Origin of the sequence: uncultured Algoriphagus sp. (assembly GCF_963974835.1) — a bacterium.
Classification (GTDB): domain Bacteria; phylum Bacteroidota; class Bacteroidia; order Cytophagales; family Cyclobacteriaceae; genus Algoriphagus.
The window spans coordinates 56,050-113,720 of sequence record NZ_CAXBET010000001.1 but is presented as its reverse complement, the minus strand read 5'-3'; the positions used below and the strand labels follow the sequence as shown (position 1 = coordinate 113,720).

Here is a 57,671-nt window from a genome sequence, read left to right as displayed (position 1 = left end):
GGTAGAAGAAACCAGGAAATCCTGAAGCAAGCACAATACTCTCCAGTATCTGTAGCTCATCAGGTAGCGATCATCTATGCTTCTACAAAAGGTTTGATGGATACAGTTCCTGTTGAAAATGCTAGAGCATTTGAGAAAGAATTCTACACACTATTGGATACTTCTTATCCAGAAGCACTTCAACTGATCCTGAAAGGTGATGTGGACGGAGCTGGTAAAGTTCTTTCTAAGGCAGCTACAGAATTAGCACCTAAATACGCAAAATAATCGATTTGAATACCGGAAGTCGTGAGTCTTCCGGTTCATTTATACCCTAGCACAACGCAACCAAGATGGCAAATCTTAAGGAAGTAAAGGAACGGATAAACTCAGTAGTCTCTACTCAGCAGATTACAAAGGCCATGAAAATGGTGTCCGCCGCCAAACTTAGAAGAGCGCAGGACAAAATCACCCAGATGCGTCCATACTCTCAGAAGTTGACCCAAATCCTGAATAACGTATCAGCTGCTTCAGACGGAGCTGCAGATATCGTATTTGCTGAAAAAAGAGAAGTGAAAAATGTATTGATCATTCCTGTGACTTCGGACAAAGGATTGTGTGGCGCTTTCAATACAAACATTATCAAAGCAGTAAATCTTGCTATAGCCAGACAATTTGCTGATAAGGACATCACCATTTTACCTATTGGTAAAAAAGCTTTTGAAGCGTTCAAAAAGCGTGATTTCAAATTGGTTTCTGAATTTTCCCAGTTATTTCACGAACTAACTTTTGATAACGCAAGAAATGCGGCTGAATTTGCCATGAATGCGTTTATTGCAGGTGAATATGATCAAGTTGTATTAGTTTTCAACGAATTCAAAAACGTAGCAACTCAGGAAGTAGTAGTAGAACAATTCCTTCCAATGTCAAAGGATGATTCTGCTGAAGAAAAAACTGCTGAAACTGATTATATTCTAGAGCCATCAAGAGCTTATATAATCGAGGAGTTGGTTCCAACTTCCTTAAAGATCCAATTCTATAAGGCTGTTCTGGAAAGCAATGCCTCTGAGCATGGCGCTAGAATGACAGCAATGGATAAAGCTACTGATAACGCTGGTGAATTGCTGAAAGAGCTTAGATTGATGTACAACAGAACCCGTCAGGCTGCAATTACCAATGAAATACTTGAAATTGTCTCAGGTGCTAATGCACTTGGAGGTAAGTAATAAACGATAGACCTACTTTCCAAAACCACAGCTCGCAAGGGTTGTGGTTTTTTTGTGTAATATATTTGATGGCCAAAGCCAAGCATGTCTGAGCCTTTTTTAAGATCATTAAATCCATGACCTTGAAGTTGCCTAACCTTTCAATTGGCGCAACGAAAGCTGTTTACAGGCCGATTTAAAATGGAATTCGGAGTGATTCACCTACCAAATTTTAGAAATAAACTTTATTTGATCGGGCAAACAAGGATTATTTCAAACTAATTATAGGAAGACAATAATTCCTTCGCCTAATTGAATGTAAATTTTAGGGCTAAAGATATGTACCAGAGAATTGTTTTATTAAGTTGTTTTTTACTTTTTCTTTCTCTTTTATCCTGCCAGAGTAAAGAAGATTCCTATATAGAAAGGATTTTTAAAGAGGTGGGATTCTACCAAATCAATCTTGATCAATTTACATCACCAGTTGAAGATTATGTTCAGTACGTTAAGAATTGGAAAGGAAAGGAAGCTTTTGCTTTCCATGTTAGAGGTAAGGATGAAATAAAAATTTACGACCTAGCAAGCGGTGAATTGTTCGACACAATCGCGTACAATTCCCAAGGCCCCACTCCATTTCAAGGGATATATGATTTTAATATCATTAATGAGGACAGTATTTTTCTTAATAAAAGATATCTATATAAGACCTATTTGGTCAATAGTGATTATAAAGTAATCTCAGAATTGAATTTTTTGGAAGATGGTGCTGAAGTAGATGCTAAAACTAGAATCCCTGTTAGCGGAGACACATTTATGCTTGTATTTTCTCATAATAGATTACTCACACTAGTGGATGGAGTGGTATATCTAACAGCTTCACCTGACAAAAATGCTAGACAATCAGAATACTTTGACTCAGGGACCGTTCTGGTTTCTTATGATTTAGCAGATGATTCAATCAGCAAAAGGCTTGGGTTTTCTGAAAAATTAAAAAATAAAGCTTGGGGCCCTCTTCATGCAAATGCTTATGCGGATTACAATAAAGAAGAAGGCAAATTCATTATCAGCTATGAAGCGGATGAGAATTTATATTTGGTGGATAGAGGATTTAAGTTTACCCAAGAATTCGAAGCTACACCAAATAATTACAACGAAATTTTGCCAATTTCTGCTTCTGCTAATAATGAAGCAGCTTATTTGGTATATTTCAATGAGCAGTTTCGATTTGGATCAGTTCTCTACGATCCGTACAGAAAATTGATCTACCGAATTGCCTTAGAGCCAAATCCAAATTACGGAATGGAGTTTATAAATGATCCTTTATTCAAGCCTAGAAATATGGTAGTCATGGCTTTTGATGCTGCTTCATTTGACAAAAAAGCAGAGATGGAATTAAGGCAAAGTGATGCAGGTGCCTTTTTAGATCGATGTTTTGTGAACGAAAGAGGATTAAATATTTTTTATATGGACTTTGCTAATGAAGACAAATTATTTTTCAAGACCTTCTTATTGGATTAAAATAACAAAACCCTCCAAATTTCTAAAAACTTGGAGGGTTTGTCACACCGGACATCGGACATCCGACACCTAGCATCCTACAATCGTATCGCCCTTGCCACCACCTTCGCCATAATCGCCAAGCCTTCGGTATTTGGATGTACGCCATCAGGTAGCAAATCCTCATGACCCATAAATGGCGTATAAAGATCTATTAGCTCGGAGCCTGAGTCTAAGGCAATATCAATAATCATCATGCGTTGCTCGCTGTTCATCACCACAGGAGTGATTCCGAAATTCTCCCGGGTTACTGGCACCGGCATGATCACATAGACTTTGCCATCTGCGGGCATGGTTTTCTTAAATTCCGCAATCATATCCAAATAGTCCTGTCTGAATTCAGAAGCATACTTCCAGTTTTGAGGCTTGGAGTCATTTGTTCCCAACATGATGATCAGGATGTCTGCTCCGAAATCTTTCACTTGCTGAAATTGTGGTTCATTCCAGTAGGGGTAGTCTCCTTTGCGGAGCAATGTCCTTCCAGAAACACCGAAATTTCCAACTTCATACGCATCTCCGAGAATGGCCTGCATCTGCAGTGGCCAGCTATCTGGATTATCTCTTCCAGGACCTTGGGTGATGCTATTTCCTACGCAGGCGATTTTGATAGGAGCTTGCGCAAAGGAAACCGTAGCGAAAGCAAAAATGGTAATTAAAAGAAGGTTAAGTTTTTTCATGGGGAATAAATGATTTTTGGTTAATGGGTTTGAGAATTGATTCGTAAAATAAATAATATCTCTGAGCATCCGAGTACCAACTATGGACTTTTGCCCTTTCAGGCTATCTTTAGGCCGTGCAGTTCCTCTTTAAATTCTATCAGCGACTTACTTGGCTTTCCATCGATGTTGTGCTAGGTGCCATGGCCGGAATGCTTTTTTTTGAACGAGCGCTGCGGGTCGAGTTGAATTGGCAGGAATATGCCTTATTAGGGATGGCGGTATGGTGTATTTATACAGCAGACCATTTGATGGATGCACGAAAATTGGCAGCAGGTCATGCAGCGGATAGGCATCATTTTCATTTAATTTACCAAAAACCATTACTGGCAATCCTTGGGTTAGTTGGCTTTATTGGCCTGTATTGGGCGATCAAATTCTTCGGGTTTTCGAAAGAATTGTTGTTCGGAGCAGGACTTGGGATACTGATTTTGGGGATAATGCTTGCTGTGAGAAAATTGGCAGCAAAGCAAGTTCGACTGAAAGAACTCAGTTCAGCCATCTTCTACGTGATCGGGATTTCTTGGCTTCCTTGGTATGAAGCACCCGAAATAGATTACACTTGGACGGCCTTTGGCCTGACGATTTTATATATGGGCTTGGCTTATTTAAATCTCATTATGCTTTCCAGTTTGGATAAGGAAAGCGATAAGCAGTCAGGCTTTTCTTCTATAGCCACAATTATTCCTCAGGAAAAACTTAATCCGAGAATTCACCAGCTTGCAATCGGATTAATGCTAGTTGCATTGATTGGTTTGCTACTGGTAAATTCTCTTTATAGGATCTTCCCGAGCTTAGTATTGTTTATGTTGCTTGTTCACTATCTGAGCTTTTTCAAATCGGAAGCTAGTCCTGAACAAATCAGGATGCGAATGGAAGTTGCCTTTCTGATTCCGGCGATTTTATTGTTGCTTTAGACAAATGCGCTATGCCCGGTAATGGCTCGGCCTACGATCAATGAATTGATTTCCTTGGTTCCTTCATAGCTGTAAACTGCTTCCGCGTCTGCCACAAATCTCGCGATGTCATGACGGAGCAAAATTCCATTGCCTCCGAAAAGCTCACGGGAATGATCCACAATTGATCGCATGCGAAGGGTACAGAAAACTTTGGCTAAGGATGCATGCTCGTCTTTCAAAATGTCATCGTCCTGCATTTCCGATAGTCTGAATACCATGGTCTGCATTGCGGTCAAATCTCCAAGCATAGTCACCAAAAGATCCTGAACGAGCTGGAAAGAAGCGATTGGACGGCCAAACTGCTTGCGTTCATTGGTGTATGCCAAGGCCAACTCATACGCTCCTCTAGAACAACCCACGGCTTGCCATGCTACCCCAGCTCTAGTCATGCGAAGTACTTTGGAAGTGTCGCGGAAAGAATTTGCTTCTTGCAATCTGTCTGATTCCGGCACTTCACAATTCGTCAGCGTGATTAACGCGTTCTGTACTATTCTCAGCGCCATTTTGTCTTCCAGCTTTTCTGCTTTAAAGCCTGGATTATCTTTTCGCACTATAAAGCCTTTCACCTGCTGATCGTCCAGATCTCTCGCCCAGATCACAGTCATATCTGAGAACGTAGCATTTCCGATCCATTTTTTCTGTCCATTCAGCACCCAAGCATCACCTTCTCTTTTACAAGTAGTGGTCAAGCCACCTGCTACTCCGGACCCAACTTCAGGCTCGGTCAAGCCGAATGCACCGATTTTCTCCAGTTTTTGCATGGAAGGAAGCCATTCCTGCTTTTGTTCTTCGGAACCACAGAGGTAGATTGAACCCATTGCGAGTCCACTTTGGACTCCAAAAAAAGTGGAAATTGAAGCGTCTATTCTCGCCATTTCCATAGCCACGAAGCCTTCCAGCAATGCTGAATGTCCCGGGCAGCCATAGCCTTGATATGTTAATCCAGCTATGTCCAGTTCAGCCATTTTAGGGATAATCTGCATGGGGAATTCTCCACGATTCCAATAGTCATTGGCGATGGGTTTGATCTCCCGTTCCATAAACTCCCGCACTTGGAGTTGAATTTCCCGCTCATGAGGAGGAAGAGTTTTGCCTAGCTCATAGAAATCACCATTGACGGAAGGGATAACTTTAGGCTTACTCCCGCCTTTCATCATCCCCATCATTTTTGATAGGTCTTCTTCACTCATCTGCGACACCAGACCGACCATCTTGGAGATATCTACTTTTTCTGAAATTTTAGCAATTTGATCCAGATCTACACTGGATAAAAGTTGACGGAGTCCGCCGATGGTTTTGAATAGATTCTTCATAAAAAGGGTATTTTGGGTATTAGTTCATTCCTTTAAACTAGTGAAAGATCGGTATAGTTTGCTTGCTCCATTTTACAATCGCCTAACCAAGCTGGTTTTTGGGGATCAATTGAAGCAGTCCAAAAATTATTTTAAGGAAAATCCATCTAAAAAGAAGGTGCTTATTATCGGTGGGGGAGATGGTCTAGATTACAGAAATTTCCAAAATCAGCTTGCAGGAGAATACTGGGAAGTATCCCGAGCTATGCTTCGACTTGCTAAGCTAAACCTATCCAAAAGTCAATTGACATTTCATCTGGGTTATTTTCAGGCAGAAAAGGAAATCGATTTTGATGAAGTCTGGCTTCATTTTGTATTGGACACCATGCTGGATGAGGAGATTCTCAGTCTTTTAGTTGAAATTAAAAAAAGCCTTAAACCGGAAGGCAGGATTTACCTCGCTGATTTTTTTGCTCCGAAAAACGCTTTTCAGCGTGTATTGAATCGAAGCATGATCAATTTTTTTAGGATAGTGGTGGCTCATAAGCGGTCAAGTATTCCAGATTACGAGGTAATACTACAAAGTCAGAATTGGGTTAAAATTTCTCAAAAGGAATTTCTGAAAGGCTGGGTAAAAGCTCAGATTTGGAGATTATAAGCCTGTGTTATCGAGTTGTTTTCGGAATTGCTCAGGAGTCAGGTTCGTTTTCTTTTTGAATAGGCGACTGAAATAGGACGAGTCCTCAAATGCCAGCTCGTAAGCTATTTCCGAAATGTTCAAATCCGAGTGTGTCAAAAGTCTTTGTGCTTCCAGAATAACTCTGTCCAGAATTAGTTGGGAGCTGGTTTTGGAAACAGTGTTTTTGCACAGTGAATTGAGTTGTTTCATGCTGAGGCTCATCTGATCCGCGTAAAAACTCGCTTCTCTATGTTTCTTAAAGTGATTGTCAATCAGTAATTCCAGCTGCTGGAATTGATTGTGAACCAGTTTTTCTTCGGGCGAAAAGGAAGTTTTGCTGCCTTTATATCGATACAATAAAATAAGAAGTGTATCAATATAGTTTCTCAATAAGTCCTTGGTTGACCAATTTGGGCTTTTATTTTCCTGATCAATTTTTTCAAAAAAGAAAAGAACCTCACTTGTCTCGGGTGTATCGATTTTTAGTTTAGGAAATTCCACAATTGAGTTGAAAAGTGAATAATCGTTTAGCCTTTTTCGTGAGAAAGTGGAGGTGTAAAAATCAGTGCTGAAGAACAAAATGTGTCCTTCCGTTTCTGAAGAAAGCTCCCAGGAATGAACCTGCCCAGGACTTAGGAAAAAGACGGATCCAGGCTCTACTGGATAGGTTTTGAAATCTATGGTGTGACTTCCTCTCCCTTGAGTGAAAACTACGATGATGTAGAAATCATGCTTGTGAGGCTTCTGGATAAATTGGTGTGTGGCCAAGTGACTTTTCAGTCCAGAATAATAGAAATGCGAAGAATCTATCGCGTCAGGCCCGAAATCTGGAATATGAAATATAGGAAGTGGACTGCTGGCCATAGTTGGAATATCTTCGAAACTCAAGATATTCCAAATATACTTACTTCAGCGAGATGAAGCCATCAGGATGAACTTGGGATGTCTTCGCCTTGGTAGGAAATAAAAATCGCAATCCAGATTGATCTGCTGATTCGGTAGATGAATGGCAGAAAAACTATGGCCGCTACACCCAGCAAAGAAAGTAGAAGAGACAGAGAATAGTCTGGTTTCAATATCGTCAAAGCCACCCAGGCAGTAATAAATAGCGCAGTGTTGATCGCATAGCTAACGAACATAGCACCGAAGTAATAGCCAGGTTCTGGTTCAAAAGACTGCCCGCAATGAGCGCAGGATTTATTCATCACAGAAAACTTGGTTGGATTCAATAATTTACCTCGCAAAAACATATCCCCTTTGTGGCAGCGAGGACACTTGCATTGGTATATACTTTTCAGGGTGGAGAATCTCATGGCTAATAAGTTTTGACAAAAGTAGCTTATGGATTTTTGAGCCAACTGGATAAAAACTACCTATATGAGGACTTTTAGGACCTTTAAGGGTTTGACTTCTTAATAATAGCCATCACCATCTCATCAAAGTACTTTCCGTTGCCAGGGCCATACCAGTTCATCTCGCGGACTTCATGGAAGTTTTCGTCATAGAGTTCATCAGGAGTAATGTAGCCAATGTATCCGCCGTTGAAAGTCGTAATGATCAGATTCAAACCTCTGCTTTGCGCCAGCTTTTCCCACTTCTCATAGAAAACTCCGGAAAGCTCTCCGCTGGAAGCAATCATTAGCACGTTACCAACCTGAGTTATGTCTAAATGAGCATTGGTCTCGCCTAGTAAGTAATTGAATAGCCATGGGCGAAGGCGAAGATTGTCCGAAACTCTCAAATGCGGTTCCCGCAAGGAAATTGGTAAGTAGCCTGTTCTGATTCTATGATTTTTGACAGTTGCGAAATAAGTCATCCCCAGATTCAGTGTAGAGTCCAATTGATGGGCATATCGCTCGACCATTTCAGGTGTGTTTCCCGGCCTCAAAGGTCTATGACTTCCTACCGTTCCTGCAGCATACATAGCAAAGTCAAAACCGTCGGCTTCCAAATCCTTTGTCAGGTAAAATGGGTAATCACCAGACAAGCTCATAAACTTTGTGCTCAGTGTAGTAGCATGAGCCGAATAGGTGAGGAAAGTTGCTTTTTCACCAGATATTTTGGTGAAAATAAGTTGGCGTACAAAAGGGTCAGTAGGGCCATCTTTCACAAATCTATTGGCGACAAGTGCACCTGCGTCTGACTTGCGGTAGGTAATTGAAACAGTGTCTTGGCTGGCAATAGCATTTTGCAAAGCAGAAAGACTTCTGGAGACCATGAGATCCACAATGCCTTGATCGTATCCGCCAAAAGCCAGTTCACCCATCGGGCCAGGCATGTATCCGCCCATTCCTGAATGTGTATGAGTTGCTGTGAAAATCACCTGATCAATTGGCAGTTTTGCTTCACTTATGGCATTTTGAAGTTGCTCAGCAAGATGAGGATGAACGATCAGCAATTCATAATTAAGCCAGGCAATCTGCGTATTTCCATTAGAAAGAGCCAATGCTTTGACATAGCTGCTATCCTGAACGAATTCATATTTTCCACGAGGAGCATAGCCAACCAGATCAGCTGGTTCAGCGGGAGTCATATTTACACTTGACCAACCTGCGATCCATGTCTCTCCTTGGGAGTTTGAAAAAGTACTCTGATCTAAGCTCTCCAAAGTCTCTTTGTAAAAGGCTTGGTCCTCAATCGGAGAACGATCCACTTTGGTCAAAATAATCAAGCCGATTACCACCAAAACAACAAAAGTCCAGCTTAGGACTTTTGTTGTTTTTATAAGGATGCTCTTAGTACTCATTGAAATCAATATTCAAAAACACCATGAGGGCTGGTAATCGTTACTTTCTTGCCTTGATGCGGCTCAACTCTACCGATGATCTGAGCTTCTACTCCATAAGATTCGGCGATGTCGATAATCTCTTCGGCATAGCGCTCGACAAGGTAAACTTCCATTCTATGTCCCATGTTGAAAACTTTGTACATCTCTTTCCAGTCTGTACCACTTTCTTCCTGAATGATTTGGAAAAGGGGAGGAGTTTCAAAAAGATTGTCTTTGATCACATGTACGTCGTCCACAAAGTGAAGGACTTTGGTCTGCGCTCCACCGCTGCAGTGAACCAAGCCATGAATTCTTGGTCTCATGTAGTTCAGCACATCCACCATGATTGGCGCGTAAGTTCTCGTAGGAGAAAGTACCAACTTACCGATATTCACAGGAGCTCCTGGAGCCGGATCTGTTAGGTTATATTTTCCAGAGTAAACCAGATCTTCCGGAACAGAAGGGTCAAAGCTTTCAGGGTATTTTGTCTTTAAAACTTTGGTGAAAACATCATGACGGGCAGAAGTAAGGCCATTGCTTCCCATGCCACCGTTGTATGCTGTCTCGTATTTTGCCTGACCAAAGGAAGCCAAACCTACGATCACATCGCCACCTTGAATCTGATCATTGGAGATCACTTCATCGCGGCGCATTCTACAAGTCACTGTGCTATCCACGATGATCGTGCGCACTAAATCACCCACATCGGCAGTTTCTCCGCCAGTGAGTACTGCGTTGACTCCATTGTCACGAAGCATTTGAAGAACTTCTTCTGTGCCTTCGATGATTGCGGAGATGACTTCGCCGGGAACAAGGTTTTTGTTTCTACCAATGGTGGAGGAAACGAGAATATTGTTGATTGCACCTACGCAAAGTAAATCATCCGTGTTCATGATGATGGCATCCTGCGCAATACCTTTCCATACACTTACATCACCAGTCTCTTTCCAGTAGGAATAAGCCAAGGAAGATTTGGTCCCAGCACCGTCAGCATGCATGATATTGCAGTATTCAGGGTCGTTGCCAAGGGTGTCTTCCACGATCTTACAAAATGCCTTTGGATAAAGCCCTTTGTCAAGTTTTGAAATGGCCTGATGCACATCTTCTTTGGAGGCGGAAACTCCGCGCTGCATGTATCGCTCGTTCATGGGGGCAAAGTTAATACGTTCTTGGCAAAATGGGTGAATAAGGGACGTAAAGTTGACTAAGGAGAGTTGTATACATAGTGATAGAAAAAAATAGGGAGGAACAAGTATTCTTTGCCCTCCCACATAGTATAAAGTATATCTATCTTTCAATTAAGAAGTCAACTTCTGGAGTAATTGCCTTACCTGACGGAAGGACTTGATGTTGTAATTGGCTTGGGTATATGCATAGCCAACGCGAATTGAATAAGCATTTTTTGGCATAGCTTTGAAAGTGTCTTCATCAGTCCAGTCATCTCCTATAGCCAGAATGAAATCATATTCCATTCCTTTCATCATTGCTGTGGCTGCACGTCCTTTATTGATATCAGGCCGCTTGATCTCCAAAACCATATTTCCTTCCAAAACCTGTAGGTTGTAACCTCTTGCCATGTACTTTAGATGGCTGAATAGTTCGCGCATTCGAAGATCTCCCAGACCACTCTCCACCTTTCTATAATGCCAAACCAAGGAATGATGTTTCTCTTCAATAAAGGCTCCTGGTGTACGAAGCACATAATATTCCATCACTTTTCGGATATCATCTTTCCAGCTGTCTTCTACCTCAGCATAGAGTTCCCAATTTCCTTGGTCCTCTTTCTTTTTCACCCACACACCATGCTCAGCAATCATATCGATATTTTGACCTTCAAACCATTCTCCAAGTGTGTCTTTGTCTCTTCCGGAAATAATCACTACTTGAGCTAATGCACTTAAATCCTTGACTATTGCCCTCAGTTCGGCGTCAGGATTTGCTTTTTGAGGATCGGAATGAAATCCGGTCAATGTTCCATCGTAATCCAGGAATAATACCGCATTCTTTGCATTTTTAAAGCTTGCCTGTATCTCATTCATTACTTTGGCATCCACGTCTTTTGAAGTCAATTCTTCTTGCTTTTGCTTCACGTGCTCCAAGCGATCCATGAATACCTTCACCCATTGAAATACATCGTATTTCTTCAGACTTTCCTGCATGCTTTTCATCCTAGTGACTTGTTCGGTTTCCGGCATCGAAAGCGCATTGTAAATCGCATCCACTACACCTTGCCTGTCATTAGGGTTTACAAGAATTGCATCCTGAAGTTCTTTGGAAGCTCCTGCCATTTCTGAAAGGATCAAGACACCAGTCTGGTCAGTTTTGCTTGCCACAAATTCCTTACAGACTAAGTTCATACCATCCCGCAGAGGAGTTACCAGCGCGATGTCTGACATATTGTAAAATGCACTAAGTTCTTCAAAAGGGAAACTGCGGTAGAAATAATGTACAGGCACCCAATTTAGGGTTGAGTATTCACTGTTGATCCGACCTACCAATAGGTCAATTTCTTCTTTCAGTTCTTTGTAAGATTGTACTTTGTCACGGCTAGGAACTACGATCATGATCATGGACACTTTGCCGTGAAGTTCCTTGTGTTGTTCAAGCAATTGATTAAAAGCCTGAATGCGTTGTGGGATTCCTTTGGAGTAATCCAATCGATCAATGGTTAACAATAACTTTTGATCTTCTACCTGCTTGCCAAATTCTTCCACAAAACGTAGGGTCCTCTTACTTTTGGCCTGTTTTGCAAATTTGTCATAATCAATTCCCATAGGGAAAGAATCGACATTTATGATTCGGTTTTCAGCCTGAATATATCCGCTTTCATTGGACAATCCTGTAATTCTTCCCACTGCACTGAGGAAGTGGCGCATATCATCATAGGTATGGAAGCCTATCAGATCGGCTCCGCAAACTCCAGTGAGCAACTCTTTCCTCCAAGGGATCATTCGAATAATCTCGTAAGAAGGAAAAGGGATATGCTGGAAAAAAGCAATAGTGGCGTTTGGAAGAACTTCCCGTAGCATCTGAGGAAGAAGCATCAATTGATAATCATGTATCCATATCGTGTCATCTGGTCCAGCTTTTTTCAAAATTGCATCACAGAATTTCTGATTTACCCGCACATAAGCTTCCCAGTGTTCCGGATTATAGACCATGTATTGCGTGAAATAATGGAAAGCAGGCCACAATGTTTCATTGCTGAATCCTTCGTAGAATTCTTCCACATCTTCCTTAGAAAGAAAGACTGGAGCCATTTTCAGCTCATTGAGTTCAAGAATAATTTCAGCTCGCTGCTCGGCATCGTCGACAGTATTTCCAGGCCATCCGATCCAAATATTCTCTCCTTCTTTATAGATAGATCCGAGGCCTGTAGCGAGTCCTCCGGCACTAGGTTTAAATTCAAATCGACCGTTACGGTGTCTTAAACTAATTGGAAGGCGGTTGGATACGATAATGGTTTTTGACATAAAATAGTAGGTTTAAAAACAAGAAAAGGAATGGTCCAATTCAAAAAGGTGATTAGAGAAGGTACATAATATCTCTCGGAATAAAAACATCAGATGAGCCGATGAGTTCATTCATACGTCAGATTCATAGGTTTGTAATTACGTTTTAAGCCATATGAATCTCAAATGCACCATGATCATCCCAGATGTTAATCCGGGATAATGCTCGATTTGATATGTAGGGTACAAAAAAAGCACCCGCTTTGTCGGATGCTTTAAGGTTTATTTGCTGGCAACATTTTTAGGTTTGGTATCCACTTTTGTCCAGATAAATTCGGCCAAATCCCGACCCTCTGTGATACCATATTCAATAGCTGGTCGATAATGGATTCCTCCATAAAATCTGCTCAGTGCAGCTTCTTCTGCAGCTTGGGAAAAAGAGTCATATTCCCTCACTGGAAGCCCATAAGCGACTTCTGAACTATCTACAAGATGGAATTCATCACCAAAAAGGTGGGCCAATGTGTAAGCAGATGCTGCAGAGGCTACGCTATGTCCACTGGTATGTTCAGGGAATGGGGGTGTTTGCAAAAGAGGCACCCACTGCTCATCTATGTGTTGATTAATATAAGTCTCAGGTCTGATTAGATTACTTCGGTATTTTTCATCCCAGCAGGAAATAAATGCCTCATTTAGAGAAATTCCTGTCATGGCAAACACTTCGGCGGTTCCCTTCCAGTCTCTTCCTGCAGCCTTGGATGCAATTGCTGCTATACTCATCCAGTGTCCACCTGGAGTGATTTTTTTCTCAGCAAACATTACATGGCCTTTCACATTCATTTTGTAAGGGTTGCAATCCCAAAATAGCGCAATGTCTTTTTGCTCTTGCGTAGCATTGATATCTGAATTGTATACTTCCAGCGCAACATTATAAAACTCACTTCCTTTTTCGGTAGAAAATGGGGGAGGGGGAAGTGGCTTGAATTGAGATGCTGAGTCCATCACAAAAGTCCTGATTTTACTCCAGTGTGGCTCGATAGCCTCCATGTAAGCAGGTGGCGTAGGTTGCCATGTGCCTTCATCTCCTGTCACAGTGAATTTCGGGAAAGATCTACTCTGGTGATAATTATCCTTAGATGAATACGCCTTGATTACATCTCCCACTTCTTTGCCATAGGCAATAGATGCCTCAAAGACATCTTCCGGAATACCTTTTTCTTTCAAAGCTGCGAATGTCGCATCTCTATGTTCATTCATTAATTCTTCCGAAAAAATTAAACCGGTACCTACATAATAATAGGCTGCCAGAGAGGCTAATGGCGGGTACACTTTATCGGAAGGCGTAAATGTAACCTTCTCAGATCCATTTAATTGCCCCATAAGAGAAGCATAATTTGGATCGACTGACGCAGCCACCTCATAAGCGGCAAGGGAAGCGTAAGTATAAATCCTAGCAGCTACAGGCGGGGAAAAAATGTCATGGATGATAACTTGTGTGATTTTTTCCTGGGCTTCACTGATATATTGACCATCCGTAATTGCCTGAGAGTAGTCAACTGGTTTAGAACAAGAAACTGCAATAAGAAGTATTCCCGAGAAGAGCAGGAATTTGGAGGTACGCATATTTTGGGAGTTAATTTTTTTCTTTTGGTATCTGAAACCGTATAATGCCATAGTGTGGCTGATTTCGAAACTTTCTATTTGGACCCCAAAGCTATTGGAAATTAAGCAAGTATCAAAAGATTTTAATCAAGTTTGATCCAGTAAAGGGGTCCGGAATTACTCGCTGCGAGACCGAAAGAGGTTCCGTTTACCATGATTTTTCTGATATTTCTAATTTCTGATTTTGGTGTGATGGTAGTTGGTAAATCTTTCTTTATCCAAGTATTATTTTCCCACTGAAACGATGTGAAAGCTGAGGTAATGTTTATCCCTAGATCTACCCGAAATCCAGAGAAATTTCCTCCAAGCAAAACGGTGCTCTTTTCTTCATCCCAGGAAACTGAGAAAATAGGAGAGAGTTGGGCTTCGTCCGGGAAAGGTACAAATTCAAAACTTCCATCCTCATCCTGGATATAAACTCCAGATCGGAATTCGTAAATCGGCTTTTTGGAAATATTAGCTAAAATTTCCGCAGTGAATAAATCTTCCGGTTTGGTAATAGAAGAGTAGCTCAGATATGAATTATGTTTTTTCTTTATTCCTGGGATTTGCTTGATCAGATCGTCTCTTGTGGCAAAAGGTACCAAGCGATCTCCCGTAGAATGAAAAATCAAGGGATCAGCCTGACCGTTTTTGTCAAAATCCCCATGGTATAGCCAAATTGGTTTTTCTTCAGTTGCTTTAAATTTGGAATTCAGACCAAGGTTTCCCGTTAAAATATCCATTCTTCCGTCTTGATTGATGTCCGCAACCACTAGACTTTGGATCCAGCCAGATGAAAATTCCAGCCCTTTGAATGCTTTTTCCTGAAGAGATTTGCCATCAGCATTTTCAAAAATGCGAATTCCTTGCCAATCTCCTGTAAGGATTAATTCGCTTTTACCATTACCGTTTAAGTCAGCCCAAATGGCCGAATTGATCATCCCTAACTCTGCTTCAGCCCCAAACCACTCTTGAGTTTTGTCCAGAAATATTCCATTGCCCCGGTTGATTAGGAGAGAGCTCTTTGGACTGGCCCCATAGTCACCGCTCACCACGGAACTTCCCACAAAAATATCCAGATCACCATCTCCATCGATATCATTTATAGCGATGGAGGAAGTGTTTTCTCCATCATGCGGGAGTGCCATAGGAATGAATTGAAAATCACCTTTTCCGCTTCCAAAAAAGACTCGGTCAAAGTTGAACAATGCGCCACTTGGATGCTCATTTCCTCCGCTTCCTACATATAAGTCCAGATTGCCATCGCCATTAAAGTCAGAAAACTGCGCTACTATGTCTTCCGCTTTTGAGAATTGGTTGAATATTTCATTTTTCTTTTCTATGAATTCTCCACTTGCAAGCTGAATAAATAAAGACCCTGGCTGATCTTGGGCACCTCCGACATATAAATCATCCAAACCATCGTTATTGACATCTCCCACAGCCAATGCTGGACCCATGCTGGCAAAACTTTTTGGGATCAAATACTCCCGTTTGGTTTCGTCCAGTTTGTTTTTTTCTTCATGCTTCCAGAAGATTTGTGGATGATTGAAAGAGGTTGAAGGCGAATGTAAAGTGTTTGAAAAGTGATTTCCAGAACCTTGAATTAGGTTATAGGTATGATTGGTTTTCTTTTCATGAAAAATTTCCTGTTTTCCATCTGCCCATCGGACAGAAATGGAATCAATCGCTTCCACCTTTCCTAAACCAAAGACAAGTGTAGAGGAAGTTCCAGACATGAATCCTCTAGTTCCAGAATACTGCTGATAAATATCCTTATCACCGAAGTGCACTCCGACTTTCGCTCCCAATCCGAATCGGTTTTTTCCTTCGGCATGTAGATTAACCCTGAGAAATGAATTCCCTGATTTCTCAGAATGATTTTGATAGATGAATGCAGGCTGATTTAAATTATTTACTATCAGATCCAAATCCCCGTCATTATCGAGATCAGCGTAAGTTGATCCATTGGAATAACTGGGTTGAGCCAATCCCCAAGATTCGGCTTGATCCTTAAATCGCAATCCTCCCATATTTTGGAAACTCAAATTGGGGAGTTTAACCGTAGGAAGCATTTCGATTTGCTTTTGACTTACCTGGTTCCTGTCCAGGCCAGGATTACTCTGCTGGCTATACTGGATAAAATCAAGATCATTGGGACGCTTTTCTATTCCGTTTGTAATATGAATATCCGGAAAACCGTCATTGTCCATATCGAAAATCAACGGCGACCAGCTCCAGTCGGAAGCAAACACTCTGGAAAACAATGCTACCTCGCTAAAGCCATCCTTTCCCTGATTTAATTGAAGATGATTTCTTACGTATTGATCAGCATAACCATATTGTTTCTTGATCTGATATACTTCCTGTTTGTCTTCACCTACAGATTTCATCCATATTTCCGGATCTATCGGTAGCATGTCGGTGGTGAAAATCTCAGGAAGACCATCTCCGTTAAGATCTGCCAAATCATTTCCCATGCTATATCTGGAAGTATTGGAAATCAGACTTTCCAGAGCTTCTATGAAAGTGCCATCTTGCTGATTGAGGTAGAGGTAGTCATTTTCAGTGAAATCATTGGAAACGTAAATATCCGGCCAGCCATCTCCATTGACATCTTCTACGCCAACTCCCAGACCAAAACCTAAGATGCTGGAATATATGCCTGCACTTTCTGTGACATCTTCGAAACCAATTTTTCCTTCGGAAGCCAGATTTTTGTACAATTTATCCCCTCCGGAATCAGCATTTTCTCTTTGACTTGCTTTCGCAAAAACTTCAGGTGACTTTACTGAATGAGTCAAAACATAGAGATCGAGATCTCCATCACGATCGTAATCTAAAAAAGCTGCTTGGGTGCCAAATCCTTTGAAATCAATACCGTATTCAGCTGCTTTCTCCTCAAACTTTCCTTCCCCAAGATTAATATAAAGTTTGTTCCTACCCTTTAACCCTTTGTAATCACCTATTTGGGAAACGTAAATATCCAGCAGACCATCTCCATTTGCGTCTGCCATGGTGACACCTGTAGACCATCCTCCATCTCCGCCTACTCCGGCAGATTCAGTGATGTCTTCAAACTGGAAATTCCCTTTGTTTAGATAAAGTCTGTTTGAGACTTGATTTCCTGCGAAATACAAATCCACTAAACCGTCATTATTAATATCTCCAGCTGCTACTCCAGCGCCGTTGTAGAAATAGAGGTATTCGAGGATGTTTAGCGAGTCAGTGGAGGCAAGAGTGTTTTCAAAATCAATACCTATCTCCTGATTATCCATTAGTTCAAAAAGTGTCTCGGTCTTTTTCTCCTGACAAGAAGTAAGGAGTCCAACACCAATCAGGAATAAAGCCGATAATCTACGCATCTTAATACTTCCAGATTTCTGCAGCAGCATTGTTTTTCACCACCAAAAGCCTGCCTTGTCCCAGGTCGGAAAATGCCCTGATATCACCATCCAATTTTAATCCATGCTTGGAGTTTGGCCGGTAGTCGAAGGTGCCGTCTCCTTTGCCAAGTAGCACCTCACCGTAACTCGCATCGTATTTGCCCACTTCTGGTTTGGCATTAAATAGATTCCCACCTAGGATCAAGTCTAAATATCCGTCTCCATTCAAATCCACTGTTTGCACGGCAAAGACAAAGGAACGCTGCGCCATACGGGAAAAAGGTTTCCAGGTGAATTTTCCGCTTCCTTCATTCATCAGCACGCCAGAAGTTAAATTATTGACTTCGCTGATGATGGATTTGTCCAAGACCTCTTGTGGAAAAATATCTGAAAGCATTTCATTATTGTAATTGCTATAGCGCATGTATCGTTTTTTCACAGATGGGATCTGCCTTTCCAGTTCATGCTTTAAAGTATAAGGCACCTGTAGTTCACCTTCCTGACGAATGAAAATATGCTCTATGGAACCGTTCTGATCAAAGTCATTAAGGTACATTTTCACCGGCGTATTTTCTGAAACTTTGAATCTTGAGTTTAGTCCATTATTTCCCAAAATTAAATCGGGAAAGCCATTTCCATCCAAATCAGCGACTTCCAAAGTTCTGAACCAACCTTTCAGATTCTGAAGTTCTGGCATTTCGATTTTTTGAAGTTTACCTCCGGTATTTTTAAAGAAAACTGGAGCCAGCCATTCGCCCACCAACACCAGATCGTCGTTGCCATCATTATCCCAATCAACTACTTTGACATCGGTGATCATACCAATTTCTTTTAGTTCTGGAGCCAAAGCGGAAGTTTGATCTGTGAATTTCCCTTGGCCGTCATTAATCCAAATACTGCTGCTAGCAGGAGCACCATAGACAAAAGGAACCAATCTACCTCCTATAAATAAGTCAGGAGCTCCGTCTAAGTTGAGATCTAAAATCTGAATAGACGAGGTACTTACTCGATTTGCATTAAACCCCTGCTGTTGACTTTTTGTGAAATTTCCCTTGCCATCATTAAGGTAAAGTCTATCAGTAAGTTCTGACGCGCCAAGTCCAGATTCATTTCCTCCTGATGCCACTATTAAATCTAATGCACCATCTCCATTAGCATCGAAAAATAGCGCATCGGTATCTTCAGAGATACTATCGCCTTTTAATGCTTCTTGTCCTGAAAGATTGTAATTTCCTGACGTAGATCCCAAATACAATTTTCCTGGATATCCTTTGGCTCCGCCAAAGAACAGGTCGTCAATTCCATCTCTATTTACATCTCCTTTTGCAAATGCAGGACCTTCGGTTGAGAACATGTGAAACGTGAGACGGTCTCTGTCGAAATCCACCATGGAATTTTCTTCATGCTTAAAATCTATTTCCTGAGCGTCCTCTTTATGAAAGAAAGGCAATTCTGGCTGATCGAAGAAATTCTGCCCTTCGGAAAGGGGGACTGCATCGCTCCATTTGAGGGTGAGAAGCTCGTCTGCGGGAATATTTTCAAGTTCTGAATAGCTTCCGTCTGGCCATAGAACTTTGATTTTATCCAGGGTTTTTATTTCTCCCAGCCCGATCGTAAGCTTTGGATCCACCGAAGATTCAAAACCCCGATTAGGCATTTGCTCAATATAGAAAGTTTGATCACCGGCATAAATTTTTATCTGAGCACCTACAGCCTGCGTATTTTTGTCTTTGCCGATCAGTTTGATTTGTAAGGAATGGAAATTTGGATGGAGTTCTTTTCCTATATTTTTGAAAATGGATGCTTGCTTATTTACATTGTTGACGATCAGATCCAGTGTTCCGTCATTATTCAGGTCTCCGTATGCCGCTCCGTTGGAATGCATGGCTTCGCCCAATCCCCAACTTTCAGCCACATTTTCAAAGGCTAAATCCCCCAGATTTCTGTATGCATAATTTGAGACTGGATTGATCGGGATAGGATCTATCAGAGCTTTATAGTCTACGCCTTGTTGGGAGATTATCTTACTCTTGGTGGCATCATCATCGATGAAATTCAGGTAATCCAAATCAGTAATATCCTGATATATACCATTGGCGATGAACAAATCGCGCTTGCCATCATTGTCCATGTCGAAAATCAAAGCTCCCCAACTCCAGTCTGTGGCTTCCACATTGGCTAGTCTTCCCATTTCACTGAAAGTGCCGTCTCCATTGTTGATATGAAGCATGTTTCTGGAATATTGGTAATGATAGCCGTGACTTTTATTGAAAATGAATTTGTCCCAATTTTCAAAAGTAGTGACTTGCTTCAGGCGAGTCTGAGGCTCAGGAAGCATGTCCGTGACGAAAATATCGAGAAGTCCATCTCCATTAATATCAGCGATATCCGCACCCATGGAAGCTGCAGAAATGGAACGCATGGATTGCTCGAGTGATTCGGTGAAGGTGCCATCTTGATTGTTGATGTATAGATAGTCCTTTTCGAAGAAATCATTGGAAATGAAAATGTCCGGCCAGGAATCCTGATTGACATCCCCGATGGTTATGCCAAGGCCAAAGCCAATGATGGAGCCATAGATTCCGGCTTCCTCACTTACGTCCACAAATTTCCCGTTGTCATTCCGGAATAATTTATCTCCACCGACTGAATCACGTTTTGGACGCTCGTTTTGCATTTTATTGAAGCTGCCGATTGCTTGATAACTATTGTTCAGCAAATAGGTGTCAAGATCTCCGTCTTTGTCATAATCGAAAAATACAGCATGCGTGGAGAAGCCCTTGTCTGCTAATCCGTAGGCTTCAGCTTCTTCATTAAACGTACCATTTCCCTGATTGATGAATAGCTCATTTTGCTTGTTATCACCAGAAATATCTCCGGAATTACACACATAAATATCCAAAAAGCCATCCCCATTTACATCTGCCATAGCCACACCAGTACTCCATGCACGCGTTCCGGCAGTGCCTGATGGGGAAGTGATATCTTCAAATTTAAAATCACCCTTATTTAGGTAAAGTTTATTTTCCCCCTGATTTGACGTAAGATAAATGTCCAGTAACCCGTCGTTATTGATATCGCCAAGGGCTACTCCGCCTCCGTTGTAGAAATTGCGATAGGTAAATATGTTGAATTCCTCGTTGAAATTTAGATTGTTAGCGAATTGAACTCCTGAATCGTCAGGTGAGATAGACATGAAAAGGGTCTGTAGATCTACCTTTTTTTCGCTACACGAAAAAATTGACAAAATTGATACTATGTATATTATTCTACTAATCATGAGGGATTCTCATTGAGGTCTTTAATCACGTTGAGATCGACTATATCTACTCTTACGGCAGAGGTATGCTTGACATATATCCTAACACGTCGATTTCCATCTACTTTTACCTGGGCAACCTGACTCTTATCAGTGTTACTTACTTCTATAAATCCAGGGCCGTACCATTCTTCAAATAGGTCTTTTACATCGTTAGAAAGATTTTCGGAATTAAGTTCCTCGTTCCATGGAGCCCAGCCATCATAAGAAAACTCAATAGGCATTTCATAAATTCGTTCATCCTTAAATTTGGGATAGAAACGCATTTCGGCAGGCTTTCCGGATGGAAGCGTTAATTTATATTCAACCGAAAGTTCGGAAGGCCCATTATTTAGGATTCTTTTTTTATTTAGGTTCCAGCAAGTAGTGAAAAATTGTTTTTTAGTCATTCCGAGTTCCAACCCCAAATACAGTTCATTCTCTATCTTACCAGAGGCTAATTCCTTTTTCTCCAGCTTCTGATATTCTGATTGGCATGATACCAACATAGAAATCAAAATAGCCAATACAACTACGCTAATGCATTTCATATACAATTGCTTTATCATTTGATCTGAATAGGACTAATTGCTTTTTATTTTTAATAGTTATCGGTAAAATACTTCGTATTTCCCCATCTACTTTTAGACCGCTTTTATCAGGAAATAGAACTCTCCATTCACCATTCGTTTCTTGATTTAATACCCAGCCATAACTTCCCATTTGACTACCAAGTTCTGGTTTAATCCGACTTTGATTTCCACCTAGTATTATCAGCGTTTTACCATCCTCCGATGTTTCTTTCTGGATCGCGTAGATAGGAGCGGATTGTATTTCTTGTGGTAGAGTAGCTTTGATAAACTTTCCTTTTCCATCATTGATCCAGAGTGTAGAAGCTAGTATATCTAGGCTCAAAGTTATGGATTTTGAAAGTACAGATGGCGGGAAAAGTTCTTCTATACTTTTATTTGCATAAGACTCATAAGTTGAAAGCTGTTTTCGCAAAGCCGGTAATTGCTTCAACAGTGTGTTTCTCATAAGCCAAGGAATTGATTTTCCGTCTTTGGAGGAAACAAGGATTTGTTCTATTGAACCATTTTGATCAAAATCGTTTATGATCAATTGTAAAGGGCTTTCCTGAGTCGTATATAAACGGGTATTTAAACCAATATTTCCTCCAAAAATATCAGGCAAACCATCTCTTGTCACATCCTCCACCATCAATTTATTCCAAAGTCCACTCGTGTTTTGAACACCAAATTGTTCGCTTGTTTCTCTAAAATCATTATCTACAAAGCTGAAAATCCTGATAGGCATCCATTCTCCTGAGATAATCAGTTCCATGTTTCCATCTTGGTTTAAATCTACCCACTGTCCGTCGGTGAGCATTCCCAACGAGTTTAATTCTGGGTTGAAGGAGTTGGTTATATTGGAGAAATTTCCTTTTCCGTCATTTTTCCATATTTCTAATCCTGTTGGGATTCCATATGCAAATGGAACTGAGCGGTAGCCAATGATTAAATCCTTGTCTCCATCCTTGTCAAAGTCTTCAGCTAGGATAAAAGAGGTAGGTTTTGAAGAAAAAATATTATTTGATTTTGAGAAATTCCCAACACCATCATTGAAATACAAGCGATCGCGATAATATGAGGCATTATCAGCAAATTCTATACTTCCTGAACCAACCATCAAGTCTTTGAATCCATCTCCATTAGCGTCGAAAAAAACGCCCAATATATCTTCGGCCAATGAATCCTGTGCAAGAATGGGTGAATTCAAAATATTGAAATCCCCTTTAACATTTTGTGTCAAAATAGCAGAAGCTTGACCTTTTGCCCCTGGAATAAAAATATCCTCTCTCTCATCCTTATTAATATCTGCTTTTGCTACTTTGGGACCTTCGTTTGAGATCATCCAAAATCGTAGGCGATCTCTGTCGAAGTCAACAAATTTACTTTCGCTGTGAACGAAGGGAATAGAAACGTCAGATCTTTTGAAGATGGTATTGTCAGATATCTCAAGGGTAGTTTTGGATGTATTCCTATCTGGAATTGGAGCAATCAACTGATTAGCTTTAATGTTTTTTAATATAGTGGATTGTTCATTTGGCCAAATGATTTGAATGGAGTCTACCTTTGAGGAGTTGCCCAAACCGAAGTGAATTTTAGGATCAACAGAAGACATATATCCTTTGCTAGGCTGAAATTCCTGGTAATATGTTTGACTTCCTACATAGCAAGTAATCTGTGCCCCAAAGTTTTGTCCCAAATCCAATTGTATATAATTCCCTAAACCCAATTCAGAGGTATTATTTTTATATATAAATGCTAGATCGTTTAAATTATTAACAACTAGATCTAAGTCTCCGTCATTATCTAAGTCTCCGTAAGCGGAGCCTGTGCTAAAGCTTAGCTGAGTAAGACCAAACAAATCCGAAGTGTTCTTAAATTCCCAATTACCTAAGTTTTTGAATAGGTAATTTTGTTGTGGATTTGATGGGAACTGATCGATCATTTCAGTCAGCAGGGTAGAGTCACGTCTATTAACAGCTATTTTTTCCTGATTATTTACATAAAAGTCGACGAAATCAAAATCTGTAAGATCTTTAACTATGCCATTAGCTACAAATATGTCCTTAAGCCCATCATTATCTGTATCAAAAATCAAAGCACCCCAACTCCAGTCAGTAGCTTCCACTCCAGCTTGCCTGGCCACATCTATAAAAATCGGTAGTCCTGTCTCAGAATCAACACCAAGGTTTCTTTGAAGTGTATTACGGGTAAACTGACTGTGGTAGCCTGATTTGATATTCGCTTGGTGTTTGTCCCAGTCTTCGAGTGGAGTCTTGGTTTTGATTCTGCTAAGTTCGGAAGGAAGCATCTCGGTAACGAAAATATCCGGGTATAAGTCATTATCTAAGTCAGCAATGTCTGCTCCCATAGAGCCCAAGCTAGTTTCTGCGATTAGTGAAGGAAGCATTTCGGTAAATGTTCCATTTTGATTGTTGATATAAAGATAGTCCCGCTCAAAGAAATCATTAGAGACGTATAAATCTGGCCAAGAGTCCTTGTTTACATCGGCGACAGTCACACCCAATCCGTAACCTATACTACTTCCATAGATTCCTGCCTGCTGGCTTATGTCTGTAAAACTATGTCCGTCATTCCTAAAAAGTTTGTTTCCGCCTTCTTTATCACGAATTTCTCTTTGGCCTTCTCTGAGATCATATATCCCAACAGATCTTGGAGAATTGCTCAACAAATAAAGGTCTAAATCTCCATCCTTGTCAAAGTCAAAAAAGACAGCATGTTGAGACAAGCCTATTTCTGCTAGTCCGTATTCTTGAGCTTTCTCTGAAAAAGTAAGGTCTCCATTGTTTATAAATAATTCATTGTGTCTTTTTTGGCCACCGAGAGGTCCAGATTTACATACGTAGATATCCGGTAGCCCATCTCCGTTAACATCCGCTATGCTAACACCCGTTGACCATATGTCCTCACTCTCCAATCCGGCAGACTGGGTAATGTCTTTGAATTTCATTGACCCTTGATTCAAGTATAGCTTATTGGATGTTTGATTACCGGAAAAAAAAATATCGATAAGTCCGTCTTGATTGATATCGGCAAGAGCTACTCCTGCACCATTGTAAAAGTTCCGAAAAGTATATGGATTTATTTTTTCAGTATAAGAAAGATCATTTCTGAAATTAATACCTGTCTCGGATGCGGCTAATAATTCAAATAGGGGGTGTTCAACGTCTTTTTTTTTGGAACAGGAAGATAATATGGATAATACCAGTAAAAGAACTAACCTTAAATTCATACAGTAGTTTGAAAAAAAGGAAGTATGCACTATGCACACTTCCTTTCTAAAATATTCTTACTTCTAATTAATATCCTGGATTCTGAGTTAAATTCGGATTTGTGTTGATTTGTGTTTGCGGAATTGGGAAAATATACCTGAAAGGCGCAGATGCTTCTTTCTCCCACCATGGCTCACTGAATTTTCCAAATCGAATCATATCAGTTCTACGTGAAGCTTCTGCAAACATCTCGCGTCCTCTCTCATCATAGATGTCATCTAATGTTAGAGCAGTATAAGGATCTACTCCCGCCCTGTTTCTGATTTGATTCATATAATCTAAAGCATCTGCCAATTTACCTTGTCTAAAAGCCGCCTCTGCTTTAACCATGATAATATCGGCGTATCTGAATATAGGATAATCGTTACTTAAATTAGAGTTTGACCCAGGAGCGAATTCAAATTTGTTTATTCTTACCCCGGACTGTCTTAGTGCATTTGGCTCTAACATGTTAATAAACGGAGTAAAAGTAAGAGGAGCACCATCTGGATCATTCTCTTCAAATGATACGTCCATTAAACGCTCTCCTGAGGAGGAGTATTGAGGGCCAACAAGGAAATTGTCTTTTCTCACATCAACATCCTCGTAAGAATTATAAAATTCTTCCATAGAAGAATAACCGTTCCATGGCTGCTCTTGCAGATCAAAAGTTTGTTGATTTAAACCATGAAGAGTCATCATAGGCAGGTTAAAACCTGGTGCATTGTTCTCATCATAAGGTAAGGTTAATATGTTCTCTGTAGATCCATTGTTGCGGGTTGCAAAATTCGCAAAGTAGTTTGTTGACAACGAATAAACTCCACTAGATATAATTGCATCTGCAGCAATTTCTGCATCTGCCCACCTTGGTGTTCCAGTATATACTTCAGCGTTTAGGTAAAGCTTTGCCAATATTGCCTGTGCTGAATAATAATTAATTGTAGTCTTAGTATCGTCTTTTGTAAGAGCATCAATATTATCCAGAACTGACTGTTCGATGAAGTCAAATACTTCTTGTCTAGAATTGTTAGCTGCATTTCCTCCAAGGTCGTCTTCAGTTATAATTGGAACATTGCCATAGATATCTATGAGCCATAGGTATACCAACCCTCTTAGTACTGACAATTCAGATTTCAATTGTGGTAGGTCTGGATATTGAACGAGAAGATTGTTGATCTCACCAACTGCTGTATAGCAATAATTCCATGTATTGTTCATTACATCATCAGATGGTAACCATACATGTCTGTGCATCCTAAGCCATAGTCCACCATCCGCCCAGTCGGCTCCTTTTTGAGGAACCACCATCTCATCGGATGATACTTCGTGCATGGACCAGATGCTATTATGTGCTCCCCAGCTACCCACGATTCTGGAGTATGCTGAGGCTTTTAAAACATTGATCAAATTTGGATCAGTACTGTTATTGTTAACTTGCTGTTGAGTTACTCCATCAAGAACCTCCTGATCTAACTCCCAGCAAGATCCCATAGTGATCATTACAAGGGTCAAAAGGGAAATATTTTTTATATGCTTAAACATAATTATGATATTTAATTATTTGAAGTTTAAAGAAAGGCCTAATGTGAGTGTCCTGGTTTGGAAGTACGTACTCATTCGTTCAATACCTGGTGAAAGCGCCGAGGTAAAGTTATTGCCATCATTAGTATCCGTAGTTCTAGCCTCTGGATCTATACCAGTATATCCGGTGATAGTAAATAAATTCTGCGCAGCAAAGTATACTCGGAAGCTACTGATATTTTGAGAAGTGGTAGGAATGTTATATCCCAATTCCAAGTTGTCCAATTTAGCAAAAGAAGCATTTTCCACATAAGAACTATTGAAAGTTGGTAAAGATGTCACCAAAGGATTAGTTGGCGTTTTGTCTGTAATTACAGAATTGTAAGCGTTTGAGCTTGCATCACCATTTTCATAGAATCCTCTGTATGAATTGTAAAGTGTGTGTCCCCAAGCACCTCTTATGAAGAAGCTAAGATTCCATTGCTTATATACAAAGTTGTTGGCAAAACCAAATTCACCTTTTGGAAGACCATTTCCTACTTTCTCCCATTCATTTGGATTGTCTGTAGATAAAATATATTCTCCGGATTCGGTGTATCCTTCAAGTATCGGAGCATAAATATCACCCAAGGTTTGACCTACTCTGTTATAAATAATTGGGTTATTATTTTGACCTGGAGATCCTGGAGTAGCAAACCTAAGTTCGTCAAAACCTAACTCTCCTGCAGATAAACTTTCAATTTTAGTCTTGTCATAGATCGTGAAGTTTGCATTTGGTGTCCATTTCACGGATCCTAAATTCACAGCAGTCACGCCTAATGCGAATTCAAACCCTGCAGCTCTTAAGTCAGCTAAATTTACCCAAGTAGAACCTACTGTATTAAATCGTCCTGGATCAAAAGTATTTGGAGAACCTGCTGAAACGGGCACGTTAAACAACAAGTCAGAGATATTTCTGATGTAATAATCTACACTACCAGTCATTTTATCACTCCAAAGGCCGAAGTCAATACCGAAGTTTAGTTCTTGTTTACTTTCCCATTTAAGGTCTTTATTTGGGTTAGAACTTTGAATAATACCAACATACACATCATTGGTGGTTAAAGGATCACCATCCAAGTCAATTCTATTTCCATTAGTGTAGGCGCCGATTGCTAAAGTTGGAGAAGGAGGTAAGTTTCCTGTTACTCCAAATGAAACTCTTGGCTTGAATTGGCTAAGAATTCCAAGATTAAAAAATCGCATGAAATCAGACCCCAAACTAAAGGCAGGAAATACCCCCGTTTGATTATTTGGACCAAATCCTGAATAAGTCTCTGCTCTAACTGAAGCAGAGAAGAAGATAGCATTATCGTAGTTAAAGTTTGCTCTACCGAAAACTGAATTCAATTGATCTTCATTAGCATAGGAAGATAATTCCGTGTTATTTCCAACTCTGATGGCTCCTCCTCCGAGATTGTCCCAACCGGTATCAAATAAGAATTGTCGGGATCTGGCGTTAAAACCTTGGTTTTTGGTTGATTGAAATCCCACACCTCCTAATAATGTCATATTAAGTTTGTTGGTAACTTCAGTTTCAAAGCGAAGAGTTGATTCGAAGATTTTACGAACACGGTCATTGGTTATTCGCTGTGCAGATCCTCCCGCGCCAAATCCTACTCCATAATCTTGTTTTGACCAAAAGTTACCCTGAAGTGAGTTTCTCGTATCCTGTGAATACTGTGCTGATAAGGTAAGATTATTAAGAATGTCATATTCCACCAAAGTTGAGAATAGCGAAGATTTGATTTCATTCACAAACTTTTGCTGCTTACTTACAGCAACTGGATTTAAATAATCAGTTAGATTTCGTTGGAAATAGCCACCATAATTAACGCGGGCTTCCTCGGTATCTTCAAATATTGGTGCGGTAGGATTGTAGATAGTAGCATATCTAAATGCATTATTATTAATCATATCTTGATTTTCATCAGTCATTGAGAGATTGATGTTAAATCGAAGTTTATTGTCAAGCGCACCTTGTCTGATATTCAACCTAGCATTTAATCTTTCATTAGCAACTCCTCTAGCCACTCCTTGATTGTTACGATAGTTTACCGAAGCGAGGTAATTAGTATTGTTGAATCCGCCTGATACACTGGCATTAGTAGAGTAAGAAAATGCTTTTTGAATTAACTCATCTCTCCAATCAGTTTCACTTCCAAAATCAGTCCCACCTCTAGCTACGAATTCTTGTGGACTTAATACGTCAATCATATTTGTCGCTTGGTCCATTGTTCCATATGTATTGATTGACACATTGGTAGTGCCTTCTCGATTATTCTTCTTATTGGTGGTAATTAAAATTACTCCTGAAGATCCTCTAGCTCCATAAATTGCGGCAGCGGAGCCATCCTTTAAAACGTCAATTGATTGAATGTCATTAGGATCGACATTTTCTAAAGAAGCACCAATAACTCCATCAAGTACCACTAATGGGGAAGAGTTAGCTCCGAAAGTTGAAAGCCCCCTCAATCTAATATCAAAGCCCCCGTTAGGATTACCACCTGCTCGGGTGATTGATAAGCCAGCTACTTTACCTTGTAGCAATTGTGCGGGATTGGCAATATTTCCTTTATTAAATTGTTCAGGTTTAACCCCCACCACAGCAGAAGTGATTTCCTTTTTATCCTGAGTACCATATCCAACTACCACTGCTTCTTCCAGGCTTTGGATATCCTCCTCTAGGTCAATTGTCAAATCAGAACTATTACCGATCTCCACTTCCTTAGTAGTGTACCCAATAAAGGAAATTACAAGAATTTGATCGGAAGGCTGTAGTTCCAATGAAAACTTACCATCAATGTCTGTGGACATCCCACGTGTGGTACCCTTCACCATAACTGTTGCGCCTGGCACAGGGCCACCGTAGCTGGCGTCCATAACTGTACCTGTAATTGTCCTGGTTTGGGCGGTAACTGACACAATACAGCTGTAGAAAAGTAGCATTGCGAGCAGAAACGTCTTCTGTTTTAGTAAATAGTTTCGCATAGGGTTTGATTGTTTGATTAATCGAAATAGATGTTTACTCATAATATTTCGAATCTAAAGTCTGGTAATAATTTTAATTTTGCAATTATTAACAATTTTTGGATTTGAAATTAGAAAAAATCGATTTAACGAAATAAAGTTTTATTTAACGATTAGATAATTAAACACTTAATTCACTGTAATAATGCTAATGGAAATCGTTTTCCATTTTCGAAAAGGCATGAATTAGAGTTTTTTTTAAATTGTATAAAAAAAGAATGTGTTCGTTAAAGATTACTTTGAGGCACAAAATACTTTTTAGAAATAATTAAAAAAGTATTTTAAATTCCTGAAAATCTCAATTAAGTATCAAGCTAATCCAACTTCCAAAATTTCATTCTCCGAACTATACTTTTTACTAAATCATCTTAAAACGCACATGGCAAGAAGACCATTTTTGAAAAGCTGATTAACTTTAGGTACAAACCAACTTTTATGAAAAAACGATTACAACTTGTATTCTTCTTGGGGATTTCATTCGCAGTATTATTTTTTTCCAATCAGACTGAGGCACAAGGTCTCAGAGGAAACGTGAAATCAGCAGATGGACAGCCTTTGGCTTATGCCTCAGTTTATATCCGCAATCTTGGGGATGGGGTTCCTACAAATGAAGAGGGTAATTTTGAATATAAACTTCCAAAGGGCGTCTATGATGTACTTATACAGTATCTAGGATACAAATCCCAGCTTGAAACTATCATCGTCACAGATGAGTGGATTGTGAAGGAATTTGTGCTGGAGCCCCAGGAATATACGCTGGAAGAAGTCGAAGTACGGGCAGGAGCGGAGGATCCGGCATTGACGATCATGCGAAAAGCTATCGCTAAAGCAAAATACCACCGGCTCCAAATTCAGAAATACAGCATGACCGTTTACCTGAAAGGAACGGGGAAACTAACTGACGCGCCTTTTTTTATGAGGAAAACCATAGAAAAAGAAGGACTTAAGCTGAATGAAGCTTATACTTCTGAATCAGTGTCTAGAATCACTTTTACCCAGCCTAATAAAGTGGAGGAAAAAGTGATCTCCATCCGGACAAATGGGGATAATCAATCAACTTCGCCGGCTCCTTACATTCAAACAACTTTTTATCAGGAAAAAATCAACGGAATAATCTCTCCCTTGTCCCGGTCAGCTTTCCAATATTATAAGTTTAAATATGAAGGGAGCTTTTTCGATCAGAATGTGATGGTGAGTAAAATCAAAGTTACCCCACGATCCCGGGGAGAGCAGGTTTTTGAAGGTTTTATTTATATCATAGAGGATTTGTGGGCGATTCATAGTTTGAACCTGCAGACTTCACTTCTCGGATTCCAGATTCAGGCAAAACAGCAATATGCTCCTGTAGCGGAAAATGTTTGGATGCCGCTGACGCATACCTATGATTTTGGAGGAAAGATTTTCGGTTTTGAGGGTAATTTCAAATACCTGGCCTCAACCCGTGAATATGAAATAGAATTGAATCCCGATCTGGAAATCGTACCTGATATTATTGATGAAAAAGTACAAGAAGTTCCGGAAGAAGCTAAGAAGTTCGATAAGACTATTTCAGCTTTAGAGCAGCTAGCTTCTGATGAACCAAAAACCAGAAAAGAGTATAGAAAACTCCTTAATGAATATGAGAAGGAATCCCGGCAAGAGCAGGATGAGCCAGATGTGATCCAGGAAAGTTATTACGAAGTTGATTCCATGGCCAAGAAATATGATCAAGCTTATTGGGATAGCATTCGTCCTGTTCCTCTGACTGAAAGCGAGATTATGGGGTATCAGCGTGATGATAGTTTGGCTACAGTGGAAGCTGCCAAGATTAGTGAAGTTGATTCAGTTGCTAAAAAAGCAAGAAGTAAGTATAAACCCTTGGATTTCATGAATGGTGCTACCTACCACTTGGGGAAAGGAACTTCTATAGGATTTAAGCAAAATTGGACGAAGATTTCATTTAATACAGTAGAAGGGGCAAAGATCGGTTTGGGGCTTTTTTATAGAAAAGAGTCTTCAACTAAGTTGGCTGATAGCGTGAGTACACTCCGAAAAAGTTTTAACATCGAACCTGAGCTTCGATATGGGTTTTCCAGCAATCGCTTTTACGGAAAAGTGGATTTTCGATGGTCGAGTACGCTACCTATTTCAGGTACTACTTTCGGTGTAAAAGGTGGCCGGTACATTTATCAGTTCAATGGAGGGGAACCTATTAATGAGCAGGTGAATGCGGTGTATTCGTTGTTATTTCGTCAAAATTATATGAAACTCTACGAACAGGATTTTGGTCAAGCTTACTGGGCGCACCGGGTGAATGGAGGCATCACGTATCGCGCAAATCTTACCTATGCCCATCGTAAAGAATTGTTCAATACCAATAATTACAGTTTCTACAATAGAGATGGAAGAGAGTATTCGGCAAACCAGCCTGAGAATGTAGAGACGGATCCAAATTCATTTGCTGATCACGACATTTTAAAATTGAATACAGAACTAGAGTGGAGGCCTGGGATAAAATACGGGATTAGGAATGGGCGAAAATATCCTATTACCGATCGATCTCCCTTAATCAAATTGGCATATAATAAAGCTTTTGGGAAAATAAGCAGCGATGGGACGGCTGCAGATTTTGACCATTTAGAGCTAGGTATTCAGCACAATTACACATTTGGTGTGAGCGGTAAACTTGATTTCAATCTTTCTGCAGGAGCATTTCTGTCAAGTGATCAAGTGTATTTTCCGGATTTTCAGCACTTCGGGGGTAACCGAACGATCTTTTCTAATTTCGGGCCAGCGTCCAATTACCGATTTATGGACTATTATAAATACAGCACGAATTCAAAGTATTTCTCAGGGATTGTACATTACCAGTTTAGGAAGTTTATATTCACCCAATTACCCATGCTGAGATTCTCGGGAGTACGTGAAAATATCTTTTTCAATTACTTAAAAACTGACAATTCGCCTAACTATTGGGAAGTTGGATACTCCTTGGATAATCTATTCAGAATCTTCCGTGTAGAATTAGGCGCTGGATTTGAAGACGCGAAATTCCTGCGAGGCGGTGTGAGATTTGGCGTCGCCACTTTTATCAACGTGAACTTTAATGACTGATAAAATTAAATCAAAAAACCCGGCCAGAAGCCGGGTTTTTTTAATGATTAGACCTTCATGATGTCTACTTCTTTTTTCGCAAGAAGCTCATCGATTTTAGTTGAATATTGATCTGTAAGCTTTTGCACTACATCTTCTGCCCGTTTAATCTCATCCTCTGCTGCTCCATCTTTCTGAAGCTTCTTCAGCTCGTCATTGATGTCTTTTCTAACTGTTCTAAGAGAGATTTTACCGCCTTCACATTCATGCTTAGCTTGTTTTACCAAAGAGATTCTTCTTTCTTCGGTAAGTGCTGGAATAGTCAGAATAATTACTTCCCCGTTGTTTTGAGGAGCAAGCCCTAGATCAGAGTTAATGATAGCTTTTTCGATCTCAGAGATCATTGAGCGCTCAAAGGGCTTGATAGAAAGTGTACGAGCATCGGGAGTATTGACTGATGATACTTGGCTAAGTGGAGTATTGGCTCCGTAATACTGTACCATAATGCCATCAAGGAGATTTGGCATTGCCTTTCCCGCACGGATTTTCAAAAGTTCGGCAGATGTGTGAGCCACTGCTTTTTGCATCAGCTCTTTTGCTTCGTCTAAGTATAATTCGATTTCTTCCATAATTTTATAGTTTAAAGAGAAGTGATCAAAGTCCCTATCTCTTCGCCCTGAACTAATTTGCTGAGATTTCCTGCCACGTTCATATCAAATACTATGATAGGAAGATTGTTTTCCTGACAGAGAGTAAAAGCAGTCATATCCATTACGTTGAGATTCTTTTCATACACTTCCTGAAACGAAATGGTCTTATATTTTGTGGCGTTGGAATCCTTTTCAGGATCTGCAGTGTAGACACCATCCACCCTTGTTCCCTTTAAAACAATATCTGCTTCAACTTCGATGGCTCTTAGGCTTGCAGTTGAATCAGTTGTGAAATAAGGATTTCCAATTCCTGCCCCAAAAATAACAATACGGCCTTTTTCTAAATGACGGATTGCTCTACGGCGGATAAATGGCTCACAAACACTTTCAATTTTGATACCTGACATTAGGCGTGTATACATTCCGCCTTGTTCAAGAGCACTTTGCAGAGCCATAGCATTGATCAAAGTCGCAAGCATCCCCATGTAGTCGCCCTGTACTCTGTCCATTCCGGATTTTTCGGCTTGTACTCCCCTGAAAATATTTCCTCCTCCAATTACAATCGCAATTTCTACACCCATCTCCTGTACTTTCTTGATTTCCTGCGTGTATTGCTGAAGTCTAGCGGGATCAATTCCGTAACTCTTATCACCCATTAGTGCTTCTCCACTGAGTTTAAGCAGTATTCTCTTGTATTTCATGTGTTTGTAGTTGATGGTTGGTATTGATTTGAGAGGTTAGTTTTCGCTGTTAATGCGATTATTTTAAGCAAACTTTTCTCAGATTAGCGATATTAATAAACTCAGCTTATTGACTGAAAAAGAATCGGTCTTATCTCGATTTGCACAAAATAATCCGACAAATATAATTTCTTCATTTCATTATGCTAGGCTTAAAAGCTAAAATTGAATCAGTACTTGATTTTTTTCCACACTTTGGTGAAGCGATACTTTGACGACCTTCACGACTCCATCGCCGGGAGATTTAATAATATTCTCCATTTTCATCGCTTCCAAGATCAATACTACTTCACCTTTCTTCACATCATCGCCTGGTTTTACTTTGAGGTCTAAAATTAGCCCAGGCATGGGAGCTTTTATTTCTTTTAACATTTGGGATGAATTACTGCTCATTCCCATTTGCTCCGAAAGAACATCAAATCGGTCTTTAAGCTGGAGAGTGGACGTTTTGTTTCCAAGACGTATCTGAATTGTTTTTGAATCTTTTTCGATGGAAATCAATTCGGCTTCTAAAGATTTATTCTCAACGATAAGGTGGACTTTCCGGTCTGATATCCACTGCAGATCCCAGTCTATAGCTTTACCATTTACCTGAATAGAGTCGTCTGCTTTTTCTACCGAATAGCTTTTATTTTGGATGGTAACTGTAAACATTCATGTTAATTTGATGTCGAATATACAATTTACAGGAAAACTGCACCCTTTTCATTTGCAATAAATATGAATCAATCGGCTCTCAAGAACTTTTATTTTCTCCCTAATCCACAAAAACTTCCAATACTTTTATTGATTGCTCTGATGATGGGTTGTAAGGCTGACAAAGTATCGATGGGACAAGAACAGAAACATTCCCCATCATTGGAAACTGTAATAGATCTGGAGGATAGTTTAGTGTTTCATTCACTTATCAAAGACAAGGAACTTGAAATGAAGACGTATCAACCTTCGGCCAAAAAAGATTTTGATATTCTACATACTGATTTGGATTTATCTTTTGATTATGGACGGCAGGCAGTCTTAGGTAAAGCTGAATTGACAATAAAACCATTTTTCTATCCTCAGAAAGAACTGGTTCTTGATGCGCAGGATTTTGAGTTTGATGAAATTATTTTCATTCAAGACGAAATGAAATCCCCTTTACCTTATGATTATGATGAAGAAAAAATCAAAATCCAACTTCCAAAAGAGTTGACTAGAACTGATACTTTTCAGATAGCATTTGAATACACTTCTTATCCTGAGCGTAATTCAGGAAGCGGAAGTGCAGCAATCACTGATACTAAAGGGCTTTATTTTATTGATCCGTTGGATACAATTCCAGACAAACCCACCATGATCTGGACCCAGGGAGAGACGGCACATAACTCCAAGTGGTTTCCAACAATAGATTCCCCAAATGAAAAGTTTACTCAGGTAATTAAATTGACTGTTTCTGATACTTTGGTGACAATTGGAAATGGAGAGCTGATCCGCCAAGAAAGTTTGGGCAATGGGTTGAGGAAGGATTACTGGGAAATGAAGCTTCCCCATTCGGCATATTTAGCTGCATTTGCCATAGGGGATTTTGCCAAAGTGGATACCGAGTGGGACGGAATACCAATAAGTTATTTTGTGGAAAAGGGCTTTGAGGATGGAGCCGGGAAAGTGTTCAAGAACACACCTGAAATGATGCGTTTTTTCTCAGAGTTGCTGGATGTGCGGTATCCTTGGCCAAAATATGATCAGATTGTAGTACGGGATTTTGTATCAGGTGCTATGGAAAATACTACGGCATCTATTTTTATGGAGGAACTCCGCCTAACTGATCGTGAAGCTATAGACACTGAATGGGATTATATCATAGCACATGAGCTATTTCATCAATGGTTTGGTGACTATGTGACGGCAGAATCCTGGGCAAATCTCACTCTGAATGAGGGATTTGCAAACTACAGCGAATTTTTGTGGAATGAGTATAAGTATGGGGCAGACGAAGCCAAACTCAAATTAATTGCTGAAACAGAAAATTATTTTGCTGAGGCAGAAACCAAACAGGTTGACCTCATTCGCTTTCAATATAAGGATGCCGAAGACTTGTTTGACTCACATAGTTATTCCAAAGGAGGTGCAATACTTCACATGCTTCGGGAATATTTAGGTTCGGAAGCATTCTATAGCTCATTGCATTATTATTTGACAACACATGCTTTTGACAATGTGGAAGTCAATGATCTTAGAATTGCTTTCGAAAAGATAAGTGGAGAGGATTTGAGTTGGTTCTTTAATCAATGGTTTTTAGCAAAAGGGCACCCTGAACTTCAATTTGAAGTAGATTATTCTAATCCTAAAAACATTTCTTTTTCAGTCAGACAGCTGCAGGATTTGAGCACTACCCCCTTATATAAAATCCCGTTGGTGCTGAGTTGGTATGAGGATGAAAAAAGAAAAACTAAGCAGTTTCTGATCACTAAAGCCGCTGAGCAATTTGCTTTGGAAAATGATAATCCAGTAGAATTACTGTTTATTGATGAAGAGAAAAATCTACTTGCGAAGAAGGCTATTGATGTAACTCCCGAGCAGATGCGCACACAATTCAGGAGTTCTGAATTTGGGATTGCAAGGTACGAAGCACTGGATAGCCTAGCAGCGTGGGAAGCTGTCACCGAACTGGAATCTATTATGTCTGAGGCACTGGAAGATGAGTTTTGGTCAGTCCGCGAGTCAGCAATTACAATACTCCAAAGCCACACCGAATGGTTAGCCCATACGCCGGAACTTGCCAAAAGAGTGGAAAATATGGCAAAGATGGATGTAAGGAATTCGGTAAGGGCAGGAGCCTTGGATGTACTTACTGCATATTCTCCAGATGATTATTCTTCCACTTTTTCTTTATTGGTAAACGACTCATCGTATTTGGTGGCAGGATCTGCACTGATGGGATTGGTCAGCATGGAATCTACTGAGGTGGACTCTATGGTAATTGAAAAGTATGCTAACGAGCAAAACTATCATATGGTCATTCCTGTTGCTGACTATTACATTACAAATGCTATTTCTGGAAGGGGGGATTGGTTTATCAGTCAAGCGAATACTATTTCTGGAGAGGGGCTCTATTATTATATGGGCTATCTAAGCGAATATTTCAGTCGTTTCCCTGAAGAGGGCGAAGCTAGAGCTATAGAGTTTTTATTGGAAAAGATGAAAAACCACTCCAGGAATTATATTCGCTTAGGTGCTTTTCAAGGCCTATTGGCATTTTCAGACAATGCGGAAGTTATAAAGAAAATCAATGAGGTAGCAAGCCAAGAAACTGAAAGTGAACTGACATTATACTACGAGTATTTTTTAGAAGCGCTAAAAGATGAAAATTAATACGTTGATTCATAATTGTTTGGAAATAAAAACAACAAAATCTCATCAAATTTGAAATGCATGTTTTGAATCTTTAATAAAAGCCTATAATTTTGCCATCCGTTACGATAGAAAAGCCCGAGAAAAAGGTTCGAAATGTAACGTTAGTTGGGGGAATACCAAAGCGGCCAACTGGGACGGACTGTAAATCCGTTGACTTATGTCTTCATAGGTTCGAATCCTATTTCCCCCACACCATTGCCTGATTGCAAAATTTTATCTAGTTTTGCAGGGCGAAAAAAGATCTGGGTAAGACTGGATTTAATGGAAGTAGCTCTCCGAAATATCAGCTGAAATGCGGAATATTTCACAAGTAGAGCGGGCAAGAGATGAATTTCATTTCAACAGATTATAAGCGGGAGTAGCTCAGTTGGTAGAGCGGCAGCCTTCCAAGCTGCAGGTCGCGGGTTCGAGCCTCGTCTCCCGCTCTTTTTCCCCTTAAGGATTTCTTAAGGGGATGAAAGAGTCTAAGCCGACGTAGCTCAGGGGTAGAGTACTTCCTTGGTAAGGAAGGGGTCAGGGGTTCAAATCCCCTCGTTGGCTCATTTCGACTTAATAAGTAAAAAAATTAAATATATCTTTAAACTTAAACTGAGGATTTTCACGCATGGCAAAAGCACAATTCGACCGTTCCAAGCCGCACGTTAATATCGGTACGATTGGTCACGTAGATCATGGAAAGACCACTTTGACTGCTGCCATCACTACCGTACTGGCTAGTAAGGGTCTATCTGAATTAAGAGACTTTTCTTCTATCGATAATGCACCGGAAGAAAAAGAAAGAGGTATCACCATTAACACCTCTCACGTAGAATATCAGACTGAAAAAAGACACTATGCACACGTAGATTGTCCAGGTCACGCTGATTACGTTAAGAACATGGTAACAGGTGCTGCCCAGATGGACGGTGCTATCCTAGTGGTAGCAGCTACAGACGGACCGATGCCTCAAACAAGAGAGCACATCCTTTTGGCTCGCCAAGTAGGTGTACCTCAATTGGTAGTATTCATGAATAAAGTTGATATGGTGGATGATCCTGAGCTTCTTGAGCTTGTGGAGATGGAAATCAGAGAACTTCTTTCTTTCTATGAATTTGACGGTGATAATATCCCTGTAATTGCTGGTTCTGCACTAGGTGCACTAAATGGCGAAGAAAAGTGGGTTAACACTGTAATGGAATTGATGGACGCTGTCGATTCTTATATTCCTCTTCCTGAAAGAGCTGTTGACAAAGAATTCTTGATGCCTGTAGAAGACGTATTCTCGATCACTGGTCGTGGTACTGTAGCTACTGGTAGAATCGAAAGAGGTGTAATCAACTCTGGAGAGCCTGTGGATATCATCGGTATGGGTGCTGAAGGCCTTAAGTCTACAGTAACTGGTGTTGAGATGTTCCGTAAGATTCTTGACAGAGGTGAAGCTGGTGACAACGTAGGTCTATTGCTAAGAGGTATTGAAAAATCACAAATCAAACGTGGTATGATTATCTGTAAGCCAGGATCTGTGAAGCCTCACGCTCACTTCAACGCTGAAGTTTACGTTCTTTCTAAAGAAGAAGGTGGACGTCATACTCCATTCTTCAACAAATACCGTCCACAGTTCTACCTTAGAACTACAGACGTTACTGGTGAGATAAAACTTCCAGAAAACGTAGAAATGGTAATGCCAGGTGATAACGTGACTATCGAAGTAACTTTGCTTAATGCAGTTGCTCTTGAAAAAGGTCTTCGTTTTGCGATCCGTGAGGGTGGTAGAACAGTAGGAGCTGGTCAGGTTACTGAAATTCTTGACTAATCATCAATCATAGATTGATTAATTATACAATGCGATCTCAAATTATTTTGGGATCGCATTTGTTTCTTTAGTAATCAATACCTAATTTTGCGTTCCCATTAGCGGGACGTTCATTTACACGGGCATAGTTCAACGGCAGAATAGCGGTCTCCAAAACCGTTGATGGGAGTTCGAATCTCTCTGCCCGTGCCAGTAAGTTAAGTACACTATGAATCTAAAAAACTTTGTTCTAGAATCTTATGATGAAATGGTAAATAAGGTCACATGGCCAAAATTTTCATTTCTTCAAAATAGTGCAGTATTGGTGTTAGTAGCTTCCCTGATCTTTGCCTTGTTTATTGGTGTGGTAGATCTTGGCTTCGAAAACATCATGACATGGTTTTATGATTTATTCTAATTGAATTGACATTACAGAATGGCTGAACATAAATGGTACGTACTCAGAGTAGTAGCGGGACAGGAAAAAAAAACTAAAACCTATCTGGATAATGAAATTACCAGACAGGATATTGGAGCTTTTATTCCTGAGGTCCTTATACCTTCTGAGAAAGTGTACGAGATGCGTAACGGTAAAAAGCGTGTTAGAGAAAGAAATTTCTTTCCTGGCTACGTTTTAGTCAATGCGGATCTCTCAAATGGTGAAGCCAATCACGTAATTACAAGTATTCCGGGAGTAATCGGTTTCTTAGGATCTAACTCAGGTGGGGCTTCCAAAACCCCTGAGCCACTTCGTCAGTCAGAAATCAACCGTATTTTAGGTAAGGTTGAAGAGATTGACGAGTTTGCAGAGAAACTGGATACACCATTTATAGTCGGAGAGACAGTCAAAGTTATGGACGGTCCTTTCAGTGGATTCACCGGAACAATAGAGGAGATATTTGAGGAGAAGAAAAAACTTAATGTTATGGTTAAGATCTTCGGCCGAAATACTCCTGTCGAATTAAACTTTATACAAGTAGAAAAACAAGACTAAGCAATGGCTAAGGAAATCACTGGTTATTTAAAACTACAAGTGAAAGGTGGCCAGGCAAACCCGTCGCCTCCAGTAGGTCCAGCTCTTGGTTCCAAGGGTCTGAACATTATGGAGTTTTGTAAGCAGTACAATGCACGTACCCAAGATAAAATGGGCCAAGTGCTTCCTGTATTGATTACAATCTACTCAGACAAGTCTTTTGACTTCGTAGTAAAAACTCCTCCTGCAGCAAATATGTTGCTTGAGGCTGCGAAATTGAAAAGCGGTTCTGCTGAGCCTAACCGTAAGAAGGTAGGATCAGTAACCTGGGATCAGGTGAGAGAAATAGCAGCGGTAAAAATGCCTGACCTTAATGCTTTCAAAGTGGAGTCTGCTATGAAAATGGTAGCTGGTACAGCAAGAAGCATGGGAATCACAGTATCTGGAAAAGCCCCTTGGGAAGTATAAATAAAAAACAATGGCTAAGTTAACAAAAAAGCAAAAAGAAGCTCTTTCTAAGTACGACCCAAGCCAAGTGTACTCCCTGGAGGCAGCTTCTACTATCGTGAAGGATATTACTATGACGAAGTTTGACGCTTCCGTAGATCTAGACATCCGTTTGGGTGTGGATCCACGTAAAGCTGATCAAATGGTAAGAGGCGTTGTTGCGCTTCCTCATGGTACAGGCAAAGACATCAAAGTATTGGTTCTTTGTACTCCTGACAAAGTAGCAGAAGCAACCGAAGCAGGTGCAGATTACGCAGGCTTGGACGACTATATAGCTAAAATCGAAGGCGGATGGACTGACATTGATGTCATCATCACTATGCCTAACGTAATGGCGAAAGTAGGTAGATTGGGTAGAGTGTTAGGACCAAGAGGTCTTATGCCAAATCCTAAATCAGGAACTGTTACTCTGGATGTAGCTAAGGCAGTAAGAGAAGTAAAAGCGGGTAAAATCGATTTCAAAGTAGATAAATTTGGAATCATTCACGCAGGTATCGGTAAGGCATCCTTCACTGCAGCGCAGATCGAAGAAAATGTAAAAGAACTTATCCTTACTATATCTAAGCTAAAGCCTTCCTCTTCCAAAGGAACATATTTCAAGAGTATTCATTTATCCAGTACAATGTCTCCTGGAATTGCAGTGGACAAGGGTAGCATTCAAGGAATTTAATCATGACTAGAGACGAAAAGAAAGTAATAATCGACGGTCTTACTGAGAAATTTAAAGAAAACCCTTTCTTCTATATCACTGATGCTTCAGGTTTCTCTGTAGCCCAAGTGAATGCATTCAGAAGAGCTTGTTTCGAAAAAGGAGTTGAGTACAAAGTGTACAAAAACACCTTGATCAGCAAAGCACTGGAAAATTTAGAAGGCGACTATTCTGAGTTGTCAGATAAAGCATTGAAAGGATTCTCTGGAATTATCTTCTCAAATGAGACGAGTAATCTTCCAGCAAATGTATTGCTGGATTTCAGAAAAAAATTAGGTAAAAAAGCAACCAAACCAGCATTCAAAGGAGCTTCTATCGATGCGGATATCTTCGTAGGTGAAGAAAACCTTGAAATGTTGTCGAAGTTGAAATCAAAGCAGGAATTGTTAGGAGACCTTATCGGTTTGCTACAGTCTCCAGCAATGAATCTTATCTCAGCGTTGCAAAGTGGCCAGAACAATATCACTGGTGTGCTTAAAACACTTGCTGATAGAGAAGAAAAATAAGTTAAAAAAAATAATTCAAACAAATATTAAATTTCAAATACAATGGCAGATCTTACGCAACTTGCAGATCAGTTGGTAAACTTGACTGTAAAAGAGGTTAAAGAATTGACAGATATCCTTAAGGATCAGTATGGCATCGAGCCAGCTGCTGCAGGCGCAGTAGTTGTAGCAGGTGGTGCTGGTGCTGGTGAAGCTCCGGCTGAAGAAGAGAAGTCGACTTTCGACGTTATCTTGAAAGCTGCTGGCGGATCAAAACTGGCAGTTGTTAAGCTTGTAAAAGAATTGACAGGTCTTGGTCTTAAAGAGGCTAAAGAACTAGTTGACTCTGCTCCTAAAGCATTGAAAGAAGGCGTAGCTAAAGACGAAGCTGAAGGCTTGAAGAAGTCTTTGGAAGAAGCTGGTGCTGAAGTAGAGATCAAATAATTTGCTGAACCGCAACTGCTAGGTTGGGGTTCAAGCCTAAGACCTGACTATTTTAGTCAGGTCTTTTCCTGTTTATGCACAGGTTTAAAATTGCATTATTCTAATCGGAAATAAGATTATTCCGATATCAACATTTCACCATAAACATACACTACCTTGGCTATCAAGAATCAAACCGAAAGGAAAAGTTTCTCCTCCATTAAGGTGGTCAAAAGCTATCCGGATTTTCTAGATATTCAGTTGCAGTCATTCAAAGACTTTTTTCAACTGGATACTCCTGCAGAAAAACGCCGGGCAGACGGTTTATTTAAAGTATTCGCAGAAAACTTCCCAATCAGTGACTCCAGAGAGAATTTCACTCTTGAATTCATTGATTACGCAGTAGATCCACCGAAATATTCTGTGGGCGAATGCATTGACCGTGGCTTGACCTACTCTGTACCGTTGAAAGCAAAGTTGAGACTACTTTGCCATGACGAGGATAATGAAGATTTCGAAACGATTGAGCAAGAAGTATTCTTAGGTAATCTTCCATACATGACCGAGAAGGGGTCATTTGTAATTAATGGTGCGGAAAGAGTTATTGTTTCACAACTTCACCGTTCTCCAGGAGTGTTCTTTGCTCAGAGCAAGCACACAAATGGTACGAAACTTTACTCTGCCAGAATTATCCCTTTCAAAGGTTCTTGGATTGAATTTGCGACTGACATTAATAATGTCATGTATGCCTATATCGACCGTAAGAAGAAATTTCCAGTAACCACTTTGCTGAGATCAATTGGGTATGGCTCTGACAAAGATATTCTCGACTTGTTCGGTCTATCTGAAGAAGTTAATGCCACTAAGAGCGCGATGAAAAAAGTAGCTGGTCGTAAACTAGCTGCAAGGGTTCTTAGAACATGGGTAGAAGATTTCGTAGATGAAGATACTGGTGAGGTAGTTTCTATTGACAGAAATGAAGTATTGCTTGAGCGTGATACTGTACTTACAGATGAAGATATTGAAATGATTTTGGATTCAGGATCGAAGAGCATCATTCTCCATAGAGAAGATGTGAACGTTGCTGATTACTCTATCATCTATAATACATTACAAAAAGATAGCTCTAACTCCGAAAAAGAGGCAGTAGAGGTTATCTACCGTCAGTTGAGAAATACTGAAGCACCTGATGAGTCTACAGCTCGTGAGGTAATTCATAGCTTATTCTTCTCTGACAAGCGTTATGATCTAGGTGAAGTTGGTCGTTATAGAATCAACAAGAAACTAGGTCTTGACATCGATTCTGAGAAAATCGTCCTTACTAAGGAAGATATTATCAACATCGTAAAATACCTTATTGGACTTATTAATTCTAAGGCTGTAGTCGATGATATTGACCACTTAAGCAATAGACGTGTAAGAACTGTGGGCGAGCAGCTTTACAGCCAATTCGGTGTAGGTTTGGCTAGAATGGCTAGAACGATCCGTGAAAGAATGAACGTTCGTGACAATGAAGACTTTAAACCAGTCGATTTGATCAACGCCCGTACACTTTCTTCGGTGATCAATTCATTCTTTGGAACAAACCAACTTTCTCAGTTCATGGATCAAACCAATCCATTGGCGGAGTTGACTCATAAGAGAAGACTTTCGGCTTTGGGTCCAGGGGGTCTTTCTAGAGAGAGAGCAGGATTTGAGGTTCGAGATGTTCACTATACGCACTACGGTCGTCTGTGTACAATTGAAACTCCGGAAGGACCAAACATTGGTTTGATTTCCTCTCTTTGCGTTCACGCAAAAGTGAATTCTATGGGATTCCTTGAAACTCCATATCGTAAGGTTAAAGATGGTAAAGTAAGCATGAAAGCTGACGATATCCTTTTCCTTACAGCTGAAGAAGAAGACAACCATAATATTGCACAGGCAAATGCTCCATTGGATGAGTCTGGCAATTTTGTGAATGAGAAAGTAAAAGCAAGATTCGAAGGTGATTTCCCTGTATTGGAACCATCTGAGATCAGCTATATGGACGTTGCTCCTAATCAAATTGTATCTGTTGCCGCATCATTGATTCCATTCTTGGAGCATGATGATGCGAACCGTGCTTTGATGGGATCAAACATGCAACGTCAGGCAGTTCCTTTGTTAAAAGCTGAAGCACCTATCGTAGGTACTGGTCTTGAAGGAAAAGCTGCTGTGGATTCTCGATCACTGATCATTGCGGAAGCAAATGGTGTAGTGGATTATGTGGATGCTAAGAAAATTGTCATTAAATACGATTTGACTGACGATGAGCTTTTGGTGAATTTCACAGACGAATACAAGTCTTATGACTTGATCAAATTCAGAAGAACAAACCAGGATACTACAATCAACCTTACTCCTTTGGTGCTGAAAGGCCAGAAAGTGAAAAAAGGTCAAGTACTAGTTGAAGGTTACTCTACAAATAACGGTGAGCTAGCACTAGGTAAAAACTTGAAAGTGGCATACATGCCTTGGCAAGGATACAACTTTGAGGATGCCATCGTAATCTCCGAGAGAGTAGTTAGAGAAGATATCTTTACTTCTATCCACGTAGAAGAATTCCAGTTGGAAGTTCGTGATACGAAGAGAGGTGAAGAAGAATTGACCTCTGAAATTCCTAACGTTTCTGAAGAAGCCGTTAAGAATCTTGATGAGCACGGAATCATCGCAATTGGAGCTGAAGTAAAAGAAGGAGATATTATCATCGGTAAGATCACTCCTAAAGGTGAAACTGATCCGACTCCGGAAGAGAAATTGCTTAGAGCAATCTTCGGTGATAAAGCGGGTGATGTGAAGGATGCTTCATTGAAAGCTTCACCTTCATTGAACGGTGTGGTTATAGAGACTAAGCTTTTCGCTAGACCTAAGAAGGATAAAGACGTAAGAGCTAAGTCTAAGGCTGAAGTAGAAAAACTTAAGTCTAGATATTCTAAGGATCTTTTGGCGATTAGAGCGAGAATGATCAATAAGATGGTCACTATTCTTGATGGCAAAACTTCCCAAGGTGTTAAGCATAAGTTTGGGGATGAGATCATCACTAAAGGACAGAAGTTTAATGCTAAAAACATTGAAAACAACCTTTTCCCTGCTAAGAATCCTTACAGAGATGAGAGTAACTATAATGTTCCAGAAGAGGCTAACCTAATATCTGATATCGTTCTTGATGATTGGACCAATGACGAACACGTTAATGGGTTAATTTCTCAACTTGTGAAAAACTTCGTTAACTCTCGAAATGAGATTAGTGGTACTTTCAAACGAGAAAGATTTACTCTTGAGGTTGGTGATGAGCTTCCTGCTGGTATCGTACAACTTGCCAAAGTATACATCGCTAAAAAGCGTAAGCTTAAAGTAGGTGATAAAATGGCTGGTCGTCACGGTAACAAAGGTATCGTTGCTAGAATCGTAAGAGACGAGGATATGCCATTCCTTGAGGATGGAACTCCAATGGATATCGTATTGAATCCACTAGGTGTACCTTCTCGTATGAACATCGGACAGATCTTTGAAACTGTATTGGCTTGGGCAGGTCAGAAACTGGATAAGAAATATGCTACACCAATCTTCGATGGTGCTTCTATGGAAGAAGTGTCTCACGAATTGGAATTGGCAGGTCTACCAGCTTATGGACGTACTTATCTATACGATGGTCTTTCAGGTGTTAAATTCGATCAGCCAATTACAGTAGGTATCGCATACATGCTGAAATTGGGCCACTTGGTAGATGATAAGATGCACGCACGTTCAATCGGTCCATACTCTTTGATCACGCAGCAGCCATTGGGTGGTAAAGCTCAGTTTGGTGGACAGCGTTTTGGAGAAATGGAAGTTTGGGCACTTGAGGCATTCGGTGCATCACACGTACTTCAGGAAATCCTGACAGTGAAGTCTGATGACGTAATTGGTAGAGCAAAAGCTTACGAAGCGATTGTGAAAGGTGAAAACCTTCCTAAGCCTAATATTCCTGAATCATTCAACGTACTGGTTCATGAATTAAGAGGTTTGGCTCTTGAAATTACCCTAGATTAATAAAGCGAATGGGCTCGCAAGAGCCCTTTACATATCTTTCAAAAAACTATGGCGTTCAGAAAAAATAAAAAACTTAACAATGATTTTTCCAGAGTCACCATCAGTTTGGCTTCCCCAGAATCTATTCTGGATAGCTCAAACGGTGAAGTGACCCAGCCAGAGACCATCAATTATAGAACCTACAAGCCTGAAATGGGTGGTTTGTTCTGTGAGAGAATATTTGGTCCTGTAAAGGATTGGGAGTGTCATTGTGGCAAGTACAAGCGCATCAGGTATAAAGGTATTATCTGTGATCGCTGCGGTGTAGAGGTTACAGAAAAGAAAGTAAGAAGAGAGAGAATGGGGCACATCGAACTGGTAGTACCAGTCGCTCACATTTGGTATTTCAAATCTCTTCCTAATAAAATCGGTTATCTACTTGGTCTTCCAACTAAGAAGCTTGATCAGATTGTTTATTACGAGCGTTATGCTGTTGTTCAGCCAGGTATCAAGGCAGAAGAAGGAGTTCAGTATTTGGACTTCTTGACTGAAGATGAATACTTGGATATCATGGACAAGCTTCCTAAGGAAAATCATATGCTTGACGATGAAGATCCAAATAAATTCATCGCCAAAATGGGTGCTGAAGCTTTGGAGATGCTATTGGCAAGAATTGATCTGGATGACCTTTCTTACTCTCTTCGTCACCAAGCTGCAACTGATACTTCTCAGCAGAGAAAAGCAGAAGCACTTAAGAGACTTAAGGTAGTAGAAGCATTCCGTGATGCAAGAACTAGAATTGAAAACCGCCCTGAGTGGATGGTAGTTCGTATGGTTCCTGTGATTCCACCGGAATTGCGTCCATTGGTTCCTTTGGATGGTGGTCGTTTCGCTACTTCTGATTTGAATGACCTTTATCGAAGAGTAATTATCAGAAACAACCGTCTGAAGAGATTGATCGATATCAAAGCTCCAGAGGTAATTTTGAGAAACGAAAAAAGAATGCTTCAGGAAGCTGTAGATTCTCTATTCGATAACTCTAGAAAAGTAAATGCGGTAAGATCTGATGGAAACCGTGCTTTGAAATCCCTTTCCGATATGTTGAAAGGTAAGCAAGGTCGATTCCGTCAAAACTTGCTCGGTAAGCGTGTGGATTACTCCGGTCGTTCTGTGATCGTGGTAGGACCAGAGTTAAAGCTTCACGAGTGTGGTCTTCCTAAAAATATGGCGGCTGAGCTTTTCAAACCTTTTATCATCAGAAAACTGATCGAAAGAGGTATTGTTAAGACAGTTAAGTCAGCTAAGAAAATTGTGGATCGTAAAGATCCAGTAGTTTGGGATATTTTGGAAAATGTACTAAAAGGACACCCAGTGCTCCTTAACCGTGCTCCTACTCTTCACAGATTGGGTATCCAAGCTTTCCAACCAAAACTTATTGAAGGAAAAGCTATCCAGCTACACCCATTAGTATGTACAGCATTCAACGCCGATTTTGATGGTGACCAGATGGCTGTTCACGTACCTCTTGGACATGAAGCAATCTTGGAAGCTTCTACTTTGATGCTTTCTTCACATAACATTCTAAACCCTGCTAACGGAGCACCAATTACTGTACCTTCTCAGGATATGGTGTTGGGTCTGTACTACGTGACCAAGGGTAAGAAGTCAACTCCTGAAGAGCCTGTTCCAGGTGAAGGAATGACTTTCTATAGTGTAGAAGAAGTGATTATTGCAATGAACGAGGAGCAAATCTCCAAGCATGCAAATATCAAGTGTAAAGTGCAGCTAAGAACCGAAGATGGTGGTTACAAGGATCAGATCATCGAGACTGTTGCAGGTCGTTTGATATTCAATCAGTTTGTTCCAAAAGAAGTAGGTTATGTAAACGAACTTTTGACCAAGAAAAAACTTCAGCAGATTATTGCTAAAGTGGTTAAAGTTTGTGGAATGGCCCGTACTGCCCAGTTCTTAGACGACATCAAGCACCTAGGATTCCAAATGGCCTATAAAGGCGGTTTGTCTATGGGACTTAATGACGTAATTATTCCGGAAGAAAAAGAACCAATGATTTCCAAAGCGAAAGAAGAGGTCGATGAGGTTTGGAATAACTATAGAATGGGTCTGATTACAGACAACGAAAGATATAACCAAGTAATTGATATCTGGACTCGTACCAACTCTCATCTGACTAATAATCTGATGAAGCAGATGGAAGAAGATAAGCAAGGATTCAATGCCATCTACATGATGATGCACTCGGGAGCCCGTGGTTCCAGGGAGCAGATCCGTCAGTTGGGTGGTATGAGAGGATTGATGGCTAAGCCTCAGAAAAACCTTCAGGGTTCTGTAGGTGAAATCATCGAAAACCCAATTCTTTCCAACTTCAAAGAAGGTCTGGATGTATTGGAGTACTTTATCTCAACTCACGGTGCACGTAAAGGTCTTGCCGATACTGCATTGAAAACAGCTGATGCTGGTTACCTAACCAGACGTCTAGTGGATGTAGCTCAAGATATGATCGTTACAGAAGATGATTGTGGTAGCTTGAGAGGTTTACTTGTTCAACCGTTGAGAGACAATGACGAAATCGTTGAGCCTCTTTCTGAAAGAATTCTCGGACGAGTATCTGTACATGATATATTCCATCCACAAACAGATGAATTGATTGTAGAATCAGGTCTTGAAATCGATGATGAGGTTGCGAAATTGATAGATGAGTCTGGAATTGACGAAGTTGAGATCAGATCTGTGTTGACTTGCGAAACCCGTAGAGGTGTTTGTGGTAAATGTTATGGTAGAAACTTAACATCAGGTCACATGGTACAGGAAGGGGAATCCGTAGGTGTTATCGCAGCGCAGTCTATTGGTGAACCTGGAACTCAGCTTACACTAAGAACATTCCACGTAGGTGGTACCGCATCAAACATGGCTGTAGAAGCCAGTGTAATTGCGAAGTTCGAAGGTGTAGTTGAATTTGATGACGAATTAAGATTGATTGAGACTACCAATAAAGATGGCGAGCCGGTGACGGTGGTCATGGGTAGATCTGGCGAAATCAAGATCAATGATCCTAAGACAGGAAAGACCTTTGTATCTAACCACGCTCCTTATGGTTCTATTGTAAATGTAAAGGATGGAGAGAAAGTATCTAAAGGTCAGACTTTGTGTAAGTGGGATCCATATAACGCTGTTATCCTTTCTGAATTCGACGGTAAGATTGAGTTTGAAGCAATTGTTGAAGGTGTTACTTATAAGGAAGTGTCTGATGATCAGACTGGTTTCCGTGAGAAAGTAATTATCGATACAAAGGATAGAACTAAAAATCCTGCAATCATTGTAAACTATGGTGAAGAGTCTAAAGGATATAACATTCCTGTAGGTGCACACTTAGCAATTGAAGCGGGTGATAAAGTAAGATCTGGTCAGATTTTGGTGAAAATCCCAAGATCTGTTGGTAAGACAAGAGATATTACAGGTGGTCTTCCACGGGTTACAGAATTATTCGAAGCAAGAAATCCATCCAACCCGGCTGTTGTTTCTGAAATCGATGGTGTAGTAACTTATGGTGGTATCAAGAGAGGTAACAGAGAGATCATCATCGAATCTAAAGATGGTGTGATTAAGAAATACATGGTATCTCTTTCTAAGCATATCTTAGTTCAGGAGAATGACTTTATCAGAGCTGGTGAACCACTTTCTGATGGAGCGATCACTCCTAACGATATCTTGTCTATCAAAGGCCCAACTGCTGTTCAAGAGTACTTGGTAAATGAAATCCAGGAAGTATATCGTCTTCAGGGTGTGAAAATCAACGATAAGCACATCGAGGTAATCGTATCTCAGATGATGCAGAAAGTTGAAATCCTTGATGCTGGTGATACTGGATTCCTTCAAAACCAAGTTGTAGATAAGTGGGCTTTCAGAGAAGAGAATGACAATATTCTAGACCGCAAAGTGGTTATGGATGCTGGAGATTCTTCTACATTGAAGCCAGGAATGATTATCTCTGCAAGAAGATTAAGAGATGAGAATTCTAGCTTGAAGCGTAAAGATCTTAAGTTGGTACAAGTTCGTGATGCTGAAACTGCGGTTTCTAAGCCTACCTTACAAGGAATCACTGCGGCATCTTTGGGTACTGAGTCATTTATCTCTGCAGCGTCCTTCCAGGAAACTACTAAGGTGCTTTCAGAAGCAGCGATTAGAGGTAAACGTGATGAGTTGAAAGGTCTGAAAGAAAACGTAATCGTTGGTCACTTGATTCCAGCCGGTACTGGCCAGAGAAGATTGCAGCCAGTGATCGTAGGATCTCAGGATGAGTATGACAAACTTTCTGAAAATATGGAGCGCAGCACTAAAAGATCCAGTGAAGCAATCCTGTAATATTCTAGTAAATTAATTCTAAAGGCCTGTTTCACGACAGGCCTTTTTTATGAATATCTTTAGTAACCGCGGTGATCACAGAGTTTTACGCAGAGAACACAGGTGATATATCATTTCTGGAACTAGATTTCCAACTTAATAAACAAGGGAAGGCTATTGAAGTCATTATAGATAGTTAATCTCTTTATTAACAGTAAAGAGACAAAAGCATTATAGGATTAGGTTAACAAGGAAATTGAGGCCACTTCGGTCACCCGTCTTCGGTCATCCGACCCAGTGAGCAAAGGGATTTTGGCCAATGGCATCAATGTAAATAAAAACAATACAAACCATGCAAGACGACAACGGACAAAAAAAAGGAGATCAGCAGATTAATGTTGAGCTATCAGAAGACGTAGCTGAGGGAGTTTATTCTAATTTGGCAATGATCGCACATTCTAATTCGGAATTTGTGATTGATTTCATTCGCTTGATGCCGGGTGTGCCCAAAGCAAAAGTTAAATCGCGGATTATAGTGACTCCAGACCATGCGAAGCGTCTGCTTTCAGCTCTAAAGGACAATATAGAGAAGTATGAAGCAGCTTTCGGAAAGATCAACCAATCGGGAGGAGCACCGCAGTTTCCTATTAGCTTTGGAACTCCGGGAGAGGCTTAGCAAAAATATAACTGCTTAGCTTTGTTACTCTTATTACTTTGTTTACCTTTGCAGTCCAAAATTTAACAGTTTACGGGAAAACTAAATTTTATCAGTTAATGCCTACTATTCAACAGTTAGTACGAAAAGGTAGAACTACACTGGAAACCAAATCAAAATCAAGAGCTTTGGATGCATGTCCACAGCGAAGAGGAGTTTGTACCAGAGTATACACTACAACCCCTAAGAAGCCAAACTCTGCAATGAGGAAAGTGGCGAGGGTGAGATTGACAAACGGAAAAGAAGTGAATGCTTATATTCCTGGAGAAGGTCACAATCTACAAGAGCACTCGATCGTCTTGATCAGAGGTGGTCGTGTGAAAGATCTTCCAGGTGTGAGGTATCACATCATCCGTGGTGCACTAGATACCGCAGGAGTAAAAGACCGTAAGCAAGGTCGCTCTAAGTATGGTGCTAAAAGACCGAAAGCAGGCAAGGGTGCCCCAGCTGCTCCGGCAAAGAAAAAATAATAAAAACATTTAGAAAAAATGAGAAAAGCGAAACCAAAGAAGAGATATATTCTTCCTGATCCAAAGTTCAACGATACGCTAGTAACTAGATTCGTGAACAATCTAATGGTAGATGGGAAGAAGAGTATTGCTTACAGAATTTTCTACGATGCAGTAGAAAAGGTAGAATCCAAGGTAGGTGAGAATGGTCTTGAAGTTTGGAAAAAAGCGCTAAACAATATTTCTCCATCCGTTGAGGTGAAGAGTCGTAGAGTTGGTGGTGCTACATTCCAGGTTCCAATGGAAGTCAGACCTGACAGAAAGATTGCCCTAGGAATTAAATGGATGATCAGCTACGCCCGAAGAAGAGGTGAGAAAACAATGATGGACAGACTTGCTGGTGAAATTATCGCTGCTTCCAAAGGCGAAGGTGCCGGAGTGAAGAAGAAAGATGATACGCACAGAATGGCTGAGGCCAACAAAGCATTCTCACATTTTAGATTTTAATCAATATGGCTAAAAGAGATTTAACACTTACCAGAAATATTGGTATCGCCGCGCACATTGATGCCGGTAAAACGACTACGACAGAACGGATTCTTTTTTATTCGGGCGTATCTCACAAAATAGGTGAGGTTCACGACGGTGCAGCCACCATGGACTGGATGGCTCAGGAGCAAGAGAGAGGTATTACTATTACTTCTGCTGCTACTACCGTTTTTTGGAATTACAGAGACAAAAAATATCAAATCAACATCATCGATACTCCCGGTCACGTTGATTTTACTGTAGAGGTAAACAGATCACTACGTGTTCTCGATGGATTGGTATTTTTGTTTAGTGCTGTAGATGGCGTAGAGCCACAGTCCGAGACAAACTGGAGACTTGCGGATAACTATAAAGTTGCACGTATTGGTTTCGTAAATAAAATGGACCGTGCTGGTGCAAACTTCCTTGAGGTTTGTAAGCAGGTAAAAGAAATGCTAGGCAGCTACGCTGTTCCTTTGCAACTTCCAATCGGTGCTGAAGATAGATTCCGAGGTGTAGTTGATTTGATCAACAACAGAGCAATCGTATGGAACGAGGATGATTTCGGAATGACTTTCGAAGAAGTTCCTATTCCGGAAGATATGATTGATGAGGTAGCTGAATACAGAGAGTATCTTCTTGAAGCAGTTGCAGATTACGATGAGTCTTTGATGGAGAAATTCTTCGAAGATTCTGATTCAATCACTGAAGAAGAAATCCTTACAGCTTTGAGAAAAGCAGTAATTGACATGAAGATTGTACCAATGGTATGCGGATCTTCATTCAAAAATAAAGGCGTTCAGACTATGCTTGATCTAGTAATGGAATTGCTTCCTTCTCCTATGGACAAGGACGATATCATTGCGCACGATCTTGATGATGAGGAAAAAGATGTAAGAATCTCTCCTGATGAAACTGAGCCATTTGCAGGTCTTGCTTTCAAAATCGCCACAGATCCATTTGTAGGCCGTCTTTGTTTCGTAAGAGCATATTCTGGAATTCTGAATTCCGGTTCTTATGTATTCAATAGCCGTTCTGGAAATAAAGAGCGTATCTCTAGAGTATTCCAAATGCATGCTAACAAGCAAAACCAAATCGACGCGCTTAGAGCTGGAGATATTGGTGCAGTGGTAGGCTTTAAAGATATCAAAACTGGTGATACACTTTGCGACGAAAAACGTAAAGTAGTTCTTGAATCCATGGTATTCCCTGAGCCAGTTATTGGATATGCTATCGAGCCTAAAACTCAGGCAGACGTAGATAAACTAGGTATGGCAATCGCTAAACTAGTAGAAGAAGATCCTACACTTCAAGTAAACACAGATCACGAAACTGGTCAGACTATCTTGAGAGGTATGGGTGAGCTTCACCTCGATATTATCATCGACCGTCTTAAGAGAGAATTTAAGGTTGAGATCAACCAAGGTGCTCCTCAGGTTGCATATAAAGAAGCTTTGTTTGGTTCATACGAGCACAAAGAAGTTTACAAGAAGCAGACAGGTGGTAAAGGTAAATTTGCTGACATTTCATTTGAACTTAGCCCTAGAGATCCAGATCCGGAAACCGGTGAGATCAAACCAGGACTTGACTTTGTGAATGCGATTGTCGGTGGTGTAATTCCTAAGGAATTTATTCCTTCGATCCAGAAAGGATTTGCTGAGTCCATGAAAAATGGTCCATTGGCTGGATATCCTATCGAATCTATGAAAGTAAGATTGTTCCATGGTTCATTCCACGATGTCGATTCTGATGCCCTTTCCTTCGAATTGGCAGCTAGACTTGGTTTCAAAGAAGCAGCGAAAAGATGTAAGCCTCAATTACTTGAGCCGATCATGGCAGTAGATGTAGTTTCTCCTGATGAGTACACTGGTCCAATCACTGGTGACCTGAACAGAAGAAGAGGTTTGATGAAAGGAATGGATACTAAGGGTACCTCTTCTGTAATCAAAGCATCTGTACCATTGTCTGAGTTGTTCGGTTATATTACTGATCTAAGAACTATCACATCTGGTAGAGCTACAGCTTCATTGACATTCTCTCACTATGAGTCAGTGCCTAACAACATTGCCGAAGGTGTAATTGCTACAGTAAAAGGTCAGAAGGACTAAATAATATTTGCGATGAATCAGAAAATCAGAATAAAACTAAAATCATACGATCACAGCCTGGTGGATAAGTCATCAGAGAAGATTGTAAAGGCAGTGAAAGCCACTGGCGCAGTAGTAGTAGGGCCAATTCCATTGCCTACTAAAAAGGAGAAATTCACAGTGTTGAAATCTCCACACGTAAGTAAAAAAGCCAGAGATCAGTACCAACTTTGTACTTATAAGAGATTGGTGGATATCTACTCTAACTCTTCTAAAACTGTAGATGCTTTGATGAAAATCGAGCTTCCAAGTGGAGTTGATGTAGAGATCAAAGTTTGATGAAATTGGATTGAGATAAAAGAGACCTGCTCTTCGGAGCAGGTTTTTTTTGTGCCATTTCTGAGTAGGTGCCTTTCAAAGGTTATAAATGCCTGAGTCAGAGGTGAAATATTTTGTAATACATTGAAAATTTAGGATTTGGGATTTGTTGCAGAATTTTATTTCAGTAACTTTGCAGTCCTTTAAAAGGAGCCCCGGCAGGTAAATGCTTGTGGGTTATTATATTATCTTATAAAAGATGTCTGGTATAATAGGTAGAAAAGTAGGAATGACTAGCATTTTCAGTGCCGATGGACGTAACGTCGCATGCACGCTAATAGAAGCTGGTCCTTGTGTAGTGACGCAAGTAAAAAACGTTGAGACAGACGGGTACAACGCAGTGCAGTTGGCTTATGGTGAGCGTAAAGAGAAAAATACGCCAAAACCATTGATCGGTCATTTTAAAAAGGCTGGTACAACACCAAAGCGCAAAGTTGTTGAGTTCAGAGAGTTCCGGGTCGAGTTTGAAGGCCAGGTTAATCTAGGAGCTACAGTGAAGGCTGGTGAAGTATTTATCGAAGGTGACTTCGTAGATGCTATCGGAACTTCAAAAGGTAAAGGATTCCAGGGTGTAGTAAAACGTCATGGTTTTGCAGGTGTGGGTGGACAAACTCACGGTCAGCATAACAGAGGCAGACACCCAGGTTCAATTGGTGCATGTTCTTGGCCATCCAGAGTATTCAAAGGAATGAGAATGGCTGGTAGAACGGGCGGAGACAGAGTAAAGGTGGTTAACCTTCGAGTGTTGAAAATCTATGCTGACAAAAACCTACTATTGGTTTCTGGTTCTGTACCTGGTCCTAAAAATTCTTTCGTTATTCTAGAGAAGTAAGCCATGGAATTAGCAGTAATTAATCAAAAAGGAGAAGACACAGGTAGAAAAATCAGCTTGTCTGATGAGATCTTCGCAATCGAACCTAACGATCACGCGATCTACCTTGATGTAAAGCAGTACTTGGCTAACCAAAGACAAGGTACGCACAAGTCTAAAGAGAGAAATGAGATAGCTGGCTCTACTCGTAAGATCAAGAAGCAAAAGGGCACTGGTAGTGCACGTGCTGGATCTATCAAGTCGCCACTATTCCGAGGAGGAGGAAGAGTATTTGGCCCGCAGCCAAGAGACTATTCTTTCAAATTGAATAAAAAGGTAAAACAACTAGCCAGAAAATCTGCACTTGCTTATAAAGTGAAAGATAACAGCTTGTCAGTATTGGAAAGCATTTCATTTGACTCTCCAAAAACTAAAAGCTACATGGCACTGCTTAATGGATTATCTCTAGGAGATAAGAAGACGTTACTAGTACTTCCTGAGGAAAATACTAACGTTTTCCTTTCCAGCAGAAACTTGCCAAAGGCAAAAGTTGTGACTGTAAATGATGTAAATACTTACCAAGTACTTAATGCTGATCACCTAGTGATCTGCGAGGGTTCTCTTAGTAAGTTGGAAACCATTTTATCGAAATAAGACAATGGATATTCTAAAGCAGCCTTTAATTACAGAAAAGATTTCTGCCATGAACGAAAGAGGCGTTTATGGATTCATCGTGGAGAAAACTGCGAAGAAACCAGAAATCAAACTTGCTGTAGAAAAAACGTTTGGTGTGAAAGTGGTTTCTATCAGGACCATCAGATATGCTGCAAAGCATAAATCAAGATACACCAAAGCTAAAGTGGTTTCAGGCTTTACCAACGCTTTCAAGAAAGCAATCGTGCAAGTAGCCGATGGTGAAGTGATTGATTTTTACGGAGAAATTTAATTGAATCTATATCATGGCAATTAAAAAGTTGAAGCCTGTAACTCCAGGGACAAGATTCAGAGTAGCCCCAGCATTTGACGAGATTACATCGTCAAAGCCGGAGAAATCTCTTCTTACTCCTATCAAGAAGTCAGGTGGACGAAATAATGAAGGCAAAATGACTGTCCGCAATATCGGTGGTGGTCATAAGAGAAGACTACGTATCGTAGACTTCAAAAGAAACAAGTTTGGTGTACCTGCAGTGGTGAAAGCTATTGAGTATGATCCAAACAGAACGGCACGTCTCGCCCTACTATATTACGCAGATGGTGCTAAGGCCTACATTATCGCCCCGGAAGGTTTGTCAGTAGGACAGACAGTGATTTCCGGTGAGCAAGTTGCTCCAGAAGTGGGTAACGCAATGCCAGTAGCAAGTATTCCTATGGGTACTATTGTACACTGTGTGGAATTGAAGCCTGGAAAAGGTGCCGCAATGGTAAGAAGTGCTGGAGGTTATGCACAGATCGTAGCCCGTGACGGGAAATACGTGACAGTAAAACTTCCATCTGGTGAGATGAGACTTGTACTAAATACGTGCATGGCAACTGTTGGAACTGTTTCCAATGGTGATCACATGAACGTAGTATTGGGTAAAGCCGGTCGTAAGAGATGGCTCGGAGCTCGTCCTCGTGTAAGAGGTGTAGCAATGAACCCAGTAGATCACCCGATGGGTGGTGGTGAAGGTCGTTCTTCTGGAGGACATCCTAGATCTAGAAAAGGTCTATTGTCTAAAGGAAAGAAAACAAGATCTCCTAAGAAGTATTCAAACAAGTTCATCGTAAGCAAAAGATCTAAATAATTATGGCACGTTCATTAAAAAAAGGTCCTTATATCGAGCACCATCTTGTGAAGAAAGTGGATGCTCAGAACGAATCAGGAAAGAAATCGGTAATCAAGACTTGGTCAAGAAAATCAATGATTTCTCCGGATTTCGTAGGACATACCTTCGCTGTGCATAATGGGAATAAATTCATTCCAGTATTTGTAACAGACAACATGGTAGGTCATAAGCTAGGTGAATTTGCTCCTACCAGAAATTTCAGAGGCCACATTGCCAAAAAAGATAAAGGAAAGAGATAATCATGGAAGCATTAGCAAAATTAAATAATGTCCCTACATCTCCGCGTAAGATGCGCCTTGTGGCTGACCTTGTCAGAGGCAAGAGAGTAGGATTGGCACTTAGCATATTGAAATTCACTCCTAACCATGGAGCTATTCGACTTGAGAAGTTGTTGCTTT

44 protein-coding genes and 4 tRNA genes (2 of these 48 only partly in view) are annotated in these 57,671 nt (G+C 40.4%); 31 read left to right on the top strand and 17 right to left on the bottom strand.

All coding sequences use genetic code 11. The features are described 5' to 3' along the window. From atpA to AACZ73_RS00560, 3 genes are all read left to right on the top strand, one after another. Window positions 1–267 carry the 3' end of a F0F1 ATP synthase subunit alpha gene (gene atpA / locus AACZ73_RS00570; protein WP_339874480.1) on the top strand. Its footprint begins 1,311 nt before the window's first position, so the window shows 267 of its 1,578 coding nt (coding positions 1,312–1,578); the start codon falls outside the window, past its left edge; it ends in the stop codon at window positions 265–267. Between the two features lie 65 nt (window positions 268–332). After that, window positions 333–1,205, top strand: coding sequence for an ATP synthase F1 subunit gamma (atpG, locus tag AACZ73_RS00565; protein WP_339874478.1), 873 nt, complete (start codon window positions 333–335; stop codon window positions 1,203–1,205). A gap of 318 nt (window positions 1,206–1,523) precedes the next feature. After that, a complete protein-coding gene (locus AACZ73_RS00560; protein WP_339874476.1) occupies window positions 1,524–2,702 on the top strand; it encodes a DUF4221 family protein in 1,179 nt (392 codons plus the stop codon). Between the two features lie 77 nt (window positions 2,703–2,779). Here the strand turns inward: AACZ73_RS00560 and AACZ73_RS00555 are convergent, their stop codons facing one another. After that, window positions 2,780–3,418 (bottom strand): GDSL-type esterase/lipase family protein, encoded by a 639-nt coding sequence (locus AACZ73_RS00555; RefSeq protein WP_339874474.1) that lies wholly within the window; start codon window positions 3,416–3,418, stop codon window positions 2,780–2,782. A gap of 116 nt (window positions 3,419–3,534) precedes the next feature. On the opposite strand from AACZ73_RS00555, the gene AACZ73_RS00550 reads away from it, so the two are divergent. Next, entirely contained in the window at window positions 3,535–4,374 is an 840-nt protein-coding gene (locus tag AACZ73_RS00550) for a hypothetical protein (protein ID WP_339874472.1), read from the top strand. Here AACZ73_RS00550 and AACZ73_RS00545 read toward each other — a convergent pair. Continuing rightward, entirely contained in the window at window positions 4,371–5,729 is a 1,359-nt protein-coding gene (locus AACZ73_RS00545; RefSeq protein WP_339874470.1) for an acyl-CoA dehydrogenase family protein, read from the bottom strand. The two genes, AACZ73_RS00550 and AACZ73_RS00545, sit on opposite strands and share 4 nt — an antisense overlap. 40 nt (window positions 5,730–5,769) lie before the next feature. Here AACZ73_RS00545 and AACZ73_RS00540 point away from each other — a divergent pair, with 40 nt between their 5' ends. Beyond that, entirely contained in the window at window positions 5,770–6,366 is a 597-nt protein-coding gene (locus tag AACZ73_RS00540) for a class I SAM-dependent methyltransferase (RefSeq protein WP_339874469.1), read from the top strand. On the opposite strand, the gene AACZ73_RS00535 is transcribed toward AACZ73_RS00540, so the two are convergent. The 12 genes from AACZ73_RS00535 to AACZ73_RS00480 all read right to left on the bottom strand — a co-directional run bounded on the left by AACZ73_RS00535 (window position 6,361) and on the right by AACZ73_RS00480 (window position 29,326). Further along, window positions 6,361–7,251 (bottom strand): helix-turn-helix domain-containing protein, encoded by an 891-nt coding sequence (locus tag AACZ73_RS00535; protein ID WP_339874468.1) that lies wholly within the window; start codon window positions 7,249–7,251, stop codon window positions 6,361–6,363. The genes AACZ73_RS00540 and AACZ73_RS00535 overlap by 6 nt on opposite strands. 62 nt (window positions 7,252–7,313) lie before the next feature. Then, window positions 7,314–7,592 carry a DUF983 domain-containing protein gene (locus AACZ73_RS00530; RefSeq protein ID WP_339874467.1) on the bottom strand — a complete coding sequence of 93 codons (279 nt, stop codon included), beginning with the start codon at window positions 7,590–7,592 and terminating at the stop codon, window positions 7,314–7,316. Between the two features lie 191 nt (window positions 7,593–7,783). Next, complete coding sequence (locus tag AACZ73_RS00525) at window positions 7,784–9,133, bottom strand: alkaline ceramidase (protein WP_339874465.1); 1,350 nt, start codon at window positions 9,131–9,133, stop codon at window positions 7,784–7,786. 5 nt (window positions 9,134–9,138) lie between these two features. Continuing rightward, a complete protein-coding gene (locus AACZ73_RS00520) occupies window positions 9,139–10,302 on the bottom strand; it encodes an AIR synthase related protein (protein WP_339874463.1) in 1,164 nt (387 codons plus the stop codon). Between the two features lie 150 nt (window positions 10,303–10,452). After that, window positions 10,453–12,627, bottom strand: a complete 2,175-nt coding sequence (locus tag AACZ73_RS00515) for a bifunctional alpha,alpha-trehalose-phosphate synthase (UDP-forming)/trehalose-phosphatase (protein WP_339874461.1) — start codon at window positions 12,625–12,627, stop codon at window positions 10,453–10,455. Window positions 12,628–12,888: 261 nt separating this feature from the next. Beyond that, window positions 12,889–14,229 (bottom strand): vanadium-dependent haloperoxidase, encoded by a 1,341-nt coding sequence (locus AACZ73_RS00510; protein WP_339874459.1) that lies wholly within the window; start codon window positions 14,227–14,229, stop codon window positions 12,889–12,891. A 122-nt stretch (window positions 14,230–14,351) separates the two neighbouring features. Then, on the bottom strand, window positions 14,352–17,645 hold the full coding sequence (locus AACZ73_RS00505; protein WP_339874458.1) for a VCBS repeat-containing protein: 3,294 nt from the start codon (window positions 17,643–17,645) through the stop codon (window positions 14,352–14,354). Further along, on the bottom strand, window positions 17,617–20,832 hold the full coding sequence (locus AACZ73_RS00500) for a VCBS repeat-containing protein (protein ID WP_339874456.1): 3,216 nt from the start codon (window positions 20,830–20,832) through the stop codon (window positions 17,617–17,619). Before AACZ73_RS00500 ends, AACZ73_RS00505 begins: the two co-directional genes overlap by 29 nt. 80 nt (window positions 20,833–20,912) lie before the next feature. After that, window positions 20,913–21,485 carry a hypothetical protein gene (locus AACZ73_RS00495; protein ID WP_339874455.1) on the bottom strand — a complete coding sequence of 191 codons (573 nt, stop codon included), beginning with the start codon at window positions 21,483–21,485 and terminating at the stop codon, window positions 20,913–20,915. Further along, window positions 21,472–24,756 carry a VCBS repeat-containing protein gene (locus AACZ73_RS00490; RefSeq protein ID WP_339874454.1) on the bottom strand — a complete coding sequence of 1,095 codons (3,285 nt, stop codon included), beginning with the start codon at window positions 24,754–24,756 and terminating at the stop codon, window positions 21,472–21,474. The genes AACZ73_RS00495 and AACZ73_RS00490 overlap by 14 nt, the downstream gene beginning before the upstream one ends. Before the next feature lie 67 nt (window positions 24,757–24,823). Beyond that, entirely contained in the window at window positions 24,824–26,317 is a 1,494-nt protein-coding gene (locus AACZ73_RS00485; RefSeq protein ID WP_339874453.1) for a RagB/SusD family nutrient uptake outer membrane protein, read from the bottom strand. A 15-nt stretch (window positions 26,318–26,332) separates the two neighbouring features. Then, the gene (locus tag AACZ73_RS00480; protein ID WP_339874452.1) at window positions 26,333–29,326 is read right to left on the bottom strand and encodes a SusC/RagA family TonB-linked outer membrane protein; all 2,994 of its coding nucleotides are present in this window, start codon (window positions 29,324–29,326) and stop codon (window positions 26,333–26,335) included. A gap of 474 nt (window positions 29,327–29,800) precedes the next feature. On the opposite strand from AACZ73_RS00480, the gene AACZ73_RS00475 reads away from it, so the two are divergent. Beyond that, entirely contained in the window at window positions 29,801–32,458 is a 2,658-nt protein-coding gene (locus AACZ73_RS00475) for a DUF5686 and carboxypeptidase regulatory-like domain-containing protein (RefSeq protein ID WP_339874450.1), read from the top strand. Between the two features lie 47 nt (window positions 32,459–32,505). On the opposite strand, the gene frr is transcribed toward AACZ73_RS00475, so the two are convergent. The 3 genes from frr to AACZ73_RS00460 form a co-directional block, all read right to left on the bottom strand. Beyond that, a complete protein-coding gene (gene frr / locus AACZ73_RS00470) occupies window positions 32,506–33,066 on the bottom strand; it encodes a ribosome recycling factor (RefSeq protein WP_339874448.1) in 561 nt (186 codons plus the stop codon). 11 nt (window positions 33,067–33,077) lie between these two features. Next, on the bottom strand, window positions 33,078–33,788 hold the full coding sequence (pyrH, locus tag AACZ73_RS00465; RefSeq protein ID WP_339874446.1) for a UMP kinase: 711 nt from the start codon (window positions 33,786–33,788) through the stop codon (window positions 33,078–33,080). Window positions 33,789–33,986: 198 nt separating this feature from the next. After that, window positions 33,987–34,481, bottom strand: coding sequence for a biotin/lipoyl-containing protein (locus AACZ73_RS00460; protein ID WP_339874444.1), 495 nt, complete (start codon window positions 34,479–34,481; stop codon window positions 33,987–33,989). Between the two features lie 66 nt (window positions 34,482–34,547). Between AACZ73_RS00460 and AACZ73_RS00455 the strand changes: the two genes are divergently transcribed. From AACZ73_RS00455 to rplV, 25 genes are all read left to right on the top strand, one after another. Continuing rightward, the gene (locus tag AACZ73_RS00455) at window positions 34,548–37,178 is read left to right on the top strand and encodes a M1 family metallopeptidase (RefSeq protein ID WP_339874443.1); all 2,631 of its coding nucleotides are present in this window, start codon (window positions 34,548–34,550) and stop codon (window positions 37,176–37,178) included. Window positions 37,179–37,327: 149 nt separating this feature from the next. Next, window positions 37,328–37,410 (top strand) — tRNA-Tyr (locus AACZ73_RS00450). A gap of 162 nt (window positions 37,411–37,572) precedes the next feature. Continuing rightward, window positions 37,573–37,645, top strand: a tRNA-Gly gene (locus AACZ73_RS00445). Between the two features lie 43 nt (window positions 37,646–37,688). Continuing rightward, a tRNA-Thr gene (locus AACZ73_RS00440) sits at window positions 37,689–37,760 on the top strand. Window positions 37,761–37,824: 64 nt separating this feature from the next. Continuing rightward, window positions 37,825–39,012 (top strand): elongation factor Tu, encoded by a 1,188-nt coding sequence (tuf, locus tag AACZ73_RS00435; protein ID WP_339874442.1) that lies wholly within the window; start codon window positions 37,825–37,827, stop codon window positions 39,010–39,012. A gap of 118 nt (window positions 39,013–39,130) precedes the next feature. After that, window positions 39,131–39,204 (top strand) — tRNA-Trp (locus AACZ73_RS00430). Between the two features lie 16 nt (window positions 39,205–39,220). Beyond that, window positions 39,221–39,409, top strand: coding sequence for a preprotein translocase subunit SecE (gene secE / locus AACZ73_RS00425; RefSeq protein ID WP_091692128.1), 189 nt, complete (start codon window positions 39,221–39,223; stop codon window positions 39,407–39,409). Window positions 39,410–39,427: 18 nt separating this feature from the next. After that, a complete protein-coding gene (nusG, locus tag AACZ73_RS00420) occupies window positions 39,428–39,985 on the top strand; it encodes a transcription termination/antitermination protein NusG (protein ID WP_339874439.1) in 558 nt (185 codons plus the stop codon). 3 nt (window positions 39,986–39,988) lie between these two features. Beyond that, window positions 39,989–40,432 carry a 50S ribosomal protein L11 gene (gene rplK / locus AACZ73_RS00415; protein WP_111316659.1) on the top strand — a complete coding sequence of 148 codons (444 nt, stop codon included), beginning with the start codon at window positions 39,989–39,991 and terminating at the stop codon, window positions 40,430–40,432. Window positions 40,433–40,442: 10 nt separating this feature from the next. Further along, window positions 40,443–41,141 carry a 50S ribosomal protein L1 gene (rplA, locus tag AACZ73_RS00410; protein WP_057939467.1) on the top strand — a complete coding sequence of 233 codons (699 nt, stop codon included), beginning with the start codon at window positions 40,443–40,445 and terminating at the stop codon, window positions 41,139–41,141. A gap of 2 nt (window positions 41,142–41,143) precedes the next feature. After that, window positions 41,144–41,686, top strand: coding sequence for a 50S ribosomal protein L10 (gene rplJ / locus AACZ73_RS00405; RefSeq protein ID WP_339874435.1), 543 nt, complete (start codon window positions 41,144–41,146; stop codon window positions 41,684–41,686). A gap of 42 nt (window positions 41,687–41,728) precedes the next feature. Next, the gene (gene rplL / locus AACZ73_RS00400) at window positions 41,729–42,109 is read left to right on the top strand and encodes a 50S ribosomal protein L7/L12 (RefSeq protein ID WP_339874434.1); all 381 of its coding nucleotides are present in this window, start codon (window positions 41,729–41,731) and stop codon (window positions 42,107–42,109) included. Window positions 42,110–42,265: 156 nt separating this feature from the next. Beyond that, entirely contained in the window at window positions 42,266–46,141 is a 3,876-nt protein-coding gene (gene rpoB / locus AACZ73_RS00395) for a DNA-directed RNA polymerase subunit beta (protein ID WP_339874433.1), read from the top strand. 48 nt (window positions 46,142–46,189) lie between these two features. Then, window positions 46,190–50,500, top strand: a complete 4,311-nt coding sequence (gene rpoC, locus AACZ73_RS00390; RefSeq protein WP_339874431.1) for a DNA-directed RNA polymerase subunit beta' — start codon at window positions 46,190–46,192, stop codon at window positions 50,498–50,500. Window positions 50,501–50,831: 331 nt separating this feature from the next. Beyond that, window positions 50,832–51,155: a DUF3467 domain-containing protein gene (locus tag AACZ73_RS00385; protein WP_339874429.1), complete on the top strand. Its 324-nt coding sequence runs from the start codon at window positions 50,832–50,834 to the stop codon at window positions 51,153–51,155. A 98-nt stretch (window positions 51,156–51,253) separates the two neighbouring features. Continuing rightward, the gene (gene rpsL, locus AACZ73_RS00380) at window positions 51,254–51,664 is read left to right on the top strand and encodes a 30S ribosomal protein S12 (protein ID WP_084118526.1); all 411 of its coding nucleotides are present in this window, start codon (window positions 51,254–51,256) and stop codon (window positions 51,662–51,664) included. An 18-nt stretch (window positions 51,665–51,682) separates the two neighbouring features. After that, entirely contained in the window at window positions 51,683–52,150 is a 468-nt protein-coding gene (rpsG, locus tag AACZ73_RS00375) for a 30S ribosomal protein S7 (protein WP_146918534.1), read from the top strand. A gap of 5 nt (window positions 52,151–52,155) precedes the next feature. Next, entirely contained in the window at window positions 52,156–54,279 is a 2,124-nt protein-coding gene (gene fusA / locus AACZ73_RS00370; protein ID WP_339874425.1) for an elongation factor G, read from the top strand. A 12-nt stretch (window positions 54,280–54,291) separates the two neighbouring features. Further along, the gene (gene rpsJ / locus AACZ73_RS00365; protein WP_008203035.1) at window positions 54,292–54,597 is read left to right on the top strand and encodes a 30S ribosomal protein S10; all 306 of its coding nucleotides are present in this window, start codon (window positions 54,292–54,294) and stop codon (window positions 54,595–54,597) included. Between the two features lie 238 nt (window positions 54,598–54,835). Next, a complete protein-coding gene (rplC, locus tag AACZ73_RS00360) occupies window positions 54,836–55,468 on the top strand; it encodes a 50S ribosomal protein L3 (RefSeq protein WP_339874423.1) in 633 nt (210 codons plus the stop codon). Window positions 55,469–55,471: 3 nt separating this feature from the next. Beyond that, window positions 55,472–56,101, top strand: coding sequence for a 50S ribosomal protein L4 (gene rplD, locus AACZ73_RS00355; RefSeq protein WP_339874421.1), 630 nt, complete (start codon window positions 55,472–55,474; stop codon window positions 56,099–56,101). Window positions 56,102–56,105: 4 nt separating this feature from the next. Further along, window positions 56,106–56,393 carry a 50S ribosomal protein L23 gene (gene rplW / locus AACZ73_RS00350; RefSeq protein ID WP_111611451.1) on the top strand — a complete coding sequence of 96 codons (288 nt, stop codon included), beginning with the start codon at window positions 56,106–56,108 and terminating at the stop codon, window positions 56,391–56,393. A gap of 13 nt (window positions 56,394–56,406) precedes the next feature. Beyond that, window positions 56,407–57,231 (top strand): 50S ribosomal protein L2, encoded by an 825-nt coding sequence (gene rplB, locus AACZ73_RS00345; protein ID WP_339874420.1) that lies wholly within the window; start codon window positions 56,407–56,409, stop codon window positions 57,229–57,231. A 2-nt stretch (window positions 57,232–57,233) separates the two neighbouring features. Beyond that, window positions 57,234–57,512: a 30S ribosomal protein S19 gene (gene rpsS / locus AACZ73_RS00340; RefSeq protein ID WP_057939455.1), complete on the top strand. Its 279-nt coding sequence runs from the start codon at window positions 57,234–57,236 to the stop codon at window positions 57,510–57,512. 2 nt (window positions 57,513–57,514) lie between these two features. Next, window positions 57,515–57,671 carry the 5' portion of a 50S ribosomal protein L22 gene (rplV, locus tag AACZ73_RS00335; RefSeq protein WP_339874419.1) on the top strand. 236 nt of this gene lie beyond the right edge of the window, so 157 of the gene's 393 nt are visible here — the first part of the coding sequence; it begins with the start codon at window positions 57,515–57,517; the stop codon falls past the right edge of the window.

Coding starts and splice junctions, on each gene's coding strand:
- atpG (WP_339874478.1), top strand. CDS start 333: ATGGCAAATCTTAAGGAAGTAAAGGAACGGATAAACTCAGTAGTCTCT.
- AACZ73_RS00560 (WP_339874476.1), top strand. CDS start 1,524: ATGTACCAGAGAATTGTTTTATTAAGTTGTTTTTTACTTTTTCTTTCT.
- AACZ73_RS00555 (WP_339874474.1), bottom strand. CDS start 3,418: ATGAAAAAACTTAACCTTCTTTTAATTACCATTTTTGCTTTCGCTACG.
- AACZ73_RS00545 (WP_339874470.1), bottom strand. CDS start 5,729: ATGAAGAATCTATTCAAAACCATCGGCGGACTCCGTCAACTTTTATCC.
- AACZ73_RS00535 (WP_339874468.1), bottom strand. CDS start 7,251: ATGGCCAGCAGTCCACTTCCTATATTTCATATTCCAGATTTCGGGCCT.
- AACZ73_RS00530 (WP_339874467.1), bottom strand. CDS start 7,592: ATGAATAAATCCTGCGCTCATTGCGGGCAGTCTTTTGAACCAGAACCT.
- AACZ73_RS00525 (WP_339874465.1), bottom strand. CDS start 9,133: ATGAGTACTAAGAGCATCCTTATAAAAACAACAAAAGTCCTAAGCTGG.
- AACZ73_RS00520 (WP_339874463.1), bottom strand. CDS start 10,302: ATGAACGAGCGATACATGCAGCGCGGAGTTTCCGCCTCCAAAGAAGAT.
- AACZ73_RS00515 (WP_339874461.1), bottom strand. CDS start 12,627: ATGTCAAAAACCATTATCGTATCCAACCGCCTTCCAATTAGTTTAAGA.
- AACZ73_RS00510 (WP_339874459.1), bottom strand. CDS start 14,229: ATGCGTACCTCCAAATTCCTGCTCTTCTCGGGAATACTTCTTATTGCA.
- AACZ73_RS00505 (WP_339874458.1), bottom strand. CDS start 17,645: ATGCTGCTGCAGAAATCTGGAAGTATTAAGATGCGTAGATTATCGGCT.
- AACZ73_RS00500 (WP_339874456.1), bottom strand. CDS start 20,832: ATGTCTATCTCACCTGACGATTCAGGAGTTCAATTCGCTAACAATCTA.
- AACZ73_RS00495 (WP_339874455.1), bottom strand. CDS start 21,485: ATGAAATGCATTAGCGTAGTTGTATTGGCTATTTTGATTTCTATGTTG.
- AACZ73_RS00490 (WP_339874454.1), bottom strand. CDS start 24,756: ATGAATTTAAGGTTAGTTCTTTTACTGGTATTATCCATATTATCTTCC.
- AACZ73_RS00485 (WP_339874453.1), bottom strand. CDS start 26,317: ATGTTTAAGCATATAAAAAATATTTCCCTTTTGACCCTTGTAATGATC.
- AACZ73_RS00480 (WP_339874452.1), bottom strand. CDS start 29,326: ATGCGAAACTATTTACTAAAACAGAAGACGTTTCTGCTCGCAATGCTA.
- AACZ73_RS00475 (WP_339874450.1), top strand. CDS start 29,801: ATGAAAAAACGATTACAACTTGTATTCTTCTTGGGGATTTCATTCGCA.
- frr (WP_339874448.1), bottom strand. CDS start 33,066: ATGGAAGAAATCGAATTATACTTAGACGAAGCAAAAGAGCTGATGCAA.
- pyrH (WP_339874446.1), bottom strand. CDS start 33,788: ATGAAATACAAGAGAATACTGCTTAAACTCAGTGGAGAAGCACTAATG.
- AACZ73_RS00460 (WP_339874444.1), bottom strand. CDS start 34,481: ATGTTTACAGTTACCATCCAAAATAAAAGCTATTCGGTAGAAAAAGCA.
- AACZ73_RS00455 (WP_339874443.1), top strand. CDS start 34,548: ATGAATCAATCGGCTCTCAAGAACTTTTATTTTCTCCCTAATCCACAA.
- tuf (WP_339874442.1), top strand. CDS start 37,825: ATGGCAAAAGCACAATTCGACCGTTCCAAGCCGCACGTTAATATCGGT.
- secE (WP_091692128.1), top strand. CDS start 39,221: ATGAATCTAAAAAACTTTGTTCTAGAATCTTATGATGAAATGGTAAAT.
- nusG (WP_339874439.1), top strand. CDS start 39,428: ATGGCTGAACATAAATGGTACGTACTCAGAGTAGTAGCGGGACAGGAA.
- rplK (WP_111316659.1), top strand. CDS start 39,989: ATGGCTAAGGAAATCACTGGTTATTTAAAACTACAAGTGAAAGGTGGC.
- rplA (WP_057939467.1), top strand. CDS start 40,443: ATGGCTAAGTTAACAAAAAAGCAAAAAGAAGCTCTTTCTAAGTACGAC.
- rplJ (WP_339874435.1), top strand. CDS start 41,144: ATGACTAGAGACGAAAAGAAAGTAATAATCGACGGTCTTACTGAGAAA.
- rplL (WP_339874434.1), top strand. CDS start 41,729: ATGGCAGATCTTACGCAACTTGCAGATCAGTTGGTAAACTTGACTGTA.
- rpoC (WP_339874431.1), top strand. CDS start 46,190: ATGGCGTTCAGAAAAAATAAAAAACTTAACAATGATTTTTCCAGAGTC.
- AACZ73_RS00385 (WP_339874429.1), top strand. CDS start 50,832: ATGCAAGACGACAACGGACAAAAAAAAGGAGATCAGCAGATTAATGTT.
- rpsL (WP_084118526.1), top strand. CDS start 51,254: ATGCCTACTATTCAACAGTTAGTACGAAAAGGTAGAACTACACTGGAA.
- rpsG (WP_146918534.1), top strand. CDS start 51,683: ATGAGAAAAGCGAAACCAAAGAAGAGATATATTCTTCCTGATCCAAAG.
- fusA (WP_339874425.1), top strand. CDS start 52,156: ATGGCTAAAAGAGATTTAACACTTACCAGAAATATTGGTATCGCCGCG.
- rpsJ (WP_008203035.1), top strand. CDS start 54,292: ATGAATCAGAAAATCAGAATAAAACTAAAATCATACGATCACAGCCTG.
- rplC (WP_339874423.1), top strand. CDS start 54,836: ATGTCTGGTATAATAGGTAGAAAAGTAGGAATGACTAGCATTTTCAGT.
- rplD (WP_339874421.1), top strand. CDS start 55,472: ATGGAATTAGCAGTAATTAATCAAAAAGGAGAAGACACAGGTAGAAAA.
- rplW (WP_111611451.1), top strand. CDS start 56,106: ATGGATATTCTAAAGCAGCCTTTAATTACAGAAAAGATTTCTGCCATG.
- rplB (WP_339874420.1), top strand. CDS start 56,407: ATGGCAATTAAAAAGTTGAAGCCTGTAACTCCAGGGACAAGATTCAGA.
- rpsS (WP_057939455.1), top strand. CDS start 57,234: ATGGCACGTTCATTAAAAAAAGGTCCTTATATCGAGCACCATCTTGTG.